Origin of the sequence: Arthrobacter sp. NPDC058127 (assembly GCF_042884555.1) — a bacterium.
GTDB lineage: Bacteria > Actinomycetota > Actinomycetes > Actinomycetales > Micrococcaceae > Arthrobacter.
Map to the genome: position 1 here is coordinate 1 of NZ_JBHVTT010000015.1, position 56,178 is coordinate 56,178.

General features: G+C 64.3%; 55 protein-coding genes and 1 riboswitch (1 of these 56 only partly in view). Of the genes, 38 read left to right on the plus strand and 17 right to left on the minus strand.

Features of this window, described 5'->3' with window-relative positions:
• Positions 1-159: 159 nt before the first annotated feature.
• Genes ACFVTG_RS17620 through ACFVTG_RS17630 form a run of 3 tightly spaced genes read right to left on the minus strand, consistent with a single transcriptional unit; the run spans position 160 to position 2,751 of the window.
• Positions 160-1,002 carry an IclR family transcriptional regulator gene (locus ACFVTG_RS17620; RefSeq protein WP_284754227.1) on the minus strand — a complete coding sequence of 281 codons (843 nt, stop codon included), beginning with the start codon at positions 1,000-1,002 and terminating at the stop codon, positions 160-162.
• A 49-nt stretch (positions 1,003-1,051) separates the two neighbouring features.
• Positions 1,052-1,948: a hypothetical protein gene (locus ACFVTG_RS17625; protein WP_390282191.1), complete on the minus strand. Its 897-nt coding sequence runs from the start codon at positions 1,946-1,948 to the stop codon at positions 1,052-1,054.
• Between the two features lie 17 nt (positions 1,949-1,965).
• Positions 1,966-2,751 carry an alpha/beta fold hydrolase gene (locus ACFVTG_RS17630; protein ID WP_390282192.1) on the minus strand — a complete coding sequence of 262 codons (786 nt, stop codon included), beginning with the start codon at positions 2,749-2,751 and terminating at the stop codon, positions 1,966-1,968.
• A 169-nt stretch (positions 2,752-2,920) separates the two neighbouring features.
• Here ACFVTG_RS17630 and ACFVTG_RS17635 point away from each other — a divergent pair, with 169 nt between their 5' ends.
• The 4 genes from ACFVTG_RS17635 to ACFVTG_RS17650 are packed head-to-tail and all read left to right on the plus strand — an operon-like array spanning position 2,921 to position 6,120.
• Positions 2,921-3,703, plus strand: a complete 783-nt coding sequence (locus tag ACFVTG_RS17635; protein WP_390282193.1) for a phosphatase PAP2 family protein — start codon at positions 2,921-2,923, stop codon at positions 3,701-3,703.
• A 28-nt stretch (positions 3,704-3,731) separates the two neighbouring features.
• Positions 3,732-4,367 (plus strand): DedA family protein, encoded by a 636-nt coding sequence (locus ACFVTG_RS17640; RefSeq protein WP_390282265.1) that lies wholly within the window; start codon positions 3,732-3,734, stop codon positions 4,365-4,367.
• 5 nt (positions 4,368-4,372) lie between these two features.
• The gene (locus tag ACFVTG_RS17645; protein ID WP_390282194.1) at positions 4,373-5,047 is read left to right on the plus strand and encodes a response regulator transcription factor; all 675 of its coding nucleotides are present in this window, start codon (positions 4,373-4,375) and stop codon (positions 5,045-5,047) included.
• A gap of 11 nt (positions 5,048-5,058) precedes the next feature.
• A complete protein-coding gene (locus ACFVTG_RS17650; RefSeq protein WP_390282195.1) occupies positions 5,059-6,120 on the plus strand; it encodes a sensor histidine kinase in 1,062 nt (353 codons plus the stop codon).
• Between the two features lie 5 nt (positions 6,121-6,125).
• Here ACFVTG_RS17650 and ACFVTG_RS17655 read toward each other — a convergent pair whose 3' ends face one another.
• The gene (locus ACFVTG_RS17655; protein ID WP_390282196.1) at positions 6,126-7,652 is read right to left on the minus strand and encodes an HNH endonuclease; all 1,527 of its coding nucleotides are present in this window, start codon (positions 7,650-7,652) and stop codon (positions 6,126-6,128) included.
• Between the two features lie 241 nt (positions 7,653-7,893).
• Between ACFVTG_RS17655 and ACFVTG_RS17660 the strand changes: the two genes are divergently transcribed.
• Positions 7,894-9,168: an MFS transporter gene (locus ACFVTG_RS17660; protein WP_390282267.1), complete on the plus strand. Its 1,275-nt coding sequence runs from the start codon at positions 7,894-7,896 to the stop codon at positions 9,166-9,168.
• Between the two features lie 8 nt (positions 9,169-9,176).
• Here the strand turns inward: ACFVTG_RS17660 and ACFVTG_RS17665 are convergent, their stop codons facing one another.
• The 6 genes from ACFVTG_RS17665 to ACFVTG_RS17690 form a co-directional block, all read right to left on the minus strand.
• Positions 9,177-9,749, minus strand: coding sequence for an MOSC domain-containing protein (locus ACFVTG_RS17665; RefSeq protein ID WP_390282197.1), 573 nt, complete (start codon positions 9,747-9,749; stop codon positions 9,177-9,179).
• 231 nt (positions 9,750-9,980) lie between these two features.
• Positions 9,981-10,862 (minus strand): hypothetical protein, encoded by an 882-nt coding sequence (locus ACFVTG_RS17670; protein ID WP_284756308.1) that lies wholly within the window; start codon positions 10,860-10,862, stop codon positions 9,981-9,983.
• Between the two features lie 378 nt (positions 10,863-11,240).
• The gene (locus ACFVTG_RS17675) at positions 11,241-12,155 is read right to left on the minus strand and encodes a patatin-like phospholipase family protein (protein ID WP_390282198.1); all 915 of its coding nucleotides are present in this window, start codon (positions 12,153-12,155) and stop codon (positions 11,241-11,243) included.
• Positions 12,156-12,356: 201 nt separating this feature from the next.
• The gene (locus ACFVTG_RS17680) at positions 12,357-13,511 is read right to left on the minus strand and encodes an ABC transporter ATP-binding protein (RefSeq protein WP_390282199.1); all 1,155 of its coding nucleotides are present in this window, start codon (positions 13,509-13,511) and stop codon (positions 12,357-12,359) included.
• Positions 13,508-15,118 carry an iron ABC transporter permease gene (locus ACFVTG_RS17685; RefSeq protein WP_284756304.1) on the minus strand — a complete coding sequence of 537 codons (1,611 nt, stop codon included), beginning with the start codon at positions 15,116-15,118 and terminating at the stop codon, positions 13,508-13,510. Before ACFVTG_RS17685 ends, ACFVTG_RS17680 begins: the two co-directional genes overlap by 4 nt.
• A gap of 4 nt (positions 15,119-15,122) precedes the next feature.
• A complete protein-coding gene (locus tag ACFVTG_RS17690; RefSeq protein WP_284756303.1) occupies positions 15,123-16,199 on the minus strand; it encodes an iron ABC transporter substrate-binding protein in 1,077 nt (358 codons plus the stop codon).
• A 217-nt stretch (positions 16,200-16,416) separates the two neighbouring features.
• Here ACFVTG_RS17690 and ACFVTG_RS17695 point away from each other — a divergent pair, with 217 nt between their 5' ends.
• From ACFVTG_RS17695 to ACFVTG_RS17780, 18 genes are all read left to right on the plus strand, one after another.
• A complete protein-coding gene (locus ACFVTG_RS17695; RefSeq protein WP_284756302.1) occupies positions 16,417-17,166 on the plus strand; it encodes an ABC transporter permease in 750 nt (249 codons plus the stop codon).
• Between the two features lie 89 nt (positions 17,167-17,255).
• Positions 17,256-17,510, plus strand: a complete 255-nt coding sequence (locus tag ACFVTG_RS17700) for a flagellar FlbD family protein (RefSeq protein WP_284756301.1) — start codon at positions 17,256-17,258, stop codon at positions 17,508-17,510.
• A 3-nt stretch (positions 17,511-17,513) separates the two neighbouring features.
• Positions 17,514-18,341: a motility protein A gene (locus tag ACFVTG_RS17705; RefSeq protein ID WP_390282201.1), complete on the plus strand. Its 828-nt coding sequence runs from the start codon at positions 17,514-17,516 to the stop codon at positions 18,339-18,341.
• The gene (locus ACFVTG_RS17710; RefSeq protein ID WP_390282202.1) at positions 18,338-19,135 is read left to right on the plus strand and encodes a flagellar motor protein MotB; all 798 of its coding nucleotides are present in this window, start codon (positions 18,338-18,340) and stop codon (positions 19,133-19,135) included. Before ACFVTG_RS17705 ends, ACFVTG_RS17710 begins: the two co-directional genes overlap by 4 nt.
• An 83-nt stretch (positions 19,136-19,218) precedes the next feature.
• Entirely contained in the window at positions 19,219-19,659 is a 441-nt protein-coding gene (locus ACFVTG_RS17715; RefSeq protein ID WP_390282203.1) for a helix-turn-helix transcriptional regulator, read from the plus strand.
• Between the two features lie 199 nt (positions 19,660-19,858).
• Positions 19,859-20,269, plus strand: coding sequence for a molybdopterin-binding protein (locus ACFVTG_RS17720; protein ID WP_059388228.1), 411 nt, complete (start codon positions 19,859-19,861; stop codon positions 20,267-20,269).
• Positions 20,266-21,078, plus strand: a complete 813-nt coding sequence (gene modA, locus ACFVTG_RS17725) for a molybdate ABC transporter substrate-binding protein (RefSeq protein ID WP_390282204.1) — start codon at positions 20,266-20,268, stop codon at positions 21,076-21,078. Before ACFVTG_RS17720 ends, modA begins: the two co-directional genes overlap by 4 nt.
• 66 nt (positions 21,079-21,144) lie before the next feature.
• On the plus strand, positions 21,145-21,555 hold the full coding sequence (locus ACFVTG_RS17730; protein WP_284756292.1) for a VOC family protein: 411 nt from the start codon (positions 21,145-21,147) through the stop codon (positions 21,553-21,555).
• 42 nt (positions 21,556-21,597) lie between these two features.
• Complete coding sequence (locus tag ACFVTG_RS17735) at positions 21,598-22,494, plus strand: flagellar motor switch protein FliM (protein WP_284756290.1); 897 nt, start codon at positions 21,598-21,600, stop codon at positions 22,492-22,494.
• Entirely contained in the window at positions 22,491-23,267 is a 777-nt protein-coding gene (gene fliN, locus ACFVTG_RS17740; protein WP_390282205.1) for a flagellar motor switch protein FliN, read from the plus strand. The genes ACFVTG_RS17735 and fliN overlap by 4 nt, the downstream gene beginning before the upstream one ends.
• Complete coding sequence (gene fliO, locus ACFVTG_RS17745; RefSeq protein ID WP_390282206.1) at positions 23,268-23,777, plus strand: flagellar biosynthetic protein FliO; 510 nt, start codon at positions 23,268-23,270, stop codon at positions 23,775-23,777.
• Positions 23,735-24,628, plus strand: coding sequence for a flagellar type III secretion system pore protein FliP (fliP, locus tag ACFVTG_RS17750; protein ID WP_390282207.1), 894 nt, complete (start codon positions 23,735-23,737; stop codon positions 24,626-24,628). Before fliO ends, fliP begins: the two co-directional genes overlap by 43 nt.
• Complete coding sequence (fliQ, locus tag ACFVTG_RS17755; protein ID WP_078106307.1) at positions 24,628-24,903, plus strand: flagellar biosynthesis protein FliQ; 276 nt, start codon at positions 24,628-24,630, stop codon at positions 24,901-24,903. The genes fliP and fliQ overlap by 1 nt, the downstream gene beginning before the upstream one ends.
• 1 nt (position 24,904) lies before the next feature.
• Positions 24,905-25,663: a flagellar biosynthetic protein FliR gene (locus ACFVTG_RS17760; RefSeq protein WP_390282208.1), complete on the plus strand. Its 759-nt coding sequence runs from the start codon at positions 24,905-24,907 to the stop codon at positions 25,661-25,663.
• Positions 25,663-26,766: a flagellar biosynthesis protein FlhB gene (locus ACFVTG_RS17765; protein ID WP_390282209.1), complete on the plus strand. Its 1,104-nt coding sequence runs from the start codon at positions 25,663-25,665 to the stop codon at positions 26,764-26,766. Before ACFVTG_RS17760 ends, ACFVTG_RS17765 begins: the two co-directional genes overlap by 1 nt.
• A gap of 61 nt (positions 26,767-26,827) precedes the next feature.
• Entirely contained in the window at positions 26,828-28,876 is a 2,049-nt protein-coding gene (locus ACFVTG_RS17770) for a flagellar biosynthesis protein FlhA (protein WP_390282210.1), read from the plus strand.
• Positions 28,854-29,876, plus strand: coding sequence for a hypothetical protein (locus tag ACFVTG_RS17775; protein WP_390282211.1), 1,023 nt, complete (start codon positions 28,854-28,856; stop codon positions 29,874-29,876). The genes ACFVTG_RS17770 and ACFVTG_RS17775 overlap by 23 nt, the downstream gene beginning before the upstream one ends.
• Before the next feature lie 4 nt (positions 29,877-29,880).
• Complete coding sequence (locus tag ACFVTG_RS17780) at positions 29,881-30,126, plus strand: carbon storage regulator (protein WP_284756280.1); 246 nt, start codon at positions 29,881-29,883, stop codon at positions 30,124-30,126.
• Positions 30,127-30,470: 344 nt separating this feature from the next.
• On the opposite strand, the gene ACFVTG_RS17785 is transcribed toward ACFVTG_RS17780, so the two are convergent.
• Positions 30,471-31,115 (minus strand): hypothetical protein, encoded by a 645-nt coding sequence (locus ACFVTG_RS17785; RefSeq protein ID WP_390282212.1) that lies wholly within the window; start codon positions 31,113-31,115, stop codon positions 30,471-30,473.
• 134 nt (positions 31,116-31,249) lie between these two features.
• On the opposite strand from ACFVTG_RS17785, the gene ACFVTG_RS17790 reads away from it, so the two are divergent.
• Positions 31,250-32,083, plus strand: a complete 834-nt coding sequence (locus ACFVTG_RS17790; protein ID WP_284756277.1) for a sigma-70 family RNA polymerase sigma factor — start codon at positions 31,250-31,252, stop codon at positions 32,081-32,083.
• A 7-nt stretch (positions 32,084-32,090) separates the two neighbouring features.
• Here ACFVTG_RS17790 and ACFVTG_RS17795 read toward each other — a convergent pair whose 3' ends face one another.
• Positions 32,091-33,632 (minus strand): MFS transporter, encoded by a 1,542-nt coding sequence (locus tag ACFVTG_RS17795; protein ID WP_390282213.1) that lies wholly within the window; start codon positions 33,630-33,632, stop codon positions 32,091-32,093.
• An 82-nt stretch (positions 33,633-33,714) separates the two neighbouring features.
• Here ACFVTG_RS17795 and ACFVTG_RS17800 point away from each other — a divergent pair, with 82 nt between their 5' ends.
• From ACFVTG_RS17800 to ACFVTG_RS17835, 8 genes are all read left to right on the plus strand, one after another.
• A complete protein-coding gene (locus tag ACFVTG_RS17800) occupies positions 33,715-34,263 on the plus strand; it encodes a TetR/AcrR family transcriptional regulator (protein WP_284756274.1) in 549 nt (182 codons plus the stop codon).
• A 189-nt stretch (positions 34,264-34,452) separates the two neighbouring features.
• Positions 34,453-34,550: riboswitch (glycine riboswitch) on the plus strand.
• A gap of 161 nt (positions 34,551-34,711) precedes the next feature.
• Positions 34,712-37,579, plus strand: coding sequence for an aminomethyl-transferring glycine dehydrogenase (gcvP, locus tag ACFVTG_RS17805; RefSeq protein WP_390282214.1), 2,868 nt, complete (start codon positions 34,712-34,714; stop codon positions 37,577-37,579).
• 12 nt (positions 37,580-37,591) lie between these two features.
• Complete coding sequence (gene gcvT / locus ACFVTG_RS17810) at positions 37,592-38,725, plus strand: glycine cleavage system aminomethyltransferase GcvT (protein WP_390282215.1); 1,134 nt, start codon at positions 37,592-37,594, stop codon at positions 38,723-38,725.
• 551 nt (positions 38,726-39,276) lie between these two features.
• The gene (gcvH, locus tag ACFVTG_RS17815; protein WP_390282217.1) at positions 39,277-39,660 is read left to right on the plus strand and encodes a glycine cleavage system protein GcvH; all 384 of its coding nucleotides are present in this window, start codon (positions 39,277-39,279) and stop codon (positions 39,658-39,660) included.
• Complete coding sequence (gene glyA / locus ACFVTG_RS17820; RefSeq protein ID WP_390282218.1) at positions 39,657-40,979, plus strand: serine hydroxymethyltransferase; 1,323 nt, start codon at positions 39,657-39,659, stop codon at positions 40,977-40,979. The genes gcvH and glyA overlap by 4 nt, the downstream gene beginning before the upstream one ends.
• A 355-nt stretch (positions 40,980-41,334) precedes the next feature.
• Complete coding sequence (locus ACFVTG_RS17825) at positions 41,335-42,765, plus strand: L-serine ammonia-lyase (protein ID WP_390282219.1); 1,431 nt, start codon at positions 41,335-41,337, stop codon at positions 42,763-42,765.
• A 376-nt stretch (positions 42,766-43,141) separates the two neighbouring features.
• Positions 43,142-44,215, plus strand: coding sequence for a lipid II:glycine glycyltransferase FemX (locus ACFVTG_RS17830; protein WP_390282220.1), 1,074 nt, complete (start codon positions 43,142-43,144; stop codon positions 44,213-44,215).
• A gap of 78 nt (positions 44,216-44,293) precedes the next feature.
• Complete coding sequence (locus ACFVTG_RS17835; protein ID WP_390282221.1) at positions 44,294-45,772, plus strand: threonine/serine exporter ThrE family protein; 1,479 nt, start codon at positions 44,294-44,296, stop codon at positions 45,770-45,772.
• A 44-nt stretch (positions 45,773-45,816) separates the two neighbouring features.
• On the opposite strand, the gene ACFVTG_RS17840 is transcribed toward ACFVTG_RS17835, so the two are convergent.
• Positions 45,817-46,656 carry a siderophore-interacting protein gene (locus ACFVTG_RS17840; protein WP_284752379.1) on the minus strand — a complete coding sequence of 280 codons (840 nt, stop codon included), beginning with the start codon at positions 46,654-46,656 and terminating at the stop codon, positions 45,817-45,819.
• Between the two features lie 15 nt (positions 46,657-46,671).
• Complete coding sequence (locus tag ACFVTG_RS17845) at positions 46,672-47,439, minus strand: uracil-DNA glycosylase (protein ID WP_284752380.1); 768 nt, start codon at positions 47,437-47,439, stop codon at positions 46,672-46,674.
• Positions 47,440-47,574: 135 nt separating this feature from the next.
• Here ACFVTG_RS17845 and ACFVTG_RS17850 point away from each other — a divergent pair, with 135 nt between their 5' ends.
• The 6 genes from ACFVTG_RS17850 to ACFVTG_RS17875 all read left to right on the plus strand — a co-directional run bounded on the left by ACFVTG_RS17850 (position 47,575) and on the right by ACFVTG_RS17875 (position 53,589).
• Positions 47,575-47,910 (plus strand): DUF3263 domain-containing protein, encoded by a 336-nt coding sequence (locus ACFVTG_RS17850; RefSeq protein WP_059388211.1) that lies wholly within the window; start codon positions 47,575-47,577, stop codon positions 47,908-47,910.
• A 49-nt stretch (positions 47,911-47,959) separates the two neighbouring features.
• Positions 47,960-48,577, plus strand: coding sequence for a LytR C-terminal domain-containing protein (locus ACFVTG_RS17855; protein ID WP_390282222.1), 618 nt, complete (start codon positions 47,960-47,962; stop codon positions 48,575-48,577).
• A gap of 139 nt (positions 48,578-48,716) precedes the next feature.
• Positions 48,717-48,920, plus strand: coding sequence for a cold-shock protein (locus tag ACFVTG_RS17860; RefSeq protein ID WP_059388209.1), 204 nt, complete (start codon positions 48,717-48,719; stop codon positions 48,918-48,920).
• On the plus strand, positions 48,920-50,272 hold the full coding sequence (locus tag ACFVTG_RS17865) for an ABC transporter substrate-binding protein (RefSeq protein ID WP_390282223.1): 1,353 nt from the start codon (positions 48,920-48,922) through the stop codon (positions 50,270-50,272). Before ACFVTG_RS17860 ends, ACFVTG_RS17865 begins: the two co-directional genes overlap by 1 nt.
• Positions 50,273-50,569: 297 nt before the next feature.
• Positions 50,570-52,198 carry a chaperonin GroEL gene (gene groL / locus ACFVTG_RS17870; RefSeq protein ID WP_236815662.1) on the plus strand — a complete coding sequence of 543 codons (1,629 nt, stop codon included), beginning with the start codon at positions 50,570-50,572 and terminating at the stop codon, positions 52,196-52,198.
• A 308-nt stretch (positions 52,199-52,506) separates the two neighbouring features.
• A complete protein-coding gene (locus ACFVTG_RS17875; RefSeq protein WP_390282224.1) occupies positions 52,507-53,589 on the plus strand; it encodes an RNase H family protein in 1,083 nt (360 codons plus the stop codon).
• Positions 53,590-53,770: 181 nt separating this feature from the next.
• On the opposite strand, the gene ACFVTG_RS17880 is transcribed toward ACFVTG_RS17875, so the two are convergent.
• The 3 genes from ACFVTG_RS17880 to ACFVTG_RS17890 all read right to left on the minus strand — a co-directional run.
• Positions 53,771-54,061 (minus strand): WXG100 family type VII secretion target, encoded by a 291-nt coding sequence (locus tag ACFVTG_RS17880; protein ID WP_059388207.1) that lies wholly within the window; start codon positions 54,059-54,061, stop codon positions 53,771-53,773.
• A 150-nt stretch (positions 54,062-54,211) separates the two neighbouring features.
• Entirely contained in the window at positions 54,212-55,693 is a 1,482-nt protein-coding gene (locus ACFVTG_RS17885) for a HAMP domain-containing sensor histidine kinase (RefSeq protein ID WP_284752386.1), read from the minus strand.
• Between the two features lie 2 nt (positions 55,694-55,695).
• Positions 55,696-56,178 carry the 3' portion of a response regulator transcription factor gene (locus tag ACFVTG_RS17890; RefSeq protein ID WP_059388206.1) on the minus strand. The gene runs 228 nt beyond the window's last position, so only the last 483 of its 711 coding nucleotides appear in the window; its start codon lies off the right edge, out of view; its stop codon occupies positions 55,696-55,698.

The following is a 56,178-nucleotide window of genomic DNA, read 5'->3' on the forward strand; positions in this document are numbered from 1 at the left end:
ATTCCTCCCGGAACGCGGCGTCGTATGTCTTTCTGCGGGTGGTCATCTGAAACTGAGGCTCCCATCAAGCTGTCTCACAAAACCATACGGCCGCATCTGGCATTTGGCCCTATAGGTGAGCGAGCGTCTCCACTGCTACCAGAGGGAACGACGTCGGGATCAGGCTTGGGTGCCCAGCCTGCGGGAAATTTCCCTGGCGCATCTCGTCACTTCAGGAATCCACTCCCTAGCGACGTCTTCAATGCGGACCGCCCGTTCCTCGGCGGTCTCGGCGTCCTTGGCCCGGTGCCGAGTGCCTCCGCCGGGAAACGCCCGGTTCGACACCGTCAACGTCACGCTGGCCACGGGATAGCGCTGCCGGTCGAGGACCGCGACCGCAACAGAGGAAAACCCCTCCGTGACCTCGTCCTGCTCCCACGCGTATCCGAGCGATCGTGCCCGCGCCAAGAGATCCTGCAATGCGGGCAAGGATTGCGGGCCCTTGCTGTGGCGCTCGGCGAAAGCCTCCGGTCCCGGGAAAAGCGCAGCCACCTGGGCCGGGTCCATTTGGGCCATCATCGCTCTGCCGCTGGCCGTCAGGTGGGCAGGAAGCCGGACCCCGGTGTCGGTGACAAGGGGGCTTTGCCGCGGCGCCCGCTCCTCGATCACGTAAACGACGTCGCGCCCGTGCATCACGGCAAGATGGGCAGTCCGGCGGGTCCGGGCGACGAGCCGGGACAGGGGAAACCGGGCAATCCGCTGGATCGGAGCTTGCCGCGAATACCCCGTCCCCAACTCATGGGCGGTCACTCCCAAGGCATACTTGCGCTCCTCGGGAAGGTGGACCAGAAAGCCGTCATCGATCAGTGAAGCAATGAGCTGATACGTGGTCGACCGCGGCAGGCCAACATCGCGCGCAATGATGGACGCGCTGACCGGGCCGGCCTGGCCTGCGACATATCTGAGAACCGCCAGCACCTGGGCCGCGGCCGGCGCCTTGGGCCGCACCGATTGACTGTACATTGTCCTAGAATACGCCTCGGAATGTCCGGTATACCGGATGTCGCGACTACTAAGAGAGTCCCTCCAACTGGGCCCGTGCCGTTTCCGCAGTCCGGTGTTCCCGGCTGGCTAGCCGCACTGCCAGTTTGCGGTTCCGCTCGGCCAAGGTGATGGCCCACTCCGTGGCGGCAAGCTCCTGCTGCAATGCAGCCAGCTTGTCCTTGGCAGCTTTGACTTCGACGGCGAGTTGCTCGCTCCGGCGCACGGCCTCCGACTTTTCGCGTTCGGCCTGGGCGAGTTCCAGGTCGGCCTTGTCCGCGTTGCGCTCCGCTTCCGCGAGTGCGGTGTGTGCCTTCTCGCGCTCGCGTTCCGAGTCGGCGCGAGCACGCTGGGAGTCTGCCCGCACGGGCTGCCGCCCGCCGTCGTCGGACTCCTCTTTGAGGGTGCCCACCGTGGGAAGTGCGCCCGCAATCGCCACCGCGCCCGACAGATCCACGGGTTCCAATCCGTTCGTGGCGAGCGAACGCACCAGTTGCCCGCTGCGGAGCGCCGCGGCAGCGCCGGGATCCGTCATGGCCGCCCTCAGCGTGGCCTCGATCTCCATCGCGGCGGCGCCACTCACCTTCACGCCCAGGCCTTCCGCCACTGCCCGGGCCTGCTCGACGGCGGCGCCCAAGACGCGCGGGCGCTGTTGGCCGAGCGTGCGGAGACGGTCGTGATCCTGCTGCTCCTGTGCTCTCCCGAGCGATGCCCCGAGTTCCAGGACGCCCGCGAATTCCTTGGTTGCGTGCCGGACAAGCATGTTGACGGCCCACGCCGCGGTGGAAGGCTTCGGCAACTGGGCGATCTGTTTCGCCAGATCGGCGTCTCCCGCGGACTTGGCTTCCTTGGCCCGCGCAGTGCGGGCCGCCGTGAAGGCCGAGGGAACCAGTGTGTAGAGTTCGACGGCGATCGCGGCCAGGTCCATCGGGGAAGCCAGCCGTACTACTCGGCCAAGAACCCAGCGAGTGCGTCAGCCATGACTCCGGGTTCCCAACTGTGGTTGGCGCCTGGAATGGTGGTTTTGCGGGCACTGGGGATGTTGGCCACGATGGAGTCGGCCGCTTTCGGCATGATCGGTATGGTTTGCTCGCCGACGATCGCGACGGTGGGCTGGGTGATGCCGGACCACAGCTCTGCCCGAGGCGCGGACTGGGTCCACGCGAGGGATTCGGCATCGGCGGAAAGGCTGGGGCCCAGTTCGAGCATGATGGGCCATCCTGGACTGTTCTTGGCGCCGGCCAGCCACTCCGGTGGCATGTCGTTCATGTAGTACTCGATGGTGCCGGCCTTGTCTCCGGATGCGATCCGTTCCTGGAGGCCGGCGAAGAATTCGGCCCCGCCGGTGCCGAGTTCATCGCTCAGGGGAGTCTCCCAGAGCGCCAGCTTCGTGATGGGTAGGCCTGCTGCCGCCGCTGCCAGGGAAATCGAGCCACCTGAAGAGCTCCCGAAGAGCGCAGCTTGGCCGCCCGCGATGTCGATGAGTGTGGCGAGATCGTCGATGTTGTCCTTCAGGGTGAATGACGGAGCCTCTGCGCTTTCCCCTCTGCCGCGCCGGTCGTAGTTCAAAACGGTGAACCCCTTGGCGGCCAGAAGCTTGGCCATTTCCACGGTGTTGGAGTCGAAGCCCCTGAATTGCATTGCACCCCCAACCAGGATCACGGCAGGTCCCTCGCCGTATTGGTCATACCCGATGCGGGTACCGTCTTTCGAGATCGCAAATTCGGACATCCCAGATCCTTCGATGTGGCGGACAGTAGGTTCCTAAACTCTGGGGCCCGGCCACTTGCGGGTCAAGGGGAAAGGACGGTGAACAGGAGTTCTTAAGAGCTTCTTAAGTGCCCCGCGGGAGAGTGGAAGCAGGCCGCACAACGGCCGTCACCCCCGAACCGGAGACACCATGCGATCACACCCCGAGCAGAACACTTCCACGGAAGGCCGCGCTTCCGCCGTCGTCCGTCACAGTGTGCCGTTGCTTCCCCAGCCCAGGTACTGGCTTCTGTGGGGCATTGCCCTCGCTGCCGTAGTTCTTGCCATCGGCTTCAGCGTGCAGGCGGTAGCGGGCCTGACCACCAACGAATTCGGCGTTGACCAGGAACTCAGCCGCCATCACGTGGGCGCACTGACCACGGTGGCCATGGCATTGAACTTCCTCTTCGCCCCTGTAGCGGGAGTTTGCATAGTCCTGGTGATCGGCTTGTACCTTTTCCTGGTTCGCATGTCCTTCGTGCGGGCGGCCATGTTTGTGCTCTTCGCATGTTCGGGCTGGGTTGCCAGCGAGGCATTCAAACTTATCGTTGCCCGCCACCGGCCCAACCCTGCGCTTCTTTTCGACCCCCTGGCCCCGGAAACGGGTTCCAACAGCTTTCCCAGCGGGCATACCGCCTTCGCCGTAGCGCTCGCCTTCGCCCTGTACCTCCTGGTCCGGGGCACCCGATGGGGCGTCATCACCGCGTGGGCCGGTGCTGTCATGGCCGTGGTGGTGGCGTGGTCCCGGATCTACATCGGAGTCCATTACCCCAGCGACGTGGTGGCATCATTCCTGGCCACCAGCGCCGCAGTGATCGTTTTGGCAGGACTCTGGAACAGGTACGCACCGCAAGTTTTCGCGCGACTACCGTTTGGCGCTGGTTCGGGAGCAATCGCCCCGGAAGCAACCGCAACCCAAGCACACGGATCCTGAGGAGGACCCCTTGCACGTACTTTCCGCCATGCCCGCTTTCCTTGATCCCGCCACCCTCCTTCAGGGCTTGGGTCCAGCGGCGCTGGGAGTAGTGGCGCTGATAGTCTTCATCGAGTCCGGTCTCTTATTCCCGTTCCTGCCCGGTGACTCTTTGCTGTTCACCACAGGCCTGCTTCACCAGCAACTGCAGCTTGAGCTGCCGGTGTTGATCGCCGTCGTATCGGCCGCCGCCATCGCCGGTGACCAGATCGGCTACATGTTGGGGCGCAAGTTCGGACGGCGATGGTTCAAGGATGACGCCCGGGTACTGAAGACCGCGCACCTGGATACGGCCGAAGAATTCTTCAAGCGACGCGGCGGCCCCGCAATAGTCCTGGCCCGCTTTGTCCCCATCGTGCGGACATTTGCACCGCTGAGCGCAGGCATCGCGCGCTACGACTACAAATCCTTCACCCTGTGGAACATCGCCGGCGCCGTCATTTGGGGAACCTCCGTGACGCTCCTGGGCTCCTGGCTGGGACATTACGAGTTCATCGCAAACAACATTGACGCCATTGCCGTGATCATGGTTTTGGTCTCCGTCCTGCCGTGGGGAGTCGAGTTCCTCAAAAAGCGGCGCAAGGTCAAGGTGGACGCCGCGAGCAGGCACGCCGGGGAAGAATAGACAGCATGACAACAGCTGAGCGGCCGGCGGTCCTCTTGGTCGAAGACGACGCCGCCTTGGGGCCGCTCATCAGCGAACTCCTGGAGCCGGACTTTTCCGTCCGCTTGGCTGTCAACGGGCGCGACGGGCTCCACCTCGCCCTGACCCAGAGTTGGGATGCGATGGTCATTGACAGGGGGCTGCCCGTCATGGACGGCATCGCCTTGATCAAGGCCCTTCGTGCCAAGGGGATTGCCACCCCGATCCTCATCCTGACGGCGCTCGGTGCCACCGATGAGAAGATCCGGGGGCTCGACGCCGGAGCGAACGACTACATGAGCAAACCGTTCGACGCCATGGAGCTGGCCGCCCGCCTGCGAGCCCTCACCCGGACGTACGGCCTGCCGCCTCAGACTCTGGGAATCGGGGATTGGGAGCTCGACGCCGGTGCCCGCTCCATGCGCTCCGTGTACGGTTCCGTGGTCACCCTGACAGCGAAGGAAGCGGGACTCCTTGAAACCTTGGCCGGCGAACCCGAACGGGTCTTTACCCGTGAAGACCTCATCAACGCCCTGTTCCACCCCACGGACCAGCCGGGCGTGATCGACACCTACGTCCACCACTTGCGCCGCAAGATATCCAAAACGGTGATCCGGACGGTCCACGGCCTCGGATACCAGATCGGCGACCCCCATGACTGAGAACGACCCCCATGACTGAAAACCCGGACCAGGCGACGCTTCGCAAAGCCTCCCTGAAGATCGCCGTGCGGATCAGCGCGGCATGCACGGTTTTGGTTCTTTGCCTGCTGGCGGCCGCCGCGATCTACCTCTTTAACCAGGCTCAGCATCCAACGCTGCCCGGACCTGGCGAAACCGACTCCGTCTACGCATATCTCGATACAAAGGACCTCCTGAAGGCCATGATCGTTGCCGGCATTGCGGGGATACTCCTCGCCGGTGCCATCGGCTGGCTCAGCGCGCGGAGCGCCATCAGGCCCTTGGGAGAGGCATTGGCCTTGCAGCGACGGTTCGTTCAGGACGCCAGCCACGAATTGCGTACACCCCTCGCCATCCTCGATGCACGCGTCCAGCTCGCCCAGCGCGACGCCCCCGCCGACTCAAAAACCGGGGAAGCGCTCGCCCGCATCCGCAATGACACCGCGACCCTCACCGGCATCGTCAACGAATTGCTTGTGGCGGCCACCGGCTCGCCTCCGGATGCCACAGCGGAGCCGAGCGACCTCGCCAAGGTGGCGGGCGCCGTCGTCGAGAGCTTGCAACAGCTCGCGGGAGAGAAAGACGTCCGCGTCACCCTGACGGAAAAGGACCGCCCTTTCGCGCTCATTGACAGCAATGCCTTCCGCCGAGCCCTCCTTGCACTGGCCGACAACGCGCTGGCGCACACCCCCGCTGGCGGCCAAGTGGGGATCACGACGGCGGTGCTCGGCAACCGCGCGGTGGTCACCGTCTCGGATTCCGGGGCGGGGATCAAGGGAGTGGACCAGACCCGGATCTTTGACCGCTTCGTGAGGACACACAGCACCGAGGGTTCCCCGGGCCAGCGCAGCTTCGGAATCGGCTTGGCGTTGGTCCGTGAAATCATCACCGGGGCCCGAGGCACTGTGGAGGTTGAGCGCAGCGGCCCGCGGGGAACGGTCATGAAGATCACGCTGCCGCTTGCCCCGAAGGCTGCGGGCCCCAAAGATGGGGCGCCGAAAGACACCGGCCCGAAAGACATCGGCCCGAAAGACACGTGGTCCGGCTCGGCATAGCTTACTTAGGCGGCCCGCAGTTTGGCGGGTTGGGCGTATTTAAGCGCCTTTGCATGGTGTCGGAGCTTGCGTCGGTGGTGCCTGGAATCTGGCGCCGCCGTGGTCATGGATAGCCCGGTTCCTGGCGGGGGTGGGGCTGTTGATCGGTAGTGGTGTCCCGTTGGGGTGCGGATGTCGACGACATGCCGTGTCCCGGGGTGGGTTTGTGCTGTCCCGGTTTGTGCTGCTCCGGTTCGTGCTGTCCAGCCGGTGAGTTCTTTGGTGTGGTTGCAGGCTTCGCACAGCCCCTCCCCGTTGGCCAGGCTGGTGGGTCCTCCGTCGCGCCAGGGGATGATGTGGTCGAAATGCCTGATCGGCGCGTCGCAGTAGGGGGTGCGGCAGGTGTCGTCGCGGGCTTGGATGAAGCGCCGCATGCCTGCCGGGAATAAGCGTGCCCGCGAATCCACCCCGACGAGCTCTCCGGTTCCGGGGGCTGTGTAGAGGCGCCGCAGCCAGACCTTCAGGTCCTGATCCTGGGCAAGTTGACCCGGTTCACCGGCCGCGGGCTGGCCGGTCGTGAGCAGTGTCCGTGCCCAGCCGGCGGGCACGATCCCGTAGCCCGGCAGGCGGGCCGGTTCGCTGTCGCCCTGGAAGAGTGTCCTGTCGGTCATGACGAGCTGAACCTCAACCCCGCAAATACCGCCCGGGGTGCCGGTGGTGCGTTCGACGAGCGCATCGGCCATGATCTGCCCTCGGCTGCGGGTGTCCCCGCCGGAGCGCAGCGAGTCTGCGTGCCGGGTCAGGGCCGCGTGAACGGCCACGCCCTGGGCGACCGGAAGCAAGGCGGTCAGGTAGGTCATGGTGTCAGGCGCGGGCCGCAGGGACACATTCCGTTCGGTGGCGGCGTGGCTGGCGCGCTGGGTCACGGAACGGGGGTCCCGCCGGTACCCCGCGGCACGGGCGACGGCGATGATGGCCTTGTCCCCGGCGCCGTCGAAGGTCCCGGTGTCGGCGGCGAGTTCCTCGTCCACCGCGCAGCGGTCCTCGGCGGACAGGCAGGCTGTTTCCTTCACCAGCAGGGTCGCCCGCCATTCGTTCATCTGTCCGGTGTCCAGGGCGGCGAGGGTGTGCGGCATTTCGGTCACCAGCGCCTTCGCCAAGCCGAACAGCCGTGATCCGCGGGCGGGCGACTCCTGCCGGGCAAGGGCGATCTGCGCCGCGACGCCGCGGCCGCGTTCGTCGGCCGGAACACCTGCCGCCGCGTCGGCGCTGCGCTGGGCGGCATCGAACGCGACCGTGATCCGGGCTTGGGCAGCGGCGGCCGCGGACTTCAAATCCTCCAGGCCACGCAGCTGGTCGATCAGTTCTGCGGGGTCGGCCAGTTCGGTGCCGCCGACCGGCGCAAAGGCAGCGGCCGCGCGAAGCGATCTCACGGCATCGATCAACTCGCGCATCCGGACGCCCGCGACAGCGACACCGGGGACAGCCCCAGGGTCCGCGCCGCAGGACGGCGCGCCCGCTCCGATCAGCTGTGTTCCCCGGTTCCCGGCCATAACCACAGCATCGCAGAGGGGTCTGACATTAATAGCTCGAAGGAGACCTGCCTGCCGAAAAACCCGGAAATCGGCAGAACTTTCCTAGAAACTGACAGGCCTCGCGGCCCCGGCAAATAGGCCATCGGAGACGTTTCGCGGGCGCCCCTCAAGCCCGTCCCGTCCGCCTCTGGCGTGCGCAACCGAAGCGGACGAGAATGGGCTCGTGGTTCCCCCTCGTCAAGGCGGGGCCGTCGTCCCGATGAACTCCGCCGCCCGAAAGATCCAAAGCGTCTATCTCACGTTGACCCTCGGCAATACCCTCGCGGCTTCGTTCATCTGGGGGATCAACACCCTCTTCCTTTTGGATGCCGGACTCAGCAACCTTGAGGCCTTTGCCGCCAACGCCTTCTTCACTGCCGGAATGGTGGTATTCGAGGTGCCTACCGGAGTGGTGGCTGACGGTTGGGGGCGCCGGATTTCGTTCCTGCTTGGCACGGTGACGCTGGCCGGGTCCACCTACCTGTACTATCTGCTTTGGCAGCTTTCCGCCCCGTTTTTGTGGTGGGCCGTGGTGTCGGTATTGCTCGGCCTGGGCTTCACCTTCTTCTCGGGTGCTGTGGAGGCCTGGCTCGTCGACGCGCTGCGCTTCACTGGATATGAGGGTGGCCTGGAGACAGTGCTCGGGCGCGGCCAGATGGTCTCGGGCGCCGCCATGCTCGCGGGCTCGGTGGCTGGCGGGGTGATCGCGCAGGCCACCAACCTGGGCGTGCCGTTCCTGATTCGCGTGGGCGTGCTCCTCGCCATGTTCGCCGTGGCCTTCTTGCTCATGCGCGACGTCGGGTTCACCCCCGAACGTTCTACCCATCCCCTCAAGGCGACCCGAGCCGTTCTGGACGCCTCGATCGAGAACGGTTTGAAAAATCCACCCGTACGGTACGTGATGCTGGCAGCGCCGTTCAGCGCCGGCGTCGGGATCTATGTGTTCTATGCCCTGCAGCCATACCTGCTTCAGCTCTTCGGCGACCCGCGCGCGTACTCTGTGGCCGGGCTGGCGGCGGCAATCGTCGCAGGAGCGCAGGTGCTGGGTGGGTGGCTTGCACCACGCATCCGGGGCCTTGTCCGCAAACGCACCACCGTGTTGATTCTGAGCGGAGTGGTGAGTGCGTCGATTTTGGTGGTGCTCGGGTTCACGAGCGTCTTCTGGATGGCCTTGGCCCTATTGACGTTCTGGGCCATGGTCGACTCGGCGGCCACCCCGGTGCGGCAGGCCTACGTGAACGACATGATCCCGTCGAAGCAGCGGGCAACCGTGCTTAGCTTCGACTCACTCATGGGATCAAGCGGTGGAGTGGTGGTGCAGCCGCTGCTCGGCCGGGCGGCCGATGTGTACGGCTACTCCGCCTCGCTCGCCATCAGCGGCGTCATCGAGCTGATCGCGGTGCCGTTCCTCCTGGCGAGTCGTCGGCAGGGCTCTTTGGCCGATCAAGCCAACGCCTCGATCGCTACATCGGACGCGGAACCCCGGCAGTCATAGGAACTGGCCTACGGAAGCCGTGAAGCCCGGAGGAGCGTGGCCTCGCCGGCCTTGTCAGGATCAAGCGGTACAGGGCTAATTAGCACAGCTGTGCCACGATGCAGAAGGCCATCCGAAAGCGGTTGGCAGCGCACGCCACCGCGGCCGCGCATGGCGGCATGTGCGCCCGGAGCGAGGACCTGGTCCATCCACGCACAGGGGTGCGCCGGCCGGCCGCCCCGGAACCGCACAAGGCCGCCACGGGATTCCAACGCGAACTCCTCGCCCAGCAGGGGAGCCAGGTGGGCTCCTCTGAGGACCACATTGCGGCGAGTGAGGAGCGGGTCAAAAGGGGCGACCCCCAGCTCAGCAGCCATCGCTTCGAGCGACTCGATGGCTATCAGGGTGACTGCGGCATCCATGTGCGCGGCCTTGCCGAAGAACCGGTCACCGACGATGCCCTTGCCGCTTACGACGTCGACCTGCTCGGCGTCCGTTGTGGGCACCTCGGCGGCACCATCGCGTGCGCGGCCGAAGTAGGCGTGGCCGGATGACACAAGGAGATGCAGGATCTCCACGTCGTACCTGTAGCTTGCGGTCATGCCATAAGGCTATGCCTGTCCCGGGTGAGCAACCCCGGGCACTCTACCCCAACCTTGAAAAGCTAGTTCTTGCGACGCTGGAAATCAGCGAAAGCTCCGATGCCGGTTCCAACAAGCGCGATACCAGCAAGTATTGACCACCAGAGCTGCATATATCCGGCGGCCGTTATGAATAGCAGAACCGCTACCAATGCAAATAGAAGCAGGGAAATAGGAATGTCGCGAGCACCTTTAGGAGTCAAAACACGCTTCCTTGATCGAGGCGATGCCTAGAACCTCTCCAGCAAGACCACCGCCGGCGGCAACGACAGCTTGCCACTTCTTCTCCAACCCGGATGCCGCGTTCCAGGCGCGGAAGAGAATTTCGAAGGTCCTCTGAATACTTCCAAACCTTGCAACTAGTTTAGCGACTTTACCGGCGACCAGAGCGTTAGCAGCAACCTCTGCCGTAACGGTCGCTATACACTTGGCCCAGCCCCAAAAGTCGCTCGGATCAGCGGTTACCGGAAAGGCTGTGTTCTGATCAAAATCGATCGACTGCACGAGAGCCTCTCCGTCGAGGGAGAACCGCGTCGGAACAGCCCTGCCGAGCGCATCGTAAGCCCATGGAGCCCTGTAACCCCCAGCAATCGCACCCTCAGCGGTGCGAACAACAACGGAACCATCAGTGTCTATGGCTGCTTTTGATCCTGCGGGGAGCGACAAGGGAAACCGATATTCTCGATCCGCAGTGTTTGAAGCAATGTTGATCAGTGTCTGAGTTCCCTTGCCTGTGGCATAACTACTAATCACGGCACTGTTGAGTTTGGTGCTCAGAACCGGCTCACCTTGCCCGGCGAAAAGGCCGTCCGGGATCTTGCCCGGTTTTGCGAGAGCTTCGGATGAAGCCGTGCCCGGAAGAGTGATGCTTGCGGACCAAGCGCCGGCGCCAGAAACAACGATGTTCGTTCCGGGGACCGCAACAGTACTGACTTTGCTTGGCGAATGAACCCCTTCACCTAAAGAAACTGGCGATGCCTGTGCAACCCCCGCGCTCGACACCACGACCCCACTGGCGACAAGCGCGACAAGTAGAAGACTTCCGATTGAACCTAGCTTAGATCTGTTTGACATGGATCACCTTTCAGAGAGAGACAGGCGCTTCACGATCAAATTATGCATATGAGGCAAATGAGGGCAAGAGTTTTATGAAACAGGTCGAGGGAATTATTTTCAAATTCCAAAATGGGAATCACGGATTGCATTCCTCTCGCATGTCTCAATACTCAATCCACCGTCCGTCGCTACTCAATTTATGACTTTCGACCACTCAATTTCAGGTATACGTCACTCAATAGGAGCAAAAACTCTTGACATTAATGCGACTCTTATGATCGATCAGGTCGCCGGGGCTGAGTCGCGAAGGTGACCGAGGCGGCCCTTGACCGCCTTGGTCACCTCCTAGGCGTGAACAAGTGTCGTCACGCCTGCAGGCTCAGGAACCCCGGGCGCTCAGCCCCAAAATTCCGTGAGCTGCCCGGCCAGGGCTTTGCCTTGCTCGTACCCCGCCTGGGCAGCGGGCGGGCGCAGCGACAGATCCATGGCATTGGCGCCGAACATGTGCTCGGAGTTGCCGTCCGGGAAAATGGTTTCGACTCTGCTGCCGCGTGCGCGGAGTTCGTCGACCTGCGTTGCCAGATGCGTGCCCCACTCCAGCGGTTGCAATGATCTGCCACCGAAGGGCGAGAGCACCAGGACCCGCTCGTATCCGGCTGCCAGATCGGCATTCTCGGCGTTGGACCGGTAACCGCCGTCGAGGTACCGCTTGTCCCCGATCCTGTAAGGCAAGCCACTGGAACAGCTGGCGGCGATTGCATCCACCAAGTCGACTCCACTCTGGCGGTCGAACGTGACCGGTTCACCGGTACGGGCATCGACCGCCGTGACGAGCACTGGTCGTTCCGGCCAGTTCTGGCTGGGTAGCCGGGCGGCGACGGTGGTGCGCCATTGTGTTGACCAGGAGCCATCCGACGCCGCATCCATCTCGAGCGCTGCCGCGCCCAGTCGCCGGCGCATGTCAGCCACGTCCTGAGCATCGGCGATGATCTTGTTGATCCGCTCCAGATGGTTCACCACCGGCCTGGCTGATGCGCGTCCGGCTCCGGACCCGACCGGAGCGGGCCGTTGCGGGGGGACGGCGTCAAGGATGTTGGCGAACAGTTCAGTCGGGGTTGCGCCGGCAATCTGGGCCGCGGCCGTTGATCCGGCTGACGTGCCGATGGTCAGATCGGCGTCGGTCGCATCCAGCCCGGCCTCGAAGAGGCCAGCGAGGACGCCGATCAGCCAGGCATTGCCTGTCGATCCGCCGCCACCGAGGACCAACGCTCGCTCGCGGGAGTGCAAAGGTAAAGAAGGTGTTGTGTTCATGGGAGTCGCCTTTCGTGAATTGCCTGTTTGGCGCTCCCAGTGGCGACTATTTCAGTCGCGAGATCGTGGACTGCAGGGGAGCACCCATTGCGGATACTGCGTTCATGGGACTCACCTCCTGCCGATAGATCACGATCGCCGCAACGCTAGCACGCCCGCGGCGCGGCCCGCAACAGGCCCGCAACAGGCCGACCTACACCCCTAATCCTCCACAGGGAACGCCACGCCTTCGCCCACCACGCGGAGGCACAGTTCCGTGCCGGGCTTGGTGATGGAAGCGTTCCAGTGCCGGATGGTGATGATTTCGCCACCTCCCGGGTAGGCCAAGGATGCGCCGGCGGCTGCAACGCGCGGGGCGAGCTTGATCCGCACCGTGGTCTCGGGGCCGAAGTAGTCCGTATCGACGACCACGCCGCGGATGGGACCGTCGGGAGCAATCCGGATTTGTTCAGGGCGGAGCATCAATTGCACGAGGCCCTGCGCCGGGGGACGGCGTACAGGTATGCCGCCTAGCGAACACGTGGCCAGGGAGCCTTCCATCCACGCGTCCAGGATGACGGCGTCACCGAGGAATTCGGCCGTTGCCCGGTCTGCGGGACGCGTGTACACAACGAATGGATTGCCGATCTGCGCCAGCTTCCCGCCACGCATGATCGCCACCTGATCCGCGAAGGACAGGGCCTCGGCTTGATCGTGCGTCACCAGGATGGTGGTGACCCCGGCTTCGTTCAGCACCTTCGCGACGGCGCGCCGCGTGGCCACGCGGAGGCCGGCGTCGAGCGCTGAGAAAGGCTCGTCGAGCAGCATGAGTTGCGGTTCGCGGGCCAGGGCTCGGGCGAGTGCCACCCGCTGCTGCTGGCCGCCCGAGAGCTGGTGGGGCCGCCGCTTCGCCATGTCGGCATCGAGGGAAACCATGTCGAGCAGTTCCTGGACGCGCGTCTTCACGGCGCGGCGGCCGCCGTCGAGCGCTGACTTGTCCAGCCCGAACGCGATGTTCTGCCCCACCGTAAGGTGTGGGAAGAGCGCGCCGTCCTGGGCAACATAGCCAACGTGCCGCTTGTGGGCCGGTACCCAAATCCCGTCCCCGGCCACCTTGTTTCCGTTGAGGCTGATTGAGCCGGTGCCCGGGTGCTCAAATCCGGCGATGAGGCGCAACAGGGTGGTCTTGCCGGAACCGGAAGGCCCGACGATGGCAGTGGTCCCGCCCTTGGCCACGGAAAGGTTCACGCCCTTCAGCACGGCCTGGGAGCCGAAGTTCTTGGTGACCTCGGCGATGTCCAGATGCGTGTTGGTGGTAGGGGCCACCGAAGCCGCCACGCGCGGTGCCGGAAGCCTTGAGGGGGATTGTTCGGTCACTGTCCGGCTACTTTCTTGGACTGTTGGAAAAGCAAGTACGTCATGGGGGCGGACAACAGGATCATGAGCAGGGCGTAAGGTGCCGCGCCCGAGTAGTCGATCTCGCTGCTCTTGCTCCAGAATTCGGTGGCCAGGGTGTGCGTGCCATTGGGGGACAGCAGCAGCGTGGCGGTCAGCTCGTTGACTATGGCAAGGAACACCAGCGCGGCCCCGCCGGCGGCGGCCGGAGCCGTGAGCCGCAACGTCACCTTCAGGAAGGACACCAGCGGTGCCTTGCCGAGCGATTGCGCGGCTTCGTCAAGTTCCTTGGGAGCCTGGGCCAGTCCGGAGCGGATGTTGACCAGGGCCCGCGGCAGGAACAACAGCACATAGGCCGCAATCAGGACGCCGGAGGTCTGGTAGATTCCCGGGACCATGCGGATGCTCACGGTCACGAAGGCGAGGCCCACCACGATGCCGGGCAGGGAGCTGGTGACGTAATTGGAGAGTTCAAGCATCTTGCTGAACCAACTGGGGTGCCGCACGGCCAGATAGGCCATGGGGAAGCCGACGACGATTGTCGCCGCGGCGCCTACGGTGCCATAAGCGAGGGTCTGGAGCAGTGCCGGAAGGAATTCGTCGGCGGACCAGACGCGCGCGCCTCCCGCCAGCACCCAGCGCAGGACAAAAAAGATCGGCAACCCGAAGGCCAACACGGTGAGGGCAAGCAGGCCTAGCTGGGACGGAAGCTGGTAGTGGCGCAGGGGAAGCCTGGTCGGCTTGGCCTGTGCACCGGAACCGACGCGGGCGTAGCGTGCGGTACCGCGGCTCCTGACTTCCGCCAGGAGCAGGATGAGGCAGAAGAACACCAGGACGCTTGCCAGCATGTTCCCGGCTGTGCCGTTGAACGTGGATTGGAACTGGGTCATGATCGCGGTGGTGAACGTGTCGAAGCGGATCATGGCGAACGCGCCGTATTCGGCCAGCAGGTGCAGCGACACCAGGAGTGCGCCACCCGTCATGGCGATCCGGAGTTGAGGCAGGACAACCCGGAAGAAGATGGCCCATGGTCCCAAGCCAAGGGAGGCCGCGGACTGCTCAATCGCGGGGTCCAGACGCCCCAGCGTCGCCGCCGCGGGAATGTAGACAAGGGGGAAATACGACAGCGTGGCGATCAGCACGCCGGACCAGATGCCCTCCAGCGAGGGGACCGCGGTCACCCACGCATAGCTGTTGACGAACGCGGGAATGGCCAGCGGGGCTGCCAGGGCCACAGCCCACCAGCGATGCCCCCGCAGCTTGGTCCGCTCCACGAGCCACGCGCCACCGACTCCCAACACCAGGCAGATGGGCACCGTGAAGACCACCAGCATCACGGTGTTCAGGAGCAGCTCGCCAACGCGCGGCCGGAAGATGAGTGCGACGGCGGTGTCCCACCCGGTCGCGGCCGTCATGTAAGCGACGTACCCCAGCGGGATGAGCGAAAACAGCGCGATCAGCACGGCCAGGAGGGATATTGCAGAAACGCCGAAAGGCGGGCGGGGGCGCTTGCCCCTGCCCGCCGTCGTCGTGCTCGACGGAGCCTCGGGAATTTCCGGGGAGACGCGAGCCGATAGATCAGTGGTCACAGAATTACAGCAGTCCTGCCTTGGTCATCAGGTCGGTGACCTTTGCGGAGTTCAATTTGGCCGGATCCACGGTAGGAGCTTGCAGATCCTTGATGGGAACGAGTTTAGCGTTCGAGTCCACGTTGGAAGCGATCGCGTATTCGTAGGAAGTGCCGTTCTTGAGGACTTCCTGGCCCTGCTTGCCGGTGACGAACTTGATGAAGGCCTGGGCAGCTGCGGAGTTCTTGGAGGATTTCAGCACGCCGCCACCGGAGACGGACAGGAACGCGCCGGGGTCCTGGTTCTTGAAGAAGTACGGGGTGACGTTCTTGGAGTTCTCGCCGGTCTTCGCCTGGTCGCCGTAGTAGTAGTAGTGGTAGATCAGTGCGGCGTCGACTTCGCCGGCGTTGACTGCCTTCATGGCGGTGCTGTTGCCCTTGTACGCCTTGAAATTGTCCTTCATGCCCTTGAGCCACTCAGTGGTGGCGGCCTCGCCCTTTTGTTCGAGGAGGGCGGCAACAATGGCCTGGAAGTCGGCGCCGGACGGCGAAGCTGCCCACCGGCCCTTCCACTCCGGCTTGGCCAGGTCCAGCATCGACTTGGGCAGCTTGTCGTCGCTGATCTTGGTCTTGTCGTACACCAGAACCGTGGAGCGGGCGGCGATGCCGGTCCACTTGTTGGTGGACGGGCGGTACGCGGCCGGGACCTGGTCCACGGTGGCCTTGTCGATGTCGGCGAAGAGGCCGGCGTTCTCAACCTGGGCCATGGCGGGGGAGTTCTCCGTGAGGAAGACGTCGGCCGGGGATGCCGCGCCTTCCTGGATGATCTGGTTGGAGAGCTCGGTGTCGGAACCTTGGCGGACGGTGACCTTGACGCCGGTCTCCTTGGTGAACGCGTCCACCCATTCCTTGGTCAGGGTGTCGTGCTGGGCGTTGTAGACGGTGATTTCGCCCCCCACTTTAGTGGAAGTAGCAGCGTCGGCGGAAGCGGAAGTGGAACCGGTGGCTGCTGGGGAGGCCGTGCCGTTGCCGCAAGCGGCCAGGCTCAGGGCTGCAGTGGCGGCGAGTGCGATGCCGGCCAGCGCGTTTGCGCGAATCTTCATGAGGGCTTCTTTCTGCGAGCAAATCCAAGGGAACCCGGGGGAAGGAACTGCGGGCTCACAGCTTGAAACTTTAGGTTAGCCATACCTAAATCTCCATCCAGAACGACCTATAGTGACCGGAATCACATGTATTACGCAAGATTTACATGACCTAATAAGCGGAAGCGGTGTGTCGTCGTCCGAGCGAGTGCCTTGCTGCAGTCGATAAGCTGGCTCCATGCCCGGTCTCGCCGAATTCCTGCCGACCTTCCTCGGCGTCGGCGTCCTGATGGCAGTCACGCTGGCACTCCTCTTGGCGTTCCGGACCCCTCACCCTTTCGCGCCCGCATTGGCCATCCTCCGTGGAGCCGCGCAGCTCGCCGCGATCAGTCTTGTTCTGGGCGGCGTCATCACCAGTCCGCTTTGGGTCGCCGTCGCGCTACTCGTGATGTTCGCGGTGGCCGCGATGAGTGCCACCCGTCGGATTGGCTGGAGCCTGCCGCATTTGGGCTTGGTCAGCGGCTCCATGGCCGGGGGTATCGGAATTACCCTCGCCGTCATTTTTGCGACCGGGGCAATCGCGTTCACTCCCCGCTACGCGCTCGCAATTGGCGGAATCGTCATTGGCAATGGAATGACCATCGCAGTGCTGGCCGGCCGGCGCTTCAAGGAATCGGTCTACGAGCATTGGGAGGAAGTTGAGGGTTGGCTCGCGCTCGGCGCCACCCCGAGGCAAGCAACCCTTGATCTCGCCCGGCGGACCGTCTATTCGGCCCTTATTCCGTCAACCGATCAAACCAAGACGACGGGACTTGTCACCCTACCCGGCGCGTTCGTCGGGGCGATTTTTGGCGGGGTTTCTCCCTTTGAGGCAGGCCGCTTCCAGATTGTGGTGCTCGCGGCGATCATGGCGGCAGGTTCCATCACCGCCGTCATGATCATCGGAATCCTCGCGCCGGTACGCGTGCGCCCAGCGACGCTGCGCTGACACTGCCTAACGGGAGCGAGCCTCCGGCCGACAGTAGGAACTGAACCGCACTCCTACAAGCGCCTCCCTAGCTAAAGCAGAAACGGCCCATGATCGTTGTCACCCGCCTGAACGGCACCCGCTTTGCCGTGAATCCGGACATCATTGAACGGATCCACGAAAGCCCGGACACCCATCTGGTGACCCTCGACGGCGCTACGTACGTTGTGCGGGAAACCCTCGCGGAGGTTGTGGAACTGATTGCGAACTACCGGGCCTATATTCTTCGGCGCGCACAGGACCTCCCCACCGTTACGGGCTATCCCTTGAGCCTCGTGCGCACACCGGAACCGGACGGAAGGTAAGCCATGGATCCCTCAACAATAATCGGCCTGTTCCTGGCCTTCGGCTCGGTGGTCGCCATGGTGACCCTCGAAGACGCCAACCTCATGGCCCTCCTGCTTCCCGCGCCCATGGTCCTGGTTTTCGGTGCCACCTTGGCCGTGGGTCTGGCCGGAAACACGTTCCGCGATACCGTGCGGGCGTTCAAGGACCTCCCCAAAGCGTTCAAGGGAAAGACGGACAAGCCTCAAGAAAGCATCGACCAGCTGATCGGATTTGCCGAGAAGGCGCGGAGCGAGGGCCTCCTCTCCCTCGAAGAGGCGGCCACGGACGAGAAGGATCCTTTCCTGGCCCGTGCCCTCCAGAACATCGCCGACGGCACCGACGCCGAAGAGCTGCGCATCCTCATGGAAGACGAGATCGACTCCAAGATGCGCAGCGACCACGTCTCTGCCAAATTTTTCGCCAGCCTGGGCGGCTACGCTCCAACCATCGGCATTATCGGCACCGTGGTATCGCTGACCCACGTCCTTGAAAACCTTTCCTCGCCCGATCATCTGGGACCGATGATCGCTTCCGCTTTCGTGGCGACCCTCTGGGGTCTGTTGTCCGCGAACTTCATCTGGCTGCCCTTCAGCTCGCGGCTCAAGCGACTGTCCGAGCTGGAAATCGAACGCATGACCCTCCTGATGGAGGGAATGCTGGCGGTGCAGAACGGGACCCAGCCCCTCCTTCTCGCCGAACGGCTCCGCGCCATGGTTCCCGCCGACAGGCTCGGCAAGGTGAAATCCGCAAAGAAGAGCGACGACGACGAAGCCCGCCCCGGCAAATTCGCTTCATCCAAGGCCGCATGAGGTCCCGGCGCCGCCGCGGTTCACCTCCGGCGGAAGAACACGTCGACGAACGCTGGATGGCTTCCTACATGGACATGGTCACGGTGCTCATGTGCATGTTCATCGTGCTCTTCGCAATGTCCACCGTGGACCAGGCCAAATTCGACAAGCTCCGCAATTCACTTGCTACGGGTTTCGGCACGGTGGTCAGCCAGAAAGTGGACACCGCCACCGGGACGGTCGTTCCGCCGGAATACACCAGCGCCGATGCCCAAGGATTCTCCAACCTGGACCTCGCACTCAAGGAAGCGGCCCGGCTCACCGCTTTGCGCGACGACATGAAGTCCAAGCTCGACGCCGCGGGGCTGGGGGCCAACGTGCAGTTCAAGATCAACGAACGCGGACTCACCGTGAAACTCGTAGGATCGCAGACCTTCTTCGAGCCCGACCGGCCGGAACTCACGCCCCGCGCGAGCCAGGTTCTTGGCATGATTGCCCCGGCCATGGCCAAGGCGGCCCTTGAAATCATGGTGGAAGGCCATGCCGCCAACGGAGTCACCTCGTATCCCTCCACATGGGAGCTGTCTTCTGCACGCTCCGTCAACGTCCTCAGGTACCTCGTCGACCATGGGGGCATTTCGGCAGGGCACATCGGCGCCGTAGCATTCGGATCCGCCAGGCAGGTCAACGACGATTCCACCGAGGCGCTGATGGAACTCAACCGCAGGGTGGACGTGGTCGTCCTCTCGGACAAACCCGAAGTGGTCCGCGCCCTGATCCCCGAAGCGCTTAAGGCGAGGGCCGGCGGCCAGTAGCGGCCGGTGCCCTTGTCGCGGCCGGTGACCCAACGCCGTCGGGCACCATGGAAGTGATCGCCATGCCGAGGTACGCTCGTGGCATGACCCCGGAAGACATCGCCAGGCTCACGTACTTGCGGAAGGCCCGTGACCTGATCGACCGCGAGTACGCAAAGCCCCTCGACGTGCCGACCATGGCCAGCCATGCCTTCATGTCACCGGCGCACTTCTCGCGGCAGTTCCGGGCCGCCTATGGCGAGACCCCTTACAACTACCTCATGACCCGCCGAATCGAGCGCGCGATGGCGCTCCTGCGCGGCGGAATGAGCGTGACCGACGCGTGCATGGAGGTCGGTTGTACGTCGCTTGGCTCGTTCAGCTCGCGGTTCACTGAACTCGTGGGGGTGCCGCCTAGCACTTACCGCGCCCGGGAGCATCTGGCCGTCGCCGCCATGCCTGCTTGCGTGGCGAAGATACGCACGCGGCCCAGCCGGAACGAAGCGAGCAAGCGTCGGGAAGCGCTTGCAGTCGCCGCGGACTGAGCAATCGCCGCGGATTGACTAGCTGATCGGCCGTAGCCGGCCACAATACGCCAGAGGTCCCGCCCCCGATGGGGCGGGACCTCTGCTGCGTCCGGGACGTCTACTAGCCGGAAAAGCATCACTCCCCGGAAATACGGTCACATTTGATTTGCGGAAGATACATGCCGTCACAACCGCATTTGAGGATTATTCTGAAGCCATGCCAAATATTCGAGTATCTGAAGCAGCCCGGTTCCTGGGCGTCAGTGACGATACCGTCCGGCGCTGGACCGAGAACGGCATCCTGACCCCGGTCAAGGACGATTCAGGCCGGCTGGCCGTGGATGGCCTGGAACTCGCCCACGTCGCGCGGGACCAGGCCCAGCTGCCTGAGGATCCCACCCGGGTGGGCCGCTCGGCGCGCAACCGCTTCGTCGGCCTGGTCACGGGCATCACTGCCGACAAAGTCATGGCCCAGGTGGAACTGCAATGCGGTCCCTTCCGTGTCGTATCCCTCATGAGCAGCGAGGCGGTCCGGGAACTCGGGCTCGAACTCGGCTCAGTTGCCACAGCCGTGGTCAAGGCCACCACCGTCATCATCGAAACACCCCAAGGAAAGAGCACCATATGAGGATCACCCGCAAGCCTTTCGCCGCGCTGCTCGTTGCCGGCGCCCTCGCGGCGGGGATGACCGGCTGCGGTTCAGGCACTCCCGCCAGCACCGCAAACAGCGGATCCGCCAGCGCCAGCGAAACGCCAAAGCTCTCCGGTACGGTGACGGTTTACGCGGCTGCCTCGCTAAAGGCAACGTTCACCAGATTGGCCAGCGAATTCGAAGCTGCGAACCCGGGTACAAAAGTGGCCCTGAGCTTCGCCGGGTCTTCGGACCTCGCCACGCAGATCACCCAGGGCGCTCCGGCGGACGTCTTTGCCTCGGCAGACACGAAGAACATGGCCAAGCTTTCCGACGCCAAGCTGCTCGACGGAACGGCCAAGAACTTCGCCACCAACGTCCTGACCATTGCCGTCCCGCCGTCCAACCCGGCGTCGATCAGTTCCTTCGCGGACCTCGCCAAGCCGGGTGTCAAGGTGGTCGTCTGCGCCAGCCAAGTACCTTGCGGCTCTGCCGCCCAAACCATCGAAAAGGCCACCGGCACAACCCTGAAGCCTGTCAGCGAAGAGTCTTCCGTGACTGACGTCCTCGGTAAGGTCGCCTCCGGGGAGGCCGACGCCGGACTCGTCTACGTCACGGACGTCAAGGGCGCGGGGGACAAGGTCAAGGGAATCACGTTCCCCGAGTCGGACAAGGCCGTCAACACGTACCCGATCGGCGCTGTGGGCACCAGCAAGAACAAGGACCTGGCCACGGCTTTCATCGCGTTGGTGACGGGAAGCGAAGGCAAGAAGGTTCTCGGCGACGCCGGCTTCGGAACTCCATAACCCCTTGGAAAGAAGCGAGCAGGATTCGAGAAGCGCTGGTCAACGCCACGGACTAGCGTCGTTGCCATGACTATTTCACTGCAGTACTCACACATCACTGTCAACGATCCCGACGAAGCGCTCACGTTCTACCGGGACGCCCTCGGGCTCGAGGTGCTCAACGACGTCGCGCAGGGCGGATTCCGGTGGGTGACGCTCGGCAGCAAGGACCAGCCGGGTGTTGAAATCGTGCTTTCCGAACCGCATGCGGGCAGGTCAAAGGCCGACGGCGATTCCCTCCAGGAGCTGCTCACCAAGGGTGTCCTGGGGCCGATCGTCTTCCGCTCCGACGACGTCGACACGCTCTTCGAAAGGGTCAGGGCTTCCGGCGCGGAGGTCATGCAGGAACCAATCGACCAGCCGTGGGGTCCCCGTGACTGCGCCTTCCGCGATCCTTCGGGCAACATGGTGAGGATTTCGCAGGCTCCGGCCGCGTAGCTTTAACTTACGCCCGCACTTTCCTTGCCGATAGTGGCAACCGTGAGTGAACAGGAAGATCAATTCGCGGGACGGCAGCGCACCGTGGACGTCTATGACTTCCGCAGGCCCACCACCTTGCCGCGGCAGCACAGCCGCGTCCTGGAAGTCGCCTTCGAGACGTTCGCCCGCCAATGGGGAACACAGCTCACGGCCAAGGTCCGCGTGAAATCCACCGCGACCCTTGAACAGCTCATCATGCAGAGCTACGACGAATACGCGGCGTCCCTCCCTTCGGTCACTTCGATGGTGCTGTGCCGCATTGAGGGCAGCGAGTCGCGGCTGGTCATGCAGTTTCCGGCCACGGCGGCATTGTCCTGGGTCACCCGCATGCTGGGTGGCGCCAGTGAGACGGCCGTCCCGGATCGGAAGTTCACCCAGATCGAGCAGGCCCTCATCAGCCGCATGGTGGAAGACGGACTGGAGGACCTGAGCTATTCGCTTGGTGCCCTGCTGACCACCCCGGTGCGCATGGACGTCATCCAGTACAACTCCCAGTTCGCCCAAGCCGCCGCTCCGGCGGAGCTCATGATCGTGGCTTCGTTCACGGTGAAGGTGGGCGAAAGCCTTGCCGCAGCCAGTCTCGCTATTCCCGCCGACATCCTCCTTTCCGGGCTCGGCGACGTGAATCCCACCGTCCACAGCCGCGACGCCGAGGCGCTGGTCCGCGCCCAGGTCACCCAAGTGCCGGTAGACGTAGCCATCCAGTTGAGCCCCACGCCGGTGACGCCGGCGCAGATCCTGGGCCTCGCCGTCGGGGACGTCATTCCGCTGCCGCACCTGGAGAACCGGCCGTTCGACGTCGCCATCAACGGTACCCGCCTGGCCACCGCAGCCCCGGCCCGCAACGGCTCCCGTGCAGCCGCCGTCATCGTCACAATCGAGGAGAACCAGCGATGAGCATCACCCTGACCCTGCACGAATCCGCGGCCGAGCGTTTGGCCATGCAGTTGCCGACTCCTGCCACGCTGAACGTCTCCGGCATTGTCCCGCCCCAGGCCGCCGCGCCATACGCACCCCTCGCGATTACGGCCACTTTCGTCGGCGCCGTGACCGCGGACTTCGCACTCATCCTCACGGACCGTTCCTTCCTTGCCGCTGCCGGCGGTGGGTTGAGCGGCGGCCCCCTCCAAGGCGGCCTGCCCGCCGGTGCCGTCTCCGGCGGTATCGTCTCCGTCGTTGACGTACTGCGTCCCGCGATGGAACACGCAGCCGACGCGTTCGACGCCGGCGTGCTGGGGGAGTTGCGCGAGGAAGACGCTACCGGGCTGCTGTCCGACCCCGAAACCGCCCTTTTTGAACTGCGCCAGTCTCCCGCGTCCGACGGCGGCCCGACGTTCGGCTGGTTTGCCATCCGGGTCCGCGAACACGGAACCGTGCGGGACACCGCTGCCGCACGGAGCGCCCAGTCCGGTGCCGTTTCGTCCCGCCTCGGACTGATCAGCAACGTCGAAATGGCCCTCACCGTGGAAATCGGCCGCACACGTATGTCCGTGCGCGACGCCCTCGCCCTGGAGCCGGGCAAAGTGATCGAGCTGGACCGCTCGGCCGGTGCACCCGCGGACGTCCTGCTCAACGGACGCCTGATCGCCCACGGTGAAGTCGTCGTCGTGGACCAGGACTATGCAGTGCGCATCACACGCATCCTGGATGTCGCCGAGGGAATCTACTAGATGGATTCGCTCGTCCTCGGGCTGCGCGTGCTCGTGGCCCTGGGCGCGGTGCTGGGGCTCATTTGGGTCCTGCAGCGCCGGCTTCTCAAAGGAAAAGCCAAGGGCCGACGCCGGGCCAACACCACCTTGACGGTGGTCAGCCGGCAGACGGTCGGCCAAAAGGCCTCCGTGGTGGTGGTCGACGCCGGCGACAAGCGTTTCCTCTTGGGCGTCACTGAGCACGCCATCAACGTCCTGCACAGCAGCGACGTCCCCGTGGAGCTCCCGGAAACTCCAGCGCCCGGGAGCTTCGCCGATATCTTCCGCGATGCCGGCGGCGCCTCACTTGCGGACAACGGGCCCCAAGCCACGGCTCTCCAAGGCAGTGCACTCCAAGGTAGTGCACTCACTCGCCGCAGCGAGATCCACCGCCGCAGCGAGCCGGACAAATCACAGCCCATGCACGGATCCATCCTTGCCGGCTCCACATGGCGGCAGGCCGCCGAGGCCATCAGGGGACGCCGGAATTGATCCTGACCCTTGGGACTGCCGATGCCCGACGCGCCGGCAGGATATTGCTGGCCGTGCTTTGCATCCTTTTGCTGACGGCCCTGTTCCTGTGGCTGGGCATGTCCGCCGGACATGCGGCCCCGCTCAGCCCGACGCCGCCCACCGCGCCCGCCGTTCCCACCGCACCGGCCCAACCCTCCAACGGAAACGTCAGCATCAATATCAATGGGCTGGACGGAAAGCCATCCACAGCTGTGGTGACCCTGATCGGGATCACGCTGCTCTCGGTCGCTCCTGCCTTGCTGCTCATGATGACCTCGTTCACCAAGATCTTCGTGGTGCTGGCGATGACCCGCAACGCCTTGTCGCTCCCGTCGATCCCGCCCAACCAGGTACTGGCCGGGCTGGCGCTCTTCCTGTCCCTGTTCGTGATGTGGCCCGTGATTTCGGAAATCAACAACGTCGGCATCCAGCCCTACCTGAACGGGACGCTGGACTTCAACGGGGCCGTTTCGGCCGGATCCGCGCCACTCCAGCACTTCATGGTGGCCCACACCCGGCAGGAAGACATCGCCCTCATGACCCGGGCGGCCAAGTTGGATAATCCGGCCAACCCGCAATCGGTCCCGTTGCAGACCCTCATCCCCGCGTTCATGATCTCCGAGCTCCGGGCCGCGTTCATCATCGGCTTCGTCATCTTCATCCCGTTCCTGGTGATCGACCTTGTGGTCTCGGCCGCGCTGATGTCCATGGGCATGATGATGCTCCCGCCGGTGATGATCTCGCTGCCTTTCAAGATCCTGCTGTTCATCCTGGTGGACGGCTGGGGATTGGTGATCACGGCCCTGATCCAGAGTTATTCGAGCGGCTGATGGATACCAACGCAGTCCTGGACATTTGCCTCCAGGCCCTGATTCTTGCGGCCAAGCTGGCCGCGCCCGCCTTGGTGACCGCGCTGGTGGTGGGCCTCGCCATTTCCCTCCTGCAGTCCATCACCCAGCTTCAGGAAGCCACCCTCTCCTTCGTGCCCAAGGCAGTCGCCGTGGCCGTGGCCTTGGTGGTGTGCGGGCACTGGATGATCACCGAGGCTGTCTCCTTCACCAACGAGCTCTTTGCCCGGATACCCGGGCTGATCGGCGGAGCGTGAAGTGGAGCTGCCCTTCAACCAGTCCTGGCTTGAGGTCCTGTTGTTGGCCTCCGTCCGGATGACGGCCTTCCTGGTGGTCGCCCCGCCCTTCTCCCACCAAACAATTCCGCTGCGCATCAAAGCGATGCTCGGCATCGGTTTAGGGCTGGCCGTTTCCCAACGTCTCTCCGTTGGCTACAGCTCCAAGGACACTGCGGGCTTCATCACGGCCGTGGTCCTTGAACTCGTGACCGGGTTGGTCCTTGGCTTCCTCGTTCTCCTCGTCTTCGCGGCCATCCAATCGGCCGGCAGCCTGATCGACCTCTTCAGCGGCTTCCAGATGGCCCAGGGCTTCGATCCCCAGATGATGATCAACGGAGCCCAATTCACGCGGCTGATGCAGATGGCCGCCCTGGCCCTGCTTTTCGCCTCGGATGGCTACCAGCTGGTGATCGGCGGGCTGACCGGGAGTTTCACGGCCTTGCCACTGGCCGGGGGACTGGATTTGGCACAGCCGGTGCACGCGATGATTTCGGCTCTGACCGGGATGTTCCTTTCCGCCGTGCAAATCGCCGGGCCCTTGTTGGTGGTACTGGTACTCGCCGATATCGGGTTGGGGCTCCTTACCCGTGTAGCGCCCGCCCTGAATGCTTTTGCCTTGGGATTCCCCCTCAAGGTCCTCATCACCCTGGGCCTCGCAGGGTTCCTGTTCCTGGCACTGCCGCGGCTCGTTGCCATGCTCGCCGAGCAAGCGGCGAACACACTGATGGGGGTGGGCTGATGTCGGATTCACAGGAGAAAACCGAGCATGCCACTGACAAACGGATGCGGGAAGTCCGGTCCAAGGGGCAGCTTTCCCGCTCGCAGGACCTCACCGCCTGGCTCGCCGTCGGGTCCGCCGCAGCCATGATTCCGTCCACCATCGAGCGTGCCTCCAACGCTGCTGCGGACCAACTGTTCACCGTCCGCGGCGTGATCGCGAACCCCGATCCTGCCAAAGCCGTGGCGGCGCTAGAAGCCGGGTTTGGTTCCCTGGCCCAGGTGCTGGGGCCCCTGTTCGTGGTGGTCATGGTGGTAGTGCTGGCCGGATCCGCGTTGCAGGGCGGCATCCACTTCAAGAAGTTCCGCGCCGAGTTCGAACACTTCAACCTTGTCAGTGGCCTCAAGCGGGTCTTCGGCGGCCAGGCACTGTGGGGCGGCCTGAAAGCGCTCCTCAAGACCGCCGTCGTCGGGCTTGTCCTCTACGCGGTGGTGCAGGGGCTCATCCCGGTGCTCCTCACCGCAGGGGGACTGCCGGTGTCCGGCATCCTGTCGGCAGCAGCCGGAGGCATCGGTTCGTTGATCCAGTTCGCCGTGCTGGCGGGCCTGGTCCTTGCCGCCGCGGACATCTTCGTGGTCATGCGCCGCAACCGCAAGAAGACGCGCATGTCCAAAAAGGAGATCAAGGACGAAAACAAGAACAGCGACGGCGATCCCCTCATCAAGTCCCAGCGGCGCTCGCGCCAATTGAGCATGAGCCGGAACCGAATGATCGGCGCGATCGCAGACGCCGACGTCGTGATCGTCAACCCGACGCACGTCGCCGTAGCGCTGAAGTACGACGCCGGCAAAGCGGCACCGCGCGTCGTGGCCAAGGGAGCGGGAGTGATCGCTGCCCGTATCAGGGAAGAGGCGGAAGCGAAATCGGTCCCGATGGTCCAGGACGTGCCGCTGGCCAGGGCACTGCATTCGGCCTGCGAGCTGGGCCAGGAAATCCCCGTTGAGCTGTACAGGGCCGTGGCAGGAGTCCTGGCGTTCGTCATGTCGCTCAAGGCCAGGGGAGCGGCCCGCGGAATGCACCGTTTGCCGGTAGTGGCGGGATCCATGACCGGAGCCCCCGCGTGAGCCGGAGCCATAGGACACTCACCGCACCGAGCAACCACACCACCCCGGACAGGACACCGCAATGAACAACAGACTCGCCAGGCTCACCGTGCCGGTGGGAATCGTGGGCATCGTGCTGCTGCTGGTGGTTCCCGTTCCGGCGCCGCTGCTGGACTTCCTGATGGTCTGCAACATCCTGCTGGCCCTCCTGATCCTGCTCACTAGCATGTTCGTCAAGAAGCCCCTGGACTTCTCCGTCTTCCCGTCCTTGTTGCTCGTGGCTACGCTGTTCCGGCTGGGGCTCAACGTCGCGTCCACCCGGCTCGTGCTGGGGCAAGGATTCGCCGGACAAGTGATCGATGCTTTCGGCAAGGTCACCGTGGGCGGCTCCATGATCATCGGCGCCGTGGTGTTCCTGATCCTTGTGGTCATCCAGTTCGTGGTGGTCACCAAGGGCGCCGAACGCGTGGCCGAAGTGGGGGCAAGGTTCACCCTCGACGCCATGCCCGGCAAGCAGATGGCCATCGACGCGGACCTCAACGCCGGCCTCATCACGGACGCCCAGGCCCGAAAGCGCCGCGCAGAGGTGTCCGCCGAGGCCGACTTCTACGGCGCGATGGACGGTGCCTCGAAATTCGTCAAGGGCGATGCGATCGCGGGCATCATCATTATCATCATCAACTTCGTTGGCGGCATTGCCATCGGAGTGCTGCAGCGTGGCATGAATGTCGGCGACGCGCTGAATTCCTATGGGCTGCTGACCATGGGCGACGGGCTCGTCACCCAGATTCCGGCCCTCCTCATGGCAGTGTCCACGGGCATGATCGTCACCCGGTCCAACGCCGAGGAAGACATGGGCCGCACGGCCTCTTCGCAGCTCATGCAGTCGCCCAACGCCTTGCTCATCGCCGGACTGGCCGCGGTGGCCATGGCGCTCATCCCCGGCATGCCGATCGTGCCCTTCCTGCTGGTGGGCGCTGCCCTGCTGTTCGGCTCGAGGCGCCTGGCGGCGCAGCAGAAGAAGCAGAGCGAGGCGGAGGACGCACAGGAAGCAGCCACCCTGAGCTCCGAAGACGACCCCAACGAGCGGCTCATGCAGGACATGCGCGTCCACCCCGTCGAGATCTTGTTGGCTCCGGACCTTGTTGACATGGTCTCCGGAGCCTCGGACGACCTCCTGGCCCGCGTCCGCTCTTTGCGCCACAAGATCGCCATGGAGTTGGGGATCGTGATTCCGCCCGTCCGCACGCGAGACAACGTCGAGCTGCCACCGGCCACCTATGCCATCCGCATTGCCGGAGTGGAAGCCGGACGCGGCACGGCGCCGTCGGGCAAATTGCTGGCCCTCGGCGATTACCTTGACGCCCTGCCGGGTACCTCCACCGTGGAACCGGTCTTCGGGCTGGCCGGTAAGTGGATTCCCACTGAGATGCGCCATAGCGCTGAAATGACCGGAGCAACGGTGATCGACCGGGTTTCCGTTCTGGTGACGCACTTGTCGTCGATCGTGTCCGCCAACGCCGCTAGGCTCCTCACCCGGGAGGACGTCAGGGTGCTGACGGAAGGCGTGCGCAAGCAGAGCCCGGCCGCCGTCGAGGAGCTCATTCCGGGGCTCATGTCCCTAGCGGAGGTGCAGCGGGTGCTGCAGGGCCTCCTCGAAGAACAAGTCCCCATCAACGATCTTCCGCGCATTTACGAGGCCCTTGCCCTCCGCGCCAAGGTTTCCACCGAGCCCGAGGCCCTGGTCGAAACCGCCCGGCAATCCCTCGGCCCGGCGCTCGCGGCCAAGTTCCTGGACGGCACGGTGCTCAATGTGATCATGATCGATCCGCTCCTGGAACAGTCCATGCTCGAGGATATGCGTCCGGCCGAAGGGGGTACCCAGATCGTCATGAGCCAAGCGCGCCTGGACGCCGTCCTGGCCTCAGTGCAGACATCGGTGGAGGCCGCGGCCAATGCCGGACGGCAAGCTGTCCTGGTGTGCGCCCCGGCGCTGCGGCCCGCGGTCCGGCGGCTCGTGGCGGCTCCCGACGGCGGTGTGCCCGTGTTGTCCTATCGCGAAGTGACGTCTGCCAACATCCAGATCGAAACCGTGGGGGTGGTCCGCCATGCCGAAGCAATACAAGCTTAAGGGCGCGTCCTTGGACGCCATCCGGGTGAAGGCCGAGCAGCAGTACGGGCCCGGCGCGCGGATCGTCTCTGCCGAGAAAGTCACCAACCCGGGAATCGCAGGGCTCTTCGCGGCCAATCGCTACGAGGCCACCATCGAGGTTCCGGGAGCGGGTTCCGCCCAACTAGCTAGCAATAGTTGTCGTTCTGACGGCTCAGAACGACAACAACTGCGAGTCAGTTGGGAGGGCCCTGCGGGCGGGGCGCACCTCGGCGGGGAGGCGCATGCGTTGCAGGGGCCCGCCATCGCCGCGCTCCTGGAGCAAGCCGACGCGGCTGAGATGGACCTGCACCGTGCCGCGGCAGCAGTTTCAACCGCCTCGCCGGATTTTGCCGGGCTGTTGGAACAGCTGGGGAAGGAGTTCCAGGCGCCGATCTACGGACCACAAACGCAAGGAATGTTGACCGCCTTGCCGGCCTCCGCCGTCGGGCACGGAGTTCCAGTAGCCGTACCAGTGCCGCTTGGCGGCAGCGGCAACCTCATCATCCTGCTTGGCCTCGGCGACGACGCCTTGGGACCAGCGCTGGAAATGTCCGTCGCCGAGGGCGGCTCCGACGTCCGGACAGCCGGAGCGTTGACCGCTTTCGGGCACCTCCACGTGGCGGGACGCCAGGGTGCGACGGCGGCGCGCGCCCAAGCGGTCGTCACCGGCCAAACCTTGCTGGTGGCGTATGGACTTGGCAGGCGGGGCGAAGCCGTGACGCATGCGGCGGACATCGCCGCCTTCGCCGCAGACCAGTTGTGGCTGGTTGCCGACGCTGGGCGGAAAGCGGAAGACACGGCAGCCTGGGTCCGTGCGCTTTCCGCCGCACTTGCCGCCGAGCGCGTCCGCGTCGACGCCCTTGCTGTTTTCGGCGCGTCGGAAACAGCAAGTCCCGAGACTGTCAACGGACTCGGCCTTCCCATCGGGTGGGTGGACGGCAAGCCCGCCCGCGTTGCCGTGCTCGGAAAGGTAGATTGAGAGCATGCTGGTACTGACACGCAAGCCGGGCGAACAGATCATGATTGGTGAGGACATTGTCATCACCGTCATGGAAGGCCGCGGCGACGGCGTGCGGATCGGGATCGAGGCCCCTCGAGGGGTGTCCATCCAGCGTCGCGAAGTTGTTGAGGCGATCGCCGCTGCCAACCTTGCGGCTGCCCAGGCCGGCCCCGAAGCCGAGGAACTCGTTGCCGGGCTGCGTCCGCCGGTTCGGAAACGTAAGGAATAGGCGCCCCAAGTGGGGAATGTTGGCTCAGACACCCAAGTTGCCTGCAAGAATGCGATCTGATTTTTGCGATGAAGATTCGGACGATTGACGAGCGGGACATGAACTTGATCTGCGTCGATCCTTCATTTCGAGTGATAGACGTCTGGCTCGACCCCAACAGTGGCGCTTGGGACAAATCGCAGGCATTCGATATTTCGTCCGGCAGCCTCTTGGACGTCCTTGAATGGGCGAAATTGGACAGGCAATCGTGCAACTTTTCGGAGGTTTACGCCTACGATGCAAACCCGAACTCAGGACAGCCAAGCTTTATTCTCCTGCACACTGTCGTCCACCGGTAGCCGTCGCTAAGCCAACCCCAGGAACTCCCTGAGAAGCGGCAGCGAGCAATCCCTCGTCACGGCCAAGGCCCGTTCGATATTGGCGTTTTCCGCTAGCAGCATCACGTCATCCACCGTGCCCGCTTGCACGATCGCTCCCGGCGCCGATGGGGCCATAATGTCGCCGGGCTGCACAGAGTCAAGCGGCGGGTTCCGAGCCCCTTGTGGCCCCATCAGGAGAGACTCGAGGTTGGCGGCCGCGGTTGTTTCGACTTGCTTGAGCAACAGGACGAGTTCACGGTGGTGTTCCTGAAGTAGTTCCGGCCAGATTCCAGGCGGCGCCACTGAAGCGATCATTGGCAAGGTGGCGTTCGCCGGCAGGCGCCACTCGATCGCTCGGGCCGACGACTCGATGTTCCGGGAAAGCGTGTCGAACCGAAGGTTTTCGAGGACCTTTTCCACATCACCGGCAGCGAATTTCAGCCAATGCCAGTTGCCTGCCCGAACGTGCAGCAACTGCGTTTCAAGCCGGTACAACAGCAGTTCCAGCTGTCTCCGCTCGCGCCACAGCAGCGCCGAAAGCTCATCCGCCCCCACGGTTCCCCATTCCCCGGTTTGGCCTCGGAAGATGGTTCCGAGGCCTGTTTTTGTATCTTTTTCATGAGCGTACACGCATTGTTATTTTTCAGATGGTATGTTCACTGAATACATGTCTGTTCCATGTAATCTTCGGCACGTTGCATCGTCTCAGCAGCTCGCCCATGAAGCCCCTGGAATCAGGCTTGGCAACTCAATAAACAGGTCTCATGGGGGGACTAATTTTGAATCGCGAAGAACGCAACGAGCTGGTGCTGCAGCACTTGCCGCTCGTTGGCTACTTGGTGTCGGAGCTCTGCGCGAGAGCTTCTCATTTGTCGCGCGACGATTTCGCGTCGGTAGGGTCCGTGGCGTTGATAACGTCTGCCGATTCCTTCGATCCGAACCTCGGAGTCCCCTTCGGCGCGTTTGCGCGCCGCCGGATCGTCGGAGCCTTTGCGGACGAGATGCGGTCCAGCGACTGGGCCACCCGATCAGCCCGTAAACGCATCAAGGAAACCATGTCGGTCCAGGAGACGCTGTCGGGCGTTCTTGGCCGTACACCTTCGGTTGCCGAAACCGCATCGGCCCTCGGCGTCGAACGCAGCGTCGTGGAAGCCGCCCTGGCAGACGCCGCACGGACGCTGTCGCCCCTGGACGACGTCGTCGTGGACACTGTCGCCGCGGACACCATCTCCCCGGAGCATTCGGTCCTGGCCGATGAGCGCCTCAAGTACCTTCGCGCAGCCGTCGAGGCCCTGCCGGAAAAGATGCGGTACGTCGTCAAGGAGATCTACTTCGCGGGGCGGACCGTCAAGGAACTCGCCGAGGAACTCGGTTCAACGCACGCTGCGGTCTCACAGCAACGTGCCGAGGGCATCCGCCTCATGCGCGACGGACTGTCCGCGCATTACGCGGACGATCCCGGGCAGTCCTTTGAGCCCCAATCGCGCATTACTGCCCGTCGCCGGCACGACTACCTCTCGACCCTTGCCACCGCTACGTTGGGCGGAATTACCCGTAGTTTCGGCTCGCCTGATGCTGCCTTGAACCGGGCCGTCTAGACTCCGCCTACTTTGCCGTCGGCACGCGGCGAAGCACGACGGCGGCAAGGACTGCCGCTCCCGCCATCAGTACCAGCCCGATCGCCGCTGTGATGTGGACCCCCGATTCAAAGGCGGCACGCGCGGCGGAGGTCAGGGCGTCGCCCAACGGCTGGGGTAGTGTGGCCGCGGCGTCCATGGCTCCGGCGAGGGTCTCCCTCGAGCGTTCGGCTGCGTGGCCGGACAATTCGCCCGGAAGCAACAAGTGGTGTTGGTAGGACGCTGTCAGGATGGAGCCAAGCACGGCTGTGCCCAGCAATGATCCGAGTTCGTAGCCCGTTTCGGAGATCGCCGATGCAGCACCCGCCTTGTCAGCAGGGACCGCGCCGAGGATCAGGTCGTTGGAGATGGTCTCGGCCGAGCCAACCCCTATGGCCAGCAGCAGGAGTGCCGTCAAAAGGTACCCCGGCCCCTGGCTGTGGTTGCCCAGGGCGGCCACGAGGTATCCCACCGCGCTCAGTGCCAAACCCGATGCCACCACCAGACCCGGGCGGATCCGCTTGACCAGCGGAACCACCACCAGGCCCGCCACGATGGTGGCCAGCAAAGCCGGAACCATGGCGATCCCCGCCTGCATGGGGGATTGGCCTTCCACCAGCTGCAAGTGCTGCGCGAAGAAGTAGATGAAGCCGGTCATGGAGAACAAGGACAAGACGTTGGCCGTGATGGCCGTGCTGAAGACCTTGTTCCGGAAAAGCTGCACGTCCAACATGGGCGATGCCAAAGAGCGCTGCCTGCGGACGAAGACGATTCCCATGGCCAGGCCGAACGCCGTGAAGGCCGCGGGTCCAGGACCAAAACCGTGCACGGCTGACTCCTTGATGCCATAAACCACCGGAGCCATGGTCAAGATGGACAGCACGACGCTGGGAACGTCCGGCTTTCCCGGGTTGCGGTCCTTGGACTCGGGGATGAGGAACGGGCCGAAGGCGAGCAGGGGCAGCAATAGTGGCACTGCAACCAGGAACACGGCTCCCCACCAGAAATGCTCCACGAGCCAGCCACCGAAGATCGGCCCGAGCGCGGCACCGCCTGAGAATCCCGCTGCCCACACGGCGACGGCGAGCCGGCGGCGGTTCGGGTCCGGGAAGATGTTGCGGATCAAGGAAAGCGTGGACGGCATGAGCATGGCTCCGAAGATGCCCATGCTGGCGCGTCCGGCGATGAGCCATTCAGCCGACGGCGCGAAGGCGGTGACCGCTGAAACTGCGGCGAAGCCCGTGCTGCCGATCAAAAGCAAGCGGCGGCGGCCGATCCTGTCGCCCAGGTTTCCCATCGACACCAACAGTGCCGCGAGCACCAGGGGATAGGCATCCACGACCCACAGCAGCTGCACGCCCCCCACTTCCAGCGACCGGGCGATTTGCGGCAGGGCAAACGTCAGGGCCGTATTGTCCACAGCCACCAGCAGCACCGGGAACATCAGGAGCGCCAAGGCAGCCCAATCGCGCCACGGGGCGGATTGAATCGAGAGGGTACGGGGGTGCTGGGTTGTGGACGGCGTGAACATGAGGATAACTGTACCGTCTGGACGGTATAGTTTCAATCTGACTCATCGAACTGCCACATCGAACTAAGGGATGATGGACACCATGCCGCGAAAACCTATTGCCCGGGACGCTGTCTTGGATGCCTTTGAAGCCCTGCTGATCGAGGTGGGGGAGCGGGCTGCCACCCTGGACGCCGTCGCCAAGCGCGCAGGCGTCTCCAAGGGCGGCTTGCTCTACCATTTCCCCAACAAGGAAGCCATGATCGGCTCCTTGCTCGAACGCATGGACAGGCTGGCCGCGCTGGACATCGAGGCAATGAAGGCAGCTCCCGAAGGCTCGGCCGCGTTCTTCATCAAGTCTTCCCTTTGGGCGGACACCCCCTTGGACCGGGTGTTCGTGGCAGCCACGCGGCTCGCGGAAGTAGCCCACGAAGAAACCCGCAGGCGCTTCGCCGGGATCCAGCAACAATGGCTCGATGTGCTCGCCGAGGAAGTGGGGCCCGAGATGGCCAAAGCCGTCCGGTACATGGGCGATGGACTTTACTTCAACGCGATGCTTGAGGGTGGCGCCGGCGATACGGAAGTCAAGGCAAGCGCCAGGAGCGCCGACGTCGGTGCGCTGCTGGCCGCCGTCGAACGCCTCCGTGGCTGAGTGGCCACCCAACTCACTCGCAGTTGTTGTCGTTTTGACGCTCCAAAGCGACAACAAGTGCCAGTCAGTTGGGAAAGTCCGGCGGCTCGGTGACCATATTTGCGGACGCGGGCAGTCCATAGGACAATTGGGAGTTGTGGCAGCCGTCACCGGCAACCACAATCCGATTCACACAACTGAATACGCCTTTGATCTGCGGCGGGAGAGTCCTGCAGGCATGTGATGCAGGCGCCGTAGGAGCAAATCCTCCCCAGGAATCTCTCAGGCCCACGCACCGCCGCGGCAAGGCAACTCTGGAAAGCAGCGCGCTGACGCGTGCTCACCGACGGTGCAAGCGGAACAGTGCCACAAGCATGGTTTCGCGGAAACTCTCAGGTCCAATACAGAGCGGGGAGGAACCCGATTAGCTGTGGCGCACCCTGCGCCGCCTTATTTATGGAGTTCCTTCGTGACGGTTAGTTCAACCTCCACTACGTTCGTTGACCGGCATATCGGCGCCCGCCGCCAGGCCGACATTGACATCATGCTCAAGTCTGTTGGCTACGACAGTGTCGATTCGCTCGTAGACACCGCGGTTCCCAATGACATCCGCCAGGACAAGCCCCTCACCTTGGCCAACGCCCTGAGCGAGGTGGAGGTCCTGGCCGAGCTGCGCAAGCTGGCGGCCAAGAACAAAACGGCCGTGCAGATGATCGGGCAGGGCTACTACGACACCGTCACTCCGCCGGTGATCCGCCGCAACATCCTCGAATCCCCGGCCTGGTACACGGCCTACACCCCGTACCAGCCGGAAATTTCCCAGGGCCGCCTCGAGGCGCTGCTGAACTTCCAGACCATGGTCCAGGACCTCGTGGGCCTGCCCATCGCCAACGCCTCCCTGCTGGACGAAGCGACCGCCGTCGCCGAAGCGGTCCTGATGATGCGCCGCGCGAACAAGAACAAGACGGCCCATGACGGCAAGACCCTCCTCGACGCCGATTGCCTGCCGCAGACCATCGCGATCGTGAAGGGCCGCGCCGAGGCGCTGGGCTTCGAGGTGGAGATAGCGGACCTGTCCGCCGGCCTGCCCGAGGGCGAGATCAACGGCATCGTGCTGCAGCAGCCGGGCGTTTCCGGCCGGGTGTTCGACCACTCCGCCGTGATCGCCGCCGCCAAGGAACGCGGCGCCCTCGTCACCGTCGCAGCCGACCTCCTGGCCCTGACGCTGATCACGCCTCCGGGCGAGCAGGGTGCCGACATCGCTGTCGGCTCCACCCAGCGCTTCGGCGTGCCGCTGTTCTTCGGCGGCCCGCACGCCGCGTACATGGCCGTCCAGAAGGGCCTCGAGCGTTCCATGCCGGGCCGCTTGGTGGGCGTTTCCAAGGACGACGCCGGCACTCCCGCCTACCGCCTGGCCCTCCAGACCCGCGAGCAGCACATCCGCCGCGAGAAGGCGACGTCCAACATCTGCACCGCGCAGGCACTGTTGGCCATCGTGTCCTCGATGTACGCCGTCTACCACGGCCCCGATGGCTTGAAGGCGATCGCCGAGACCGCCCACCACCACGCCCGGACCCTGGCCGCTTCGTTGAAGGGCGCGGGCCTTGAGGTCCTGCACGGCAGCTTCTTCGACACCGTCACGGTCCGCGTCCCGGGCAAGGCTGCCGGGATCGTTGCTGCCGCCGAGGCCAAGGGCATCAACCTGCGGATCATCGATGCCGACACCGTGGGCGTCTCGGTTGACGAGACCACTACGAAGGAAATTGTCGGCGACGTCGCCGCGGTGTTTGGCGCTGAGGTACTTGAGTCCGGTGAGGGTTTCGCGCTGGAGGCCGCCGTCGGGCGTTCTTCGGACTTCCTGCAGCACCCGGTGTTCAACACGCACCGTTCCGAGACCCAGTTGCTGCGCTATATCCGCAGGCTTTCGGACCGTGACCTGGCGCTGGACCGCACCATGATCCCGCTGGGTTCGTGCACCATGAAGCTGAACGCGACCGCCGAGATGGAGGCCATCTCCTGGCCGGAGTTCGCCTCGATCCACCCCTTCGCCCCGGATTCCCAGACCGAGGGCTGGCGCGAACTGATCGAAGATTTGGAAGCCGACCTGACGGAGATCACCGGTTACGACCAGGTCTCCATCCAGCCCAACGCCGGTTCCCAGGGCGAACTCGCGGGCCTGCTGGCCATCCGCGGCTACCACCACTCCCGCGGCGAGGCCCAGCGCAACGTCTGCCTCATCCCGGCGTCCGCCCACGGCACCAACGCGGCCTCGGCGGTGCTTGCCGGCATGAAGGTGGTCGTGGTGGCCACCGCCGCCGACGGCACGATCGACCACGCGGACCTGCAGGCCAAGATCGACGCCAACAAGGATGTCCTTTCGGCGATCATGATCACCTACCCCTCCACGCACGGCGTGTACGACGCCGACGTGCGCGAGATCTGCGACTCCGTGCACGCGGCCGGCGGCCAGGTGTACGTTGACGGCGCGAACCTCAACGCGCTCGTGGGCCTGGCCCAGCCGGGCAAGTTCGGAGGCGACGTGTCGCACCTGAACCTGCACAAGACCTTCTGCATCCCGCACGGCGGCGGCGGACCCGGTGTCGGCCCGGTCGCGGCCAAGGCACACCTGGCACCCTTCATGCCGGGCGATGCCAACAAGGCGGCCCATGAAGACGGCGCTTCTTTGCCAGGGACTGGCGTTGCGATTTCAGCTTCGCGGTACGGTTCGGCGGGTGTGTTGCCGATTTCCTGGGCCTATGTGAAGCTCATGGGCGGCGAAGGCCTCACCGAGGCCACCAAGTCCGCGCTGCTTGCCGCGAACTACATCGCCTCGCGCCTGAACGAGTACTTCCCGGTCCTTTACACGGGTGAGGGCGGACTCGTGGCCCACGAGTGCATCCTGGACCTGCGCGAACTGACCGCCCGGACCGGCGTCACCGCGGAGGATGTGGCCAAGCGCCTTATCGACTACGGCTTCCACGCTCCCACCCTGGCGTTCCCGGTCGCGGGCACCCTCATGGTGGAGCCCACGGAGTCCGAGGACCTCGGGGAGATCGACCGCTTCATCGAAGCCATGATCACCATCCGCAAGGAAATCGACCAGGTCGCGCACGGCGACTTCACGGTGGAGAACAGCCTGCTGCGCCACGCGCCGCACACCGCGGCCGCCGTCGTGAGCTCCGATTGGGACCGTGAGTACTCCCGCGAGCAGGCCGTCTTCCCGGTCCACCACCTCAAGCAGGACAAGTACTTCCCGCCGGTGGGCCGCATCGACGGCGCCGCGGGCGACCGCAACCTGGTCTGCTCCTGCCCTCCGATCGAAGCCTTCGAGAACTAAAGGACTCCCACGATGACTGAGAACTACACTGCGCTCTACGAAGAGCACAAGAAGCTCGGCGCTTCCTTCACCGATTTCGGTGGCTGGCAGATGCCCCTGAAGTACTCCTCCGAACTGGCCGAACACCACGCCGTCCGCCAGTCCGCGGGCCTGTTCGACCTTTCCCACATGGGCGAAGTCTGGGTCACCGGCCCGGAAGCCGCGGCCTTCCTGGACTACGCGCTGGTGGGCAAGATCTCCGCCATGTCTGTCGGCAAGGCCAAGTACTCGCTGATCTGCCAGGAAGACGGCGGCATCATCGACGACCTCATCACCTACCGCCGCGGCGATTCCAAGTTCCTTGTGGTCCCCAACGCCGGCAACGCCAAGGTTGTTGCCCAGGCGCTGGCACAAAGGGCCGCCAACTTCGACGTCGTCGTCGATGACGCCTCCGCGGCAACCTCGCTGATCGCCGTCCAGGGCCCCAAAGCGGAAGACATCCTCCTCCGCTTGGTCCCGGCCGAACAGCACTCCCTCGTCACCGAGCTCAAGTACTACGCCGCGGTCGAGGTACCCTTCACCTTTGCCGGCAACACTACGGAACTGCTGCTCGCCCGCACCGGCTACACGGGCGAGGACGGCTTCGAAATCTTCGTGGACAACGATGCAGCTGCCGCCCTGTGGCAAGCAATCGCATCGGTTGCCCAGGACGGCGAGCTGATCCCCGCCGGCCTGGCCTCGCGTGACTCCCTGCGCCTCGAAGCCGGCATGCCGCTCTACGGCAACGAGCTCTCCCGCGAAGGCAACCCCTTCTCGGCAGGGCTGGGCCCCGTTGTGTCGCTCGCCAAGGAAAGCGACTTCGTGGGCCGTGCTGCCCTCGAAGCCCTGAAGGCCGATGGCGCCGGTTCCACCAGCGGCCGCAAGCTGGTCGGCCTCAAGGGCCTGGGCCGCCGCGCCGGCCGCAGTCACTACCCGGTCCTCAAGGACGGCGTAGTGGTCGGCGAAGTCACCTCCGGCCAGCCCAGCCCCACCCTCGGCTACCCCGTGGCACTGGCATACGTCGACGTCGAACACGCCGAACCGGGCACGGCACTTGATGTAGACCTGCGCGGCAAGGCCGAGCCGTTCGAAGTTGTTGCCTTGCCGTTCTATAAGCGGGCTAAGTAGGCACTGGTACGGTTCCGATTGGTGCGTGACCGTGGTTGCGTTTGGCCCGTCGGGTCCGACATCCTCTGCATGCTCGGTCGCGAAGACGCCCGCTAAGCGGACGTGTCGCTCTCGCAGGGGCCCACGCCGTCAGGGTTCCCTGACCGAGCTTGCGAGGTTAGGGGGACGGTGGGGACGCATGCTGCCGGATGCCGGCACCCGATGGGGCCCTGCATCTCACCTCTGGTTCAGCTCACCTCGGGTTCAGTTCCAGTCCGGCACCTTTGGCCCGCTTTTGAAAGCCAAAGGTGCCGGATAATGGGCCGCCTGCCGCAGATTGGCCTACAGAAACTGGATTGGCGCACGGGAACCACGGGTCACCTACTAAACCCGAAAGGGCCAGCGTTCTTTTCCCGAACTGTTGGCCCCGAAAACTGAACAAGCCTCTAGCGGTGGGGGAGCGGCATCCGGCAGCGTGCGTCAAAGCGACGAAGGAGCAGCACGCAGAGGATGGCGTCCCCCGCCGCGTAACCTGACCACAACTGTTTTTAGACCAACGCAAAGGAAAAAACATGGCAAAAGTTGCACCTGAACTGCAGTACTCCGACGAGCACGAGTGGGTTGCCCGCGAAGCCGGCAATCTTGTGTCTGTCGGCATCTCCGCCGTGGCCACCGATGCCCTCGGCGACATCGTGTATGTTGATCTGCCCGAGATCGGTTCCGCTCTGACGGCGGGGGAGACCTGCGGTGAGGTTGAGTCCACCAAGTCCGTCTCGGACCTGTATTCCCCGGTGACGGGCGAGGTTACGGAAGTGAACTCCGCCGTCGTCGACGATCCTGCGCTGATCAACAACGATCCGTACGGTGCGGGCTGGCTCTTCAAGGTGGCCGTGATCGAACATGGCCCGCTGCTTTCCGCGGAGGAATATGCTTCCAAGAACGGTGGCGAGCTGTGAGCGCCGCGAACGGAACGGCTGTGTTCGAGCAGGTCGTTTCGCCGTCCCTGGACGCGGTGTTGTCCGAGCTGGATCCGGAGATCGCGGCGAAGATCGACGACGAGCTGAACCGCCAGCGTTCGGGCCTGGAAATGATCGCGTCCGAGAACCACACCGCCGTGGCCGTGATGCAGGCCCAGGGCTCGGTGCTGACCAACAAGTATGCCGAGGGCTACCCGGGCAAGCGCTACTACGGCGGCTGCGAGCATGTGGACGTCATCGAGCAGCTCGCGATCGACCGCGTGAAGGCCCTGTTCGGTGCCGGGTACGCGAACGTGCAGCCGCACTCCGGTGCCCAGGCGAACGCTTCGGTGATGCACGCCCTCATCAAGCCGGGCGACACGATCATGGGCCTGAACCTGGCCCACGGCGGGCACCTGACCCACGGCATGCGGATCAACTTCTCCGGCCGCCTGTACAACGTCATCCCGTACCAGGTCCGCGAAGAGGACCACCGGATCGACATGGCCGAGGTGGAGCGCCTGGCCCTGGAGCACAAGCCGGCGCTGATCGTGGCCGGCTGGTCCGCCTATGCGCGCCAGCTGGACTTCGCCGGGTTCCGCCGCATCGCCGACCTCGTGGGCGCGTACCTCATGGTGGACATGGCGCACTTCGCCGGCCTGGTGGCCGCCGGCCTGCACCCGTCCCCGGTCCCGCACGCGCACGTCACGACGTCCACGACGCACAAGACCCTCGCCGGTCCGCGCGGCGGCATCATCCTCTCCAACGACGCTGACATCGCCAAGAAGATCAACTCCGCGGTCTTCCCGGGCCAGCAGGGCGGCCCGCTGGAGCACGTGATCGCCGGCAAGGCCGTGGCCTTCAAGATCGCCGGTTCGGAAGAGTTCAAGGAACGCCAGGAGCGCGTCCTGGCCGGTGCCCGGATCCTGGCCGAGCGCCTCGTCCAGCCCGACGTCACGGCCAGGGGGATCTCCGTGATTTCCGGCGGCACCGACGTGCACCTGGTGCTCGTGGACCTGCGCGACTGCGAGCTCGACGGCCAGCAGGCCGAGGACCGCCTCGCCGCGATCGACATCACCGTCAACCGCAACGCGGTCCCGTTCGACCCGCGCCCGCCGATGGTGACCTCCGGCCTGCGGATCGGCACCCCGGCACTGGCAACCCGCGGTTTCGGTGAAGCGGCGTTCCGTGAAGTTGCGGACATCATCGCCGAGGCACTGATCGCCGACGCCGACGCCGACCTCTCCGGCCTGCGGCACCGCGTCGACGCCCTGGCCGCCGCGCACCCGCTCTACCCGGGCGTCGCGAACCTCGCGTAGTCCGGGATCGGATCGGCAACGCCCGTCGGGTCCGACCTCCTCGGCATGCTCGGTCGCGTAGACGCCCGCTGAGCGGACGTTTTCGCGACCGAATGGGCCCACGCCGTCCGGGTTCCCTGACCGAGCTTGCGAGGTTAGGGGGACGGCGGGGACGCATGCTGCCGGAGGCCGGGCCCGAAGGGGCGCTCTGGTCGCCTCCTTTGAAACGCGAGAACATTGACCGTTCGCTCTGGTGACGGCTACATGGCGGGTGAGTGGGTTCCGGAAGCGTGCGTCAAAGCGACGAAGGAGCAGCACGCGGAGGAACTCGCTCACTCGCCCCAAACCCGACCACAACTAACTAAGGAATCCGACAATGGCTGTTGGCGTCTTCGATCTTTTATCTATTGGGATTGGTCCTTCGAGTTCGCATACCGTGGGGCCGATGCGGGCTGCTGCGGTCTTTGCGGGTGAGCTGAGGGAGTCCGGTGCCCTCGAACGGGTGGCTTCCCTGCGCGTTGATCTGTACGGTTCCTTGGCTGCTACGGGCCGGGGGCATGGCACCATGACTGCGGTGCTGCTGGGCCTTGAGGGTTACCACCCCGAGGAGATCCTTCCCGAGGAAGTGGAGGAACGGCTCGCCTCGATCGCCGAAACCGGGACGCTGAACCTTTGCGGCGCCGTCGATCCCGATTCCGGGGTGCGGCTGCCGTACGGCGAGTCGGACATGATCCTGCATCCGCTCACGGTCCTTCCCCGGCATACGAACGGGATGAAGTTCTCCGTGTCTGACGCCGACGGCGAGGTGCTGCACGAGGCGACGTTCTTCTCAGTCGGCGGTGGCTTCATCGTCCGCGAAGGCGAAGAGGACGCGGCCCAGAAGGAACTGGAGGAGTCCAAGAAGGAACTCCCGTTGCCTTTCCGCACTGCCGCCGAGCTCATGGGCCGCTGCTCGTCCAAGGGGCTCGGCATTTCGGACATTATGTTCATCAACGAGCGTGCCTCCCGGACGGAAGAGGAAATCCGGGAAGGGCTGCTGCACATCTACTCCGTCATGGAGGCTTGTGTCGAGACGTCCCTCAAGCGCGAAGGCGTGCTGCCTGGCGGACTGAAGGTCCGCCGTCGGGCTCCCGACTGGCACGAGCGGCTCCTGAAGGAAACCAAAGACCAGGACCCTGACTACCGGGATCCGAAGTACTGGCAGGAATGGGTGAACCTCATCGCCCTGGCTGTGAACGAGGAAAATGCCTCGGGCGGCCGCGTGGTCACCGCGCCCACGAACGGCGCCGCCGGGATCATCCCCGCCGTGCTGTACTACGCCCTGCACTTCGCCCCCGGCATGGACAAGGCCACGCAGCAGGACCGCGACGACGTCGTGGTGAAGTTCCTGCTCGCCGCGGGTGCCGTCGGGGTGCTCTACAAGGAGCAGGCCTCGATCTCCGGTGCCGAAGTTGGCTGCCAGGGCGAGGTCGGCTCCGCTTCGTCGATGGCCGCTGCCGGCTTGGCCGAAGTCATGGGCGGCTCCCCGGGACAGGTGGAGAACGCAGCGGAGATCGCGATGGAACACAACCTGGGCCTGACGTGCGACCCGATCGGCGGACTTGTCCAGATCCCGTGCATCGAACGCAACGCGATCGCAGCGGCGAAGGCCATCAACGCCGCGAAGATGGCGCTCTGGGGGGACGGCACCCACCGCGTCTCCCTGGACGAGGTCATCGTGACCATGCGCGAGACCGGCAAGGACATGTCCTCCAAATACAAGGAAACCGCCATGGGCGGGCTCGCCGTCAACGTTGTGGAGTGCTAGCGCCCGCTTCCTGATATTCGACGCGGCGGCTACCGGACGGCCAGGCAGGGCCCAGCAATGCCGCCGATGCCATGGCAGCGAATACCGACCACAAGCTGTTGCTGCGGCCGGTCGAGAGCGGCGGAATGGGGCGGTAGACGATCAACGGATCCTCCTGGTTCGGCTTTCGTTGTAACCACTTTCCGTTGCCCGGATAGCTGCGGACTTTGGGGAACCTTTGCCGCGGCTGTGAGAAATCGAAAGGGGCCCAGCCCAAGGCGATTGAAACCGATCAGGCGGTAGCTCCCTGTAGGGGCCGATAGACTTGAGGCTGAACGCCTGCGCCGCACACCGGTGCCTGCTGCCTCAAGTACGCAACTGATTGGACACGGCCCCCTTGCGAGAATTTACCGCACGCTTTGCCACCGCCGAGGAAATCGAACACTGGGACAAACACGTCACGGCCAACCCCAACGGCGGCAACCTCCTCCAATCCGAGGCCTTCGCAGACGTGAAGCAACACTTCGGCTGGAAGCCCTTGCATCTCGTCTACGAGACCGCGGACTACAGCAGCTACAACCTGGTCCTGGAGAAGTCCTTTCCACTGCTCGGCAAGCTCTGGTACCTCATCAAGGGCCCTGACGTTGCCGGCGTCGAGGACATCCCCGGGATCATCAAGGCCAACCGGGAATTCGTGAAGCGGGACAAGCTCGGGGTTTTCGCCGTGAAAATCGAGCCGGACATCGTCCTCAGCGGCGAAGCCCGGGCCGCGATTGAGGCCACCGGAGTGGTCAAGACCGCCAACCTGCAGCCGAACGACTCCACAGCCCTGTTGGACATCTCTCCCGAGGAGAACCAGCTGCTGCGCAACCTGCATTCCCGCGGCCGCAACGCCGTTCGCCGGGCCATCCGCGAAGGCGTTGAAGTGCACACCATGGAACCCACGGAAGAGAACTTCCGTTCCATGTATGCGCTGATGACCAACACGGTCGAGGCGAAGTCCCAAGTGCGGGTCCGTGAATTCGGGTACTACCGCCAGTTCTGGACGAATTTCATCGACCGTGGCCAGGGCAGGCTCCTGTTTGTCTTCGAAAACGGTGTCCCCTCCGTCGGAGCCTTCGTGATCAACTATGGCCGAAAGGGCACCTACAAGGACGGCGGATCGCTGCAGAAGCGCGCGCAGTACGGCGATTCGCATTTGGTCCAGTGGACGGCCATCAACCAGGTCAAGGAACTGGGTTGCACTGAGTACGATTTCTGCGGCACTCCGCCCGCGGACCGGCTCAAAGACACCTCGCACCCGTTCCACGGACTTGGCTTGTTCAAGACCAGCTTCAGCAAGACCGTCACCGACTTCGTGGGCTGCTACGACCAAGTCATCAGCCCGCTGAAGTACAAGCTGTGGACCGCTGCCGGGGAACGTATCGCACGGCAGATCTACACCCGTCGCACGGGGCAGCAGTTCTACTAGAATCGCAGCGCCACCCCGCCTATCGCATGTGCATGACACCGTATTTGGAGGAACCACGCCCTTTGGAGGAACACCCGCGTGACTGAACGCCCCGACAACAGGCCCAACACGGACGGCTTGCCCAAGACGCAGCCTCTGAAGCCATCCCAGGTGCGCCAGAATGTCAACGCCAAGCGCATGCTCCGCAGGCTCGTGCAGGGCGAGAATCCTCCCACCGCTCCCATGAGCATCGTCGACCGCCTGGCGGGCAGTCCCTATGCCAACCCCATCATCCATGTGGGCGGTGTTGATGCTTCGGCCCGCAAGACCATCGACTTCGCGCTACATATGGCCGAAACGATGTTCCGCTACGGGGCAGGTGCCCTGGAAGTGGAGACCAGCATCATCGCGGTCACGGCTGCGCTCGGCTTGAAGAACATCGAAGTCGACATCACCAACCAGTCAGTCGCGCTCAACTATGCGCCCAAGGACCAGACCCCCATTACACTGCTCCGGGTTGTTCGCTCCTGGACCAATAACTACGCGGGCCTGGCCCAGGTGCACCAGCTCGTCACGGATATCGTGGCTGGCGGTGTGGGCAGGTCAGAAGCGGTGAACCGGCTGGATGACATCATCCGCAGCAGCAAGCCCTTCCCACGGTGGATGGTCACCATGGCGTTCGGCGTCTTCTCCGCTGTTTTCGTCGGGGTCCTGGGTGGGGGACTTGGAGCATCCGCCCTGGCTTTCGTCTCCAATATGCTTGTCAATCTCGTGGCCCGGCAATTGGGCAAGTGGCGCACGCCTGACTTCTTCGTAACGGCGGCCTGCTCCTTCCTGGTCACGTTCATCGCGCTCATGCTGCACTGGGCCGGTGCCGACATCCCGCCGTCCATTGTGGTGGCGGGCGGCATCCTCTTGCTGTTGCCGACGGGGCGGCTCGTGTCTTCGGTGCAAGATGCCATTAACGGATTCCCCGTGACTGCGGCAGGACGTTTCCTGTCCACCATCCTGACCTTCGGCGCGATCGTTGCGGGCATCGCTGTCGCGGTGGTTGTGGGTGAAATCATCGGCAGCGTGGCGATCGACGTCACCCAAACATTCCCCGAGGCGTATCCATTGTGGGGCCAGGCGATCCTGATCGCTGTGGCCGTGATTGCCATCGGCATTACGGAGCAGACCCTGCTCAAACTTCTGCTCCCGACGGCGGCAGTGGGTTTGGTGGGTTACTTCGTTTTGTGGGGGGCTTCCAATCTCGGATTCGGAGACCGGCTCTCGCCCGCGATTTCCGCTGTGGTCATCGGTCTGCTCGCCCGAATGGTGGCGCTGAAACTCGGGGCCCCGCAATTGGTGGTGGCCGTTCCGGCAGCCCTCATCCTGCTCCCCGGGCTGAAGATATTCCGTTCCATGTATGTGTTGACGGTGCAGGAAGCGGACGTCTTGCTGGGCTCAGGTGGAATGCTCAACGCGGGAGCAATCGTGCTGGGCGTGGCCGCGGGAATCGTGCTGGGCGACAACCTCGCCCGACCGCTGACCAAGGGACTGGCCAGCAACGAGCGCCGCCGCGTGCGCCGGCGGTAGGCCGCCGCAGGCCGCAGGCCGCAGCCCGCCAGTGTATGCAGGCCCTAGATCTGCCCGATCGGGAGTTTCTTTTCCGCCTGGAAATCGTCCTCCACGCGCCCCTGGGCCCAGTAACCGGAAAGCGATACCTGGGAACGCTCCAGACCACGCTGCTTGAAGAAGATGTCCCGCAGGCCCTTCATGTAGCCGCGTTCACCATGCGCAAACACGTCGACGCGGCCGGGCAGCCACTCGGCTTCGCCCAGGGCATCGAGCAGGATCGAGCTTGATCCCGCCGGGACTCCGGAGCGAAGGAGCCAGCGCAGCTCCACGCCGTCGGGAGCCGCGATATCAAGGATGTCGGCGTCGCTATCGACTTCGAGGAAAGCAAGGCCCTCGGCGCCGGCCGGCAGGGATTCGATTGCGGCGGCAATCGCCGGGAGGGCGGCGTCGTCGCCCGCGAAAAGGTACCAGTCGGCGTCGGGCGCCGGGTTGTAGGCGCCGCCGGGACCCGTGAAAACAAGCGCGTCGCCGGGCTGGGCTGCCAGGGCCCACGGACCTGCAAGGCCCTCGTCGCCGTGGACCACAAAGTCGATGGCCAGTTCCTGGGCAGCTTGGTCCACCCAGCGGACAGTGTAAGTGCGGGTGTAAGGCCACTGTTCGCGTGGCATGGTCTCGCGGATCGCCCAAAGATCCAGCGGCAGCTCATAGTCGACGCCGGGCTGCGGGAACACGATCTTCACATACCGGTCCACGAAGTCGTTGTTCGCGTAACCGGCAAAACCGGGTCCACCTGCAATGATGCGCACCATGTGGGGCGAAAGCTGTTCCGTGCGCAACACAGTCAGGTTCACTTGGGGGCGGGTATTGCGGGACGCGGACGACGTCGCGGGCAAAGATGTCATGTAGGCAAGCCTAAGCTAGGGCAGCGGTGGAAGCTCCCAGATGACGGGATCTGCGCCTTGCACACGGAGCAGGGCGTTGGCCCGGCTGAACGGCCGCGAGCCGAAGAAACCCCTCGAGGCGGAGAGCGGACTGGGGTGCGCGGAGGAGATCACGGGGGCGCCTTCAAGCAGCGGCTGTACGGCTTCAGCGTCCTTGCCCCACAGGATCGCGACGAGCGGACTCTGCTGCCCGGCAACTGTGCGGCGGCGGGCGACGGCGGTGACCGCCGCCGTCGTGATGGCCTCCCAGCCTTTGCCCCGGTGCGAGCCGGCTGCGCCGGCCGCGACGCTGAGCACCCTGTTCAGGAGGAGCACTCCTTGGCCTGTCCAGGCCGAAAGATCGCCGTGGACCCGCGGTGGCAGCCCGAGATCGGTTTCCATCTCCCGGTAGATGTTTGCGAGGCTGCGGGGGATGGGCCGGGTTTGCCCGGAAACCGCGAAAGAGAGCCCGACGGCGTGTCCCGGCGTCGGATAGGGGTCCTGGCCCAGGATCAGCACCTTGACGTCTGCCAGAGGCTGCCGGAAGGCGCGAAGGATGTTGGACGCCGCAGGCAGCACGTGGGTTCCGCGGGTGGCCTCCGCCGCCACGAACGCCAGTGCCGAGCGCAAGTCGTCCTCGACGCCGGAGAGCGCGTGAGCCCAGTCCGGCGCCATGAGATCCTCCAAGGCCATTCCGGGTAGTGCTTCGAACCCGGCGGAGTGATCCTCGGATTCGAGCTCAAATAACGCTTCTTCGCCTGCCACCCAGCCATTGTCCCTGTCGTGAGGCACTGAGGGAAAGCGCCGGGACTCCCGCGGCGGGGCAAATGACATCGGTGTTATTCGCCGGTTAGCATGGGCGGGGGACATTTTTCAGTCAATGCGTCGAAGGAGTGTGTCGTGGCAGAACCCGCACGGGAACCCATGGCGTCCGAAGCAACTGGATTGGTGCTCGAGGACCTGTCCGCCGGACTCCGCAGCGATTCGCCGCTCGGCGAGCGTGAACAGCAGATGCTCGCCCTGGAGAGGCAATGGTGGAAGTACGCCGGGGCCAAGGAACAGGCCGTCAGGGAACTCTTCGATCTCTCCGCTACCCACTACTACCAGCTGCTCAATGCCCTCATCGACACCGAGGAAGCATTGGCGCACGATCCTATGCTGGTCAAGAGATTGCGTAGACTACGTATGTCACGTCAGAGGGCCCGCACCGCGCGCCGTCTCGGTTCCGACGCATAAAGCACACGCTGATCCCCCAGCAAGCAAGCAGCAAGGACAAGGCTTCACCATGACCAAATTTGCCCGGGATGAATTCGACCGCGTCCCGCAGAGCTCATCGCGCCAAGGTGTCCACAGGCTCGTCGCGTCCGCTTCCCGGCCCACCCTGTGGCCGGTGCTGCTCCTGGGTGGCATCGCGCTGGCTGTCGGCCTCGTTGCGTTCCTCATCCTTCCGAAGCTTGGCTTCACCTCGTCGACGACGCCGCAAGCCGTCGTCACCGCTGACGCCTCCAAGCAGAGCACCGTGGTGTCGCCTTCGGCGAACAGTTCTGCGCAGGCATCCAGCCAGCCGTCCACCCAGCCGAGCCCCAGCGACACTCCATCCAGCACGCCGACGCCCAGCACGGCGCCATTGGACAAGACCGCGGCAGTCGCGGTCTACAACGGCACCACCACCAGTGGCCTGGCTGCCCGTGTGGCCGGCATGGTGCAAGTCGGTGGCTGGCCGTTGTCCACCGTCGCAAACTGGGGCGGCATGCCCCAGCAGACGTCGTCGGTCTTCTACAAAGGCGCTGCCCAGAAGGGCAATGCCGAAGCCCTCGGCAAATTGCTGGGCATTTCCAATCTTGTGGACAGCGCCGAATTCCAGCAGCCCGTGGTTGTCATTCTGGGTCCAGGTTACAAGTAGCAACTCGGTTACGCCTCAATAACATTGCGGCCACCCACACCCGAGGTTGCGCCACTGCAACGTGACTGTGGTTACAGTAGTTGTGAGCTGGCCCGGAGATCCCGGAAGCCGGCCACTGCTAGTTGAAAGTGTGGGGATCATGGCTTTGGGAACCGTCAAATGGTTCAATGCCGAAAAGGGCTACGGATTCATCACCGTGGATGAGTCCGGTGACGACATCTTTGTGCATTGGTCCGCTATCCAGATGGATGGCTTCCGTGCGCTCGAAGAAGGACAACGGGTCGACTTCGAACTGGGCGAGGGCCAGAAGGGCCCGCAGGCAGAAAGCGTGCGGCTTATCTAGTGGGTGTTGCGGCAACAGGGCTGTCCTGGCCTATTGGAAGGCACCGCTCCCGGGTAGTTTCTCTTCTCGCAGCTTTTGCAGCTCTGGCCCTCGGACTGGCCGGATGTTCCGCCCCCATCGGCAACGCCAGGCTTGCCTCGGTTACCCCGAGCGGCGACGGCACCTTGCGCATCGGCGTGATCCTGGACAGTACCGGTAGTTCCGCGTTCCTCAACGAGTCCGAGCTGGCTGCCGCCAAGTTGGCTATCAAGCAGATCAACGACGCCGGCGGATACAAGGGCCGCCCCGTCGAGTTGCTCCCGGCATCGGCGGCCGGCGAAGGCAGCAGCGCAAGCCAGGGGGCCGGCGCGGCGGCCTTCACTGCCGACACAGCGGCCCAAGCCAAGGCGTTGCTGTCCGCCCACGCCGACGTGGTTGTGGGGCCGACCGATTCCAGCCATGCGCCCGCCGCTATCGATGTGCTCTCGCCCGCCCGGATTCCGCTCATCTCGCCGGCCAACACGGCATCTGGACTGAGCAGCTACAAGAGCGGCGGCTTCTATTTCCGCACCTCGGCCGCTGATGCCGCGCAGGGCAGCGTCTTGGCGAAGCTGGCCCACGACGCCGGCGCCAAGAGGATTTCCGTTCTCCACGAAGCCGGAGACTACGGTACGCGGGTCTCGGGAGCGGTCATGGATGCCGCCCGCAGCCTCGGAATAGAGGCCGTGTCCAACGTAGAATTCACGGCCGGCAAAGCAGCTCCGGCCGCGGCGGGGATCAAGTCCGGCACGCCGGACGCCGTCGTCGTGGTTGCCCGTGATGGTGCCCAAGGCGCCTTGGCCGAGCTCATGAACGCTGGTCTGAGCGGCAAGAGCCTGATCTTGAGCGACGGTGCCATCCGCCAATACGGAACCGCACTCGGCGCCGGCGGCCTCCACGGCGCGCGGGGAATTCTTCCGGGGGTCTTCCCGAGTGCGGAATTCCAGGCAGATCTGACGGGGATCGACCCCAAACTCAAGGACACGACGTACGCCGCCGAGACGTACGACGCCGTCACCCTCGCGGCGCTTGCGGCCGCAGCGGCGGGCGACGACGCCGGTGGCTCGATCGCGGCCTGGCTCACCACAGTGTCCGGCGGGGCGCGTCCGACGTGGGGCGATGCGGCAACGAAGGAACGCACGTCTTGTACGTCATACAAGGACTGCGTCGAGGTGCTGAAGGGGGCCAAGCTCCCGGATTACGACGGCGAGTCCGGCACCATCGGTTTCGACGCCAACGGCGACGTTACCTCGTCCAATTACATGGTCTTCACGTACGGTGCCGACAATACTGCTCGGGTGAGTGGCAAGGAGACCGCCTCACGGACCCCGTGATCGGCTTGTGCCGGTAGCGAATTCCCTTGGCGTGGCGAGTAGTTTCCTGCGCTTGCTGCTTGCACTCTCCTCGGGTGAGTGCTAATTATTGATTAGCACTCTCAAGCACTGACTGCTAATTCTTCGCGGCTCCGGCCGTATGAAAATAATGGCGGTGCCTGGGAGAACAAAGAAAACCTTGCTGGGGTGAGGTCCGGAGCACGCGGCGTACAGAGGCCGAATGTGAAGGATCGTCCGTCGCGGGCACCGCAGTGAAGGCACCTTCTTAACGACTGTCCCGAAAGGACTACCGCCGTTATGGCCAAGATCATTGCATTTGATGAAGAGGCACGCCGCGGTCTCGAGCGGGGTCTGAACATCCTCGCCGACGCCGTCAAGGTTACCCTCGGCCCGCGTGGACGCAACGTCGTCCTCGAAAAGAAGTGGGGCGCCCCCACGATCACCAACGATGGTGTTTCCATCGCCAAGGAGATCGAGCTGGACGATCCTTACGAGAAGATCGGCGCCGAGCTGGTCAAGGAAGTTGCCAAGAAGACGGACGACGTCGCTGGCGACGGCACCACCACCGCCACGGTCCTGGCCCAGGCCCTCGTCAAGGAAGGCCTGCGCAACGTAGCTGCCGGCGCCGACCCGCTGTCCCTCAAGCGCGGCATCGAGAAGGCTGTTGAAGCCGTCATCCGCGAGCTGCTCGCCTCCGCCAAGGAGATCGAGACCAAGGAAGAGATCGCAGCCACTGCTTCCATCTCTGCCGGCGACACCGAAATCGGTAACCTCATTGCTGAAGCCCTGGACAAGGTTGGCAAGGAAGGCGTCATCACTGTCGAGGAGTCCAACACCTTCGGACTGGAGCTTGAGCTCACCGAAGGCATGCGCTTCGACAAGGGTTACATCTCCGCTTACTTCGTCACCGACGCAGAGCGCCAGGAAACGGTCCTCGAGGACCCGTACATCCTGATCGTCAACTCCAAGATCTCCAACGTGAAGGAACTCGTTGCGGTCCTGGAGAAGGTCATGCAGTCCAACAAGCCGCTGCTGATCATCGCCGAAGACATCGAGGGCGAGGCCCTGGCCACCCTGATCGTCAACAAGATCCGTGGCACCTTCAAGTCCGTTGCCGTCAAGGCTCCGGGCTTCGGTGACCGCCGCAAGGCACAGCTCGCCGACATCGCCATCCTCACCGGTGGCCAGGTCATCTCCTCCGAGGTCGGCCTCAGCCTCGAGAACGCAACCCTCGAACTGCTCGGCAACGCCCGCAAGGTTGTTGTCACCAAGGACGAGACCACCATCGTCGAAGGTGCCGGCGACGCCGACGCCATCGCCGGCCGCGTGGCGCAGATCCGTGCCGAGATCGAGAACTCCGATTCCGACTACGACCGCGAGAAGCTGCAGGAGCGCCTGGCCAAGCTGGCCGGCGGCGTTGCAGTCATCAAGGCCGGTGCCGCAACCGAGGTAGAGCTCAAGGAGCGCAAGCACCGCATTGAGGACGCAGTCCGCAACGCGAAGGCTGCCGTTGAAGAAGGCATCGTCGCCGGTGGTGGCGTTGCCCTCATCCAGGCCGGTGCCAAGGCATTCGCCAACCTGCAGCTCGAAGGCGACGAAGCAACGGGCGCCAACATCGTCCGCGTTGCCATCGACGCTCCGCTCAAGCAGATCGCTTACAACGCTGGCCTCGAGCCGGGCGTTGTCATCGACAAGGTCCGCGGCCTGCCGTCGGGCCACGGCCTGAACGCTGCAACCGGCGTTTACGAGGACCTGCTGGCTGCCGGCGTCAACGACCCCGTAAAGGTCACCCGCTCGGCTCTCCAGAACGCTGCCTCCATCGCTGGTCTGTTCCTGACCACCGAGGCCGTTGTTGCCGACAAGCCGGAGAAGAACGCTCCGTCTATGGGTGGCGGCGACGACATGGGCGGCATGGGCGGCTTCTAAGCCCCCGGTCTAGCTCACTAGCCACACGCACGACGGCGGTCCCCACCTCAGGTGGGGGCCGTCGCCGTTTAACGACGCTCGCTCACCTATATCGGGTTTTGGCCGGACGCTCGCTCACGTGTGTCGGGTTTTGGCCGGACGCTCGCTCACTTCTGCTGCAGAGGGGTTTTGGGTTAGGGCGCCAGATCTGAAAGAGGGTTTGGATTTTTGGCCATATATGTGAGCGAGCGTCGTTCGGGGAGCGGTGTGACCCGGCGGCTGGGGCATTCGGTCCGGGAGTGTCGGGGTGGTCTGGCAGGATGGAAACCATGACGATTATTGCTGCCGCCGATGGTTCTGCCCTCGGCAATCCCGGGCCTGCCGGTTGGGCCTGGTACGTGAACGACTCTTGCTGGAGGGCCGGCGGGTGGCCGCACGGAACCAACAACCAGGGCGAGCTCATGGCTGTGTTGGACCTCTTCCGGTCCACGGCACATGTTCCCGATGAAGAGCTGAAGATTCTCTGCGACAGCCAGTACGTCATCAATTGCATCACCAAGTGGATGCCGGGTTGGAAGCGCAAAGGCTGGCGCAAGGCGGACGGGAAGCCCGTCTTGAACGTCGATCTCCTCAAGGACATCGACCAGGCTATTGTCGGCCGCAAGTACTCGTTCGAGTGGGTCAAGGGCCACGCCGGCCACGACCTCAACGAGGCTGCCGACGATCGCGCGCGTGCGGTCGCCACAGCGTTCCAGCAGGGAATAGCCGCTCCTGCCGGGCCGGGCTATCCGGGAGCTGAAGCCGCACGGTCCTTGTCCCGCACGCTGTCAGTCGGCACACCATCAGTCGGCACACCATCAGTCCGCACAGCGCCTGTGGACGCGCCATCGCTTTTCGACGACGACGACACGGATGCCCAGGATGAAGACCTCACGCTGTTCGGCGGTCAGGATCTCTCGAGCGGTTCCATGCCGAACGCGCCGGCTGAGTTCCCGGAGCAGGAGAGGTTCATCGAGCCCACTTTGTTCGCTGGTGATGACGAAGAAGCGGTCCTTGGCCAGGCAGGCGGGCGCTCAGACGAGGAAACGGTCATTCTCCTTGAGAGGGAGCTCCTGAGGCCCGATGTCAGGGGAGACCTTGGGCGCACAGGGATCCTGCTCCACCCGGACTTTACCGAGATTGGCAGCTCCGGGCGTGTCTGGTCCCGCGACGAGCTCATGATGGCGCTGGAGGGCAACCCGGGCGAAACCGCGGAGGTAGAGATAATTTCCGCAGAGCGCCTCTCCAGCAACACCATGCTGCTCAGCTACAGAAGTTATGGGCGAACAGGCTCGGCATTGCGGAGTTCGATCTGGTTGCTCGACGACGGCCGCTGGCGGTTGCGTTTCCACCAGTCGACGCCGGAGAAGTAACACCGGAGAAGTAACACCGGAGAAGTAACGGCGCAGAAGCGGGCGCGGACACTGGAACGGACCCGGAAAGAAACCGGGTGCGGACACTGGAACGGACCCGGAAAGAAACCGGGTGCTGGAAAGCAATTGGATCCCGGCGGGAAGGCGGATTGGCCGTCCCGCCGGGATCCCACCTCGGCTCTTAGTAGCTGAACCGTTGGGTGTTGCCCTGCTCGGTCTGGAGATAGCTTGCCGCGGCGGAGGACAGTGCCAGGTTGATGGATGCCAGCGAAGCCTCCACTTTGTTCTGGGTCAACGTCCACTCCGAGACGAGGGCCTGGAAATTGTTGGCTGCCGATCCTTTCCATGTGGCTTGGAGCTCGTCGAGGCCACGTTTCATCGCTTGGACGTCGGCGCTGATGCGATCCACGGTGGCCTTGACGTTGGCGGACTTGAGCTGGAGGAGTTCGGTATCGACGGAGATGACGCTCATAGGGCGTTGCCTTTCGACTAAAGGGGTCCGCAGGTTGCGGCTGGCTTGTGGTCCACACAATGAGCCTAGAAGCCGTCACATGGCCCGGACAGAGCCGAATCTCCCTATGTGGACAACTCGCTAGATCAAGCCGCCCGGCGTAGAAAACTCCTAGTCGGAGATCTCCGCCTCGGCAATACCCGCATCGTCAGGCACCTCGGACAGCTCGTCCTGGAAGGGGAGGCTGACAACCAGGGTGGCGCCGCCGCCGTCGGTCTCTTCGACCCTCACGGTACCGCGGTGGGACCCCACAATTGCCGCGACAATCGCGAGGCCGAGCCCGCTACCGCCTGTCTCCCGCGTGCGCGAAGTGTCCGCCCTGTAGAAGCGCTCGAAAATCCGGGGCAGTTCCTCGGCCGGAATGCCGCTGCCGTGGTCCCGCACCTCGAGAACGGATAGCGGGCCGGCGGGCGTGTTCCGCACCCCGACAGCGAGCTCAATCGGCGTTCCTTCGGGGGTATATCGCAAGGCGTTGCCAACCAGGTTACCGAGCACCTGACGAAGCTTGGCCTCGTCACCCTGGACGGGGGCAGACGCTGCCGCTCCGCCGTCGAGCCCTGTGAGTGAAATCTTCCGCTCGCCCGACGTTGCGAGTGAGTCCACGACGGCGTCGTTCGCCAGGAGGTGCAGATCCACCGGCTTGAGCTGCAACGGCCGTTGTTCGTCCAGGCGGGCAAGCAGCAGCAGGTCTTCCACCATGGATCCCATGCGCTTGGCTTCGCTCTCGATCCTGCCCATGGCGGTGCCTACATCTTCCGGCGTGGCAAGGGCGCCGTGGCGGTAGAGCTCGGAGAAGCCGCGGATGGTGACCAACGGGGTGCGCAGCTCGTGGGAGGCGTCGGCGGCGAATCGCCGCATCCTGGCCTCGGAGGCGGCACGCGCCGCAAAGGATGATTCGATGTGCGCGAGCATGGCGTTGAGGGAGGCGCCCAGGCGGCCGACCTCGGTGACCGGATTCTCGATGTCCACGCGACGCGAGAGATCACCGGCAGCGATAGCGGCCGCCGTCTTTTCAACGCGAGCGAGGGGGCGGAAGGAACGTGCAACGGTCCACGTTGCGATGAAGAACGCGAGCACGAGCGTCAAGAGTCCGACGCCGACCACCACGAGGGTGGCGTGTTCCATGACTCGGTCCACAGGGGTCAGTGGGAGGCCCACGATCACCACCGCGTTCTGCCCGGTCCGGTTGTCCACGACGTTGACCGCCACCACACGCCAATCCCCGCCAGCGGTGCCACTCACTTGGAAGGGTGCGTAATTGCGGTTCTTGGCTTCAACCGGGGTGATGTTGGCAATGCTCGGCCGATCGGTCTTGCTTCCGCCGAACGGATAGGGTGGCTGGCCCTGGACGTAGAGCGTCAGGGAATAGTCCGTGGGCACGGCGGGGCTCGCCTCGGACAAGTTGGCGAAAGATTGCTGTTGCTGGGCGGTCTGGACAGCTGCCCTGAGCTTGTCATCCACTTGCCCTTGGAGGTAGCTCTTGACGAGCGTCAGCGTCCCGGCGCCTGTGGCGGCCAGGGCAAGAAGCAGCAGCCCCATGATGATGGCGACCAGCTGCGACCTGAGGGAGGCCGACTTCCAACGGTTGAACAAGGTCAGCGCTTCTCGGCCGTCCGCAGTACGTAGCCGACGCCGCGCTTGGTCTGGATCAAGGCGGTGGCATCCGGATCAATGTCTACCTTGCGCCGGAGGTAGGAAATGTAGGACTCCACGATCGAGGCGTCGCCGTTGAAGTCGTATTCCCAGACGTGGTCCAGGATCTGCGCCTTCGAAAGCACCCGGTTAGGGTTCAGCATGAGGTAGCGCAGCAGCTTGAACTCGGTGGGCGACAGCTCGATGATGGTGCCGCCGCGGCGGACCTCGTGCGCGTCGTCGTCGAGCTCCAGGTCATCCACGCGGATGACGGCGTCGTCGTCTTCCATCGGCTGCGTGCGGCGCAGCACGGCGCGGATCCGGGCCACCACTTCATCCAGGCTGAAAGGCTTGGTGACGTAGTCGTCGCCGCCCACGGTCAGGCCCGTGACCTTGTCTTCCGTGTCGTCCTTGGCAGTCAGGAACAGGACAGGGAAGTGCTTTCC

What these genes read in the sequence shown, in the direction of transcription:
- ACFVTG_RS17800 (WP_284756274.1), top strand. Translation starts at nt 33,715, where the DNA reads ATGCCGCGAAAACCTATTGCCCGGGACGCTGTCTTGGATGCCTTTGAA.
- ACFVTG_RS17670 (WP_284756308.1), bottom strand. Translation starts at nt 10,862, where the DNA reads ATGTCAAACAGATCTAAGCTAGGTTCAATCGGAAGTCTTCTACTTGTC.
- ACFVTG_RS17860 (WP_059388209.1), top strand. Translation starts at nt 48,717, where the DNA reads ATGGCTTTGGGAACCGTCAAATGGTTCAATGCCGAAAAGGGCTACGGA.
- ACFVTG_RS17640 (WP_390282265.1), top strand. Translation starts at nt 3,732, where the DNA reads ATGCCCGCTTTCCTTGATCCCGCCACCCTCCTTCAGGGCTTGGGTCCA.
- ACFVTG_RS17880 (WP_059388207.1), bottom strand. Translation starts at nt 54,061, where the DNA reads ATGAGCGTCATCTCCGTCGATACCGAACTCCTCCAGCTCAAGTCCGCC.
- ACFVTG_RS17645 (WP_390282194.1), top strand. Translation starts at nt 4,373, where the DNA reads ATGACAACAGCTGAGCGGCCGGCGGTCCTCTTGGTCGAAGACGACGCC.
- fliN (WP_390282205.1), top strand. Translation starts at nt 22,491, where the DNA reads ATGAGCATCACCCTGACCCTGCACGAATCCGCGGCCGAGCGTTTGGCC.
- ACFVTG_RS17715 (WP_390282203.1), top strand. Translation starts at nt 19,219, where the DNA reads ATGACCCCGGAAGACATCGCCAGGCTCACGTACTTGCGGAAGGCCCGT.
- ACFVTG_RS17650 (WP_390282195.1), top strand. Translation starts at nt 5,059, where the DNA reads ATGACTGAAAACCCGGACCAGGCGACGCTTCGCAAAGCCTCCCTGAAG.
- ACFVTG_RS17875 (WP_390282224.1), top strand. Translation starts at nt 52,507, where the DNA reads ATGACGATTATTGCTGCCGCCGATGGTTCTGCCCTCGGCAATCCCGGG.
- gcvH (WP_390282217.1), top strand. Translation starts at nt 39,277, where the DNA reads ATGGCAAAAGTTGCACCTGAACTGCAGTACTCCGACGAGCACGAGTGG.
- ACFVTG_RS17620 (WP_284754227.1), bottom strand. Translation starts at nt 1,002, where the DNA reads ATGTACAGTCAATCGGTGCGGCCCAAGGCGCCGGCCGCGGCCCAGGTG.
- fliQ (WP_078106307.1), top strand. Translation starts at nt 24,628, where the DNA reads ATGGATACCAACGCAGTCCTGGACATTTGCCTCCAGGCCCTGATTCTT.
- groL (WP_236815662.1), top strand. Translation starts at nt 50,570, where the DNA reads ATGGCCAAGATCATTGCATTTGATGAAGAGGCACGCCGCGGTCTCGAG.
- ACFVTG_RS17825 (WP_390282219.1), top strand. Translation starts at nt 41,335, where the DNA reads ATGGCTGTTGGCGTCTTCGATCTTTTATCTATTGGGATTGGTCCTTCG.
- modA (WP_390282204.1), top strand. Translation starts at nt 20,266, where the DNA reads ATGAGGATCACCCGCAAGCCTTTCGCCGCGCTGCTCGTTGCCGGCGCC.
- ACFVTG_RS17780 (WP_284756280.1), top strand. Translation starts at nt 29,881, where the DNA reads ATGCTGGTACTGACACGCAAGCCGGGCGAACAGATCATGATTGGTGAG.
- ACFVTG_RS17665 (WP_390282197.1), bottom strand. Translation starts at nt 9,749, where the DNA reads ATGACCGCAAGCTACAGGTACGACGTGGAGATCCTGCATCTCCTTGTG.
- ACFVTG_RS17705 (WP_390282201.1), top strand. Translation starts at nt 17,514, where the DNA reads ATGGATCCCTCAACAATAATCGGCCTGTTCCTGGCCTTCGGCTCGGTG.
- ACFVTG_RS17710 (WP_390282202.1), top strand. Translation starts at nt 18,338, where the DNA reads ATGAGGTCCCGGCGCCGCCGCGGTTCACCTCCGGCGGAAGAACACGTC.
- fliP (WP_390282207.1), top strand. Translation starts at nt 23,735, where the DNA reads ATGGCGGCAGGCCGCCGAGGCCATCAGGGGACGCCGGAATTGATCCTG.
- ACFVTG_RS17775 (WP_390282211.1), top strand. Translation starts at nt 28,854, where the DNA reads ATGCCGAAGCAATACAAGCTTAAGGGCGCGTCCTTGGACGCCATCCGG.
- ACFVTG_RS17675 (WP_390282198.1), bottom strand. Translation starts at nt 12,155, where the DNA reads ATGAACACAACACCTTCTTTACCTTTGCACTCCCGCGAGCGAGCGTTG.
- ACFVTG_RS17790 (WP_284756277.1), top strand. Translation starts at nt 31,250, where the DNA reads ATGGGGGGACTAATTTTGAATCGCGAAGAACGCAACGAGCTGGTGCTG.
- ACFVTG_RS17765 (WP_390282209.1), top strand. Translation starts at nt 25,663, where the DNA reads ATGTCGGATTCACAGGAGAAAACCGAGCATGCCACTGACAAACGGATG.
- fliO (WP_390282206.1), top strand. Translation starts at nt 23,268, where the DNA reads ATGGATTCGCTCGTCCTCGGGCTGCGCGTGCTCGTGGCCCTGGGCGCG.
- ACFVTG_RS17660 (WP_390282267.1), top strand. Translation starts at nt 7,894, where the DNA reads ATGAACTCCGCCGCCCGAAAGATCCAAAGCGTCTATCTCACGTTGACC.
- ACFVTG_RS17855 (WP_390282222.1), top strand. Translation starts at nt 47,960, where the DNA reads ATGACCAAATTTGCCCGGGATGAATTCGACCGCGTCCCGCAGAGCTCA.
- ACFVTG_RS17630 (WP_390282192.1), bottom strand. Translation starts at nt 2,751, where the DNA reads ATGTCCGAATTTGCGATCTCGAAAGACGGTACCCGCATCGGGTATGAC.
- ACFVTG_RS17700 (WP_284756301.1), top strand. Translation starts at nt 17,256, where the DNA reads ATGATCGTTGTCACCCGCCTGAACGGCACCCGCTTTGCCGTGAATCCG.
- ACFVTG_RS17655 (WP_390282196.1), bottom strand. Translation starts at nt 7,652, where the DNA reads ATGGCCGGGAACCGGGGAACACAGCTGATCGGAGCGGGCGCGCCGTCC.
- ACFVTG_RS17840 (WP_284752379.1), bottom strand. Translation starts at nt 46,656, where the DNA reads ATGACATCTTTGCCCGCGACGTCGTCCGCGTCCCGCAATACCCGCCCC.
- ACFVTG_RS17625 (WP_390282191.1), bottom strand. Translation starts at nt 1,948, where the DNA reads ATGGACCTGGCCGCGATCGCCGTCGAACTCTACACACTGGTTCCCTCG.
- ACFVTG_RS17695 (WP_284756302.1), top strand. Translation starts at nt 16,417, where the DNA reads ATGCCCGGTCTCGCCGAATTCCTGCCGACCTTCCTCGGCGTCGGCGTC.
- ACFVTG_RS17720 (WP_059388228.1), top strand. Translation starts at nt 19,859, where the DNA reads ATGCCAAATATTCGAGTATCTGAAGCAGCCCGGTTCCTGGGCGTCAGT.
- ACFVTG_RS17795 (WP_390282213.1), bottom strand. Translation starts at nt 33,632, where the DNA reads ATGTTCACGCCGTCCACAACCCAGCACCCCCGTACCCTCTCGATTCAA.
- gcvT (WP_390282215.1), top strand. Translation starts at nt 37,592, where the DNA reads ATGACTGAGAACTACACTGCGCTCTACGAAGAGCACAAGAAGCTCGGC.
- ACFVTG_RS17770 (WP_390282210.1), top strand. Translation starts at nt 26,828, where the DNA reads ATGAACAACAGACTCGCCAGGCTCACCGTGCCGGTGGGAATCGTGGGC.
- ACFVTG_RS17635 (WP_390282193.1), top strand. Translation starts at nt 2,921, where the DNA reads ATGCGATCACACCCCGAGCAGAACACTTCCACGGAAGGCCGCGCTTCC.
- ACFVTG_RS17730 (WP_284756292.1), top strand. Translation starts at nt 21,145, where the DNA reads ATGACTATTTCACTGCAGTACTCACACATCACTGTCAACGATCCCGAC.
- ACFVTG_RS17690 (WP_284756303.1), bottom strand. Translation starts at nt 16,199, where the DNA reads ATGAAGATTCGCGCAAACGCGCTGGCCGGCATCGCACTCGCCGCCACT.